The sequence below is a fragment of the Acinetobacter sp. YH12132 genome, from assembly GCF_013418645.1.
GTDB lineage: Bacteria > Pseudomonadota > Gammaproteobacteria > Pseudomonadales > Moraxellaceae > Acinetobacter > Acinetobacter indicus.
The window spans coordinates 57,672-104,939 of record NZ_VPBR01000007.1; the positions used below are offsets into that span (position 1 = coordinate 57,672).

General features: G+C 45.1%; 38 protein-coding genes, 1 rRNA gene and 2 pseudogenes (1 of these 41 cut by a window edge). 12 read left to right on the plus strand and 29 right to left on the minus strand.

The window, feature by feature from the left end:
* The 13 genes and pseudogenes from FTU67_RS09240 to FTU67_RS14255 all read right to left on the minus strand — a co-directional run.
* Positions 1-369, minus strand: the beginning of a protein-coding gene (locus FTU67_RS09240; RefSeq protein ID WP_180061660.1) for a nucleotide sugar dehydrogenase. The gene continues 888 nt to the left of window position 1, outside the view; only the first 369 of its 1,257 coding nucleotides appear in the window; its start codon is at positions 367-369; its stop codon lies off the left edge, out of view.
* Positions 370-387: 18 nt separating this feature from the next.
* Positions 388-1,263: a UTP--glucose-1-phosphate uridylyltransferase GalU gene (gene galU, locus FTU67_RS09245; RefSeq protein ID WP_180061661.1), complete on the minus strand. Its 876-nt coding sequence runs from the start codon at positions 1,261-1,263 to the stop codon at positions 388-390.
* 24 nt (positions 1,264-1,287) lie between these two features.
* Entirely contained in the window at positions 1,288-3,162 is a 1,875-nt protein-coding gene (locus FTU67_RS09250) for a nucleoside-diphosphate sugar epimerase/dehydratase (RefSeq protein ID WP_180061662.1), read from the minus strand.
* Positions 3,163-3,302: 140 nt separating this feature from the next.
* Positions 3,303-4,472 carry a DegT/DnrJ/EryC1/StrS aminotransferase family protein gene (locus FTU67_RS09255; RefSeq protein WP_180061663.1) on the minus strand — a complete coding sequence of 390 codons (1,170 nt, stop codon included), beginning with the start codon at positions 4,470-4,472 and terminating at the stop codon, positions 3,303-3,305.
* Positions 4,473-4,512: 40 nt separating this feature from the next.
* Positions 4,513-5,178: an acetyltransferase gene (locus tag FTU67_RS09260; protein ID WP_180061664.1), complete on the minus strand. Its 666-nt coding sequence runs from the start codon at positions 5,176-5,178 to the stop codon at positions 4,513-4,515.
* Positions 5,171-5,770, minus strand: a complete 600-nt coding sequence (locus FTU67_RS09265) for a sugar transferase (protein ID WP_180061665.1) — start codon at positions 5,768-5,770, stop codon at positions 5,171-5,173. Before FTU67_RS09265 ends, FTU67_RS09260 begins: the two co-directional genes overlap by 8 nt.
* Positions 5,771-6,898, minus strand: a complete 1,128-nt coding sequence (locus FTU67_RS09270; RefSeq protein WP_180061666.1) for a glycosyltransferase family 4 protein — start codon at positions 6,896-6,898, stop codon at positions 5,771-5,773.
* 2 nt (positions 6,899-6,900) lie between these two features.
* A complete protein-coding gene (locus FTU67_RS09275; protein ID WP_180061667.1) occupies positions 6,901-7,908 on the minus strand; it encodes an EpsG family protein in 1,008 nt (335 codons plus the stop codon).
* Positions 7,889-8,758 (minus strand): glycosyltransferase family 2 protein, encoded by an 870-nt coding sequence (locus tag FTU67_RS09280; RefSeq protein WP_180061668.1) that lies wholly within the window; start codon positions 8,756-8,758, stop codon positions 7,889-7,891. The genes FTU67_RS09275 and FTU67_RS09280 overlap by 20 nt, the downstream gene beginning before the upstream one ends.
* Position 8,759: 1 nt before the next feature.
* Entirely contained in the window at positions 8,760-9,836 is a 1,077-nt protein-coding gene (locus tag FTU67_RS09285; protein ID WP_180061669.1) for a polysaccharide pyruvyl transferase family protein, read from the minus strand.
* Complete coding sequence (locus FTU67_RS09290) at positions 9,837-11,168, minus strand: Coenzyme F420 hydrogenase/dehydrogenase, beta subunit C-terminal domain (RefSeq protein ID WP_180061670.1); 1,332 nt, start codon at positions 11,166-11,168, stop codon at positions 9,837-9,839.
* The gene (locus FTU67_RS09295; RefSeq protein WP_180061671.1) at positions 11,165-12,682 is read right to left on the minus strand and encodes a hypothetical protein; all 1,518 of its coding nucleotides are present in this window, start codon (positions 12,680-12,682) and stop codon (positions 11,165-11,167) included. The genes FTU67_RS09290 and FTU67_RS09295 overlap by 4 nt, the downstream gene beginning before the upstream one ends.
* 140 nt (positions 12,683-12,822) lie before the next feature.
* Positions 12,823-13,000: pseudogene (locus tag FTU67_RS14255) on the minus strand (Vi polysaccharide biosynthesis UDP-N-acetylglucosamine C-6 dehydrogenase TviB); the annotation flags it as partial.
* A 317-nt stretch (positions 13,001-13,317) separates the two neighbouring features.
* Here FTU67_RS14255 and FTU67_RS09300 point away from each other — a divergent pair.
* The 4 genes from FTU67_RS09300 to FTU67_RS09315 all read left to right on the plus strand — a co-directional run bounded on the left by FTU67_RS09300 (position 13,318) and on the right by FTU67_RS09315 (position 18,653).
* Positions 13,318-14,421 carry a polysaccharide biosynthesis/export family protein gene (locus FTU67_RS09300; RefSeq protein WP_180061672.1) on the plus strand — a complete coding sequence of 368 codons (1,104 nt, stop codon included), beginning with the start codon at positions 13,318-13,320 and terminating at the stop codon, positions 14,419-14,421.
* On the plus strand, positions 14,421-14,849 hold the full coding sequence (locus tag FTU67_RS09305) for a low molecular weight protein-tyrosine-phosphatase (RefSeq protein WP_004814137.1): 429 nt from the start codon (positions 14,421-14,423) through the stop codon (positions 14,847-14,849). The genes FTU67_RS09300 and FTU67_RS09305 overlap by 1 nt, the downstream gene beginning before the upstream one ends.
* Before the next feature lie 17 nt (positions 14,850-14,866).
* Positions 14,867-17,053, plus strand: coding sequence for a polysaccharide biosynthesis tyrosine autokinase (locus tag FTU67_RS09310; RefSeq protein ID WP_180061673.1), 2,187 nt, complete (start codon positions 14,867-14,869; stop codon positions 17,051-17,053).
* A gap of 145 nt (positions 17,054-17,198) precedes the next feature.
* The gene (locus tag FTU67_RS09315; protein ID WP_180061674.1) at positions 17,199-18,653 is read left to right on the plus strand and encodes a capsule assembly Wzi family protein; all 1,455 of its coding nucleotides are present in this window, start codon (positions 17,199-17,201) and stop codon (positions 18,651-18,653) included.
* 98 nt (positions 18,654-18,751) lie between these two features.
* Here the strand turns inward: FTU67_RS09315 and FTU67_RS09320 are convergent, their stop codons facing one another.
* Both FTU67_RS09320 and dapB read right to left on the minus strand, forming a co-directional pair.
* Positions 18,752-19,396 carry an START domain-containing protein gene (locus tag FTU67_RS09320; protein WP_016658891.1) on the minus strand — a complete coding sequence of 215 codons (645 nt, stop codon included), beginning with the start codon at positions 19,394-19,396 and terminating at the stop codon, positions 18,752-18,754.
* 56 nt (positions 19,397-19,452) lie between these two features.
* Positions 19,453-20,274, minus strand: coding sequence for a 4-hydroxy-tetrahydrodipicolinate reductase (dapB, locus tag FTU67_RS09325; protein WP_075167666.1), 822 nt, complete (start codon positions 20,272-20,274; stop codon positions 19,453-19,455).
* Between the two features lie 253 nt (positions 20,275-20,527).
* On the opposite strand from dapB, the gene FTU67_RS09330 reads away from it, so the two are divergent.
* Positions 20,528-20,800, plus strand: a complete 273-nt coding sequence (locus tag FTU67_RS09330; RefSeq protein WP_180061675.1) for a hypothetical protein — start codon at positions 20,528-20,530, stop codon at positions 20,798-20,800.
* A 72-nt stretch (positions 20,801-20,872) separates the two neighbouring features.
* Here the strand turns inward: FTU67_RS09330 and dnaJ are convergent, their stop codons facing one another.
* The 4 genes from dnaJ to FTU67_RS09350 all read right to left on the minus strand — a co-directional run bounded on the left by dnaJ (position 20,873) and on the right by FTU67_RS09350 (position 26,847).
* Positions 20,873-21,982 carry a molecular chaperone DnaJ gene (gene dnaJ, locus FTU67_RS09335; protein ID WP_005181205.1) on the minus strand — a complete coding sequence of 370 codons (1,110 nt, stop codon included), beginning with the start codon at positions 21,980-21,982 and terminating at the stop codon, positions 20,873-20,875.
* A gap of 106 nt (positions 21,983-22,088) precedes the next feature.
* A complete protein-coding gene (locus FTU67_RS09340; RefSeq protein WP_005181203.1) occupies positions 22,089-22,466 on the minus strand; it encodes a hypothetical protein in 378 nt (125 codons plus the stop codon).
* Positions 22,467-22,597: 131 nt separating this feature from the next.
* Positions 22,598-25,744, minus strand: a complete 3,147-nt coding sequence (locus FTU67_RS09345; RefSeq protein ID WP_180061676.1) for an efflux RND transporter permease subunit — start codon at positions 25,742-25,744, stop codon at positions 22,598-22,600.
* Between the two features lie 2 nt (positions 25,745-25,746).
* Entirely contained in the window at positions 25,747-26,847 is a 1,101-nt protein-coding gene (locus tag FTU67_RS09350; RefSeq protein WP_075167670.1) for an efflux RND transporter periplasmic adaptor subunit, read from the minus strand.
* A 153-nt stretch (positions 26,848-27,000) separates the two neighbouring features.
* On the opposite strand from FTU67_RS09350, the gene FTU67_RS09355 reads away from it, so the two are divergent.
* From FTU67_RS09355 to FTU67_RS09365, 3 genes are all read left to right on the plus strand, one after another.
* Positions 27,001-27,612, plus strand: coding sequence for a TetR/AcrR family transcriptional regulator (locus FTU67_RS09355; protein WP_160232189.1), 612 nt, complete (start codon positions 27,001-27,003; stop codon positions 27,610-27,612).
* 139 nt (positions 27,613-27,751) lie between these two features.
* Positions 27,752-30,436 (plus strand): phosphoenolpyruvate carboxylase, encoded by a 2,685-nt coding sequence (gene ppc, locus FTU67_RS09360; RefSeq protein WP_104472326.1) that lies wholly within the window; start codon positions 27,752-27,754, stop codon positions 30,434-30,436.
* 299 nt (positions 30,437-30,735) lie between these two features.
* A complete protein-coding gene (locus FTU67_RS09365; RefSeq protein ID WP_005181189.1) occupies positions 30,736-32,046 on the plus strand; it encodes a solute carrier family 23 protein in 1,311 nt (436 codons plus the stop codon).
* 243 nt (positions 32,047-32,289) lie between these two features.
* Here FTU67_RS09365 and FTU67_RS09370 read toward each other — a convergent pair whose 3' ends face one another.
* From FTU67_RS09370 to ilvD (FTU67_RS09390), 5 genes are all read right to left on the minus strand, one after another.
* Entirely contained in the window at positions 32,290-32,466 is a 177-nt protein-coding gene (locus FTU67_RS09370; protein ID WP_005181183.1) for a hypothetical protein, read from the minus strand.
* A 406-nt stretch (positions 32,467-32,872) separates the two neighbouring features.
* Positions 32,873-33,160, minus strand: a complete 288-nt coding sequence (locus tag FTU67_RS09375) for a chorismate mutase (protein ID WP_075174684.1) — start codon at positions 33,158-33,160, stop codon at positions 32,873-32,875.
* Entirely contained in the window at positions 33,141-34,463 is a 1,323-nt protein-coding gene (locus FTU67_RS09380) for a hypothetical protein (RefSeq protein ID WP_180061677.1), read from the minus strand. Before FTU67_RS09380 ends, FTU67_RS09375 begins: the two co-directional genes overlap by 20 nt.
* A gap of 79 nt (positions 34,464-34,542) precedes the next feature.
* Positions 34,543-36,228, minus strand: coding sequence for a dihydroxy-acid dehydratase (ilvD, locus tag FTU67_RS09385; protein WP_180061678.1), 1,686 nt, complete (start codon positions 36,226-36,228; stop codon positions 34,543-34,545).
* 415 nt (positions 36,229-36,643) lie between these two features.
* Positions 36,644-38,473: a dihydroxy-acid dehydratase gene (ilvD, locus tag FTU67_RS09390; protein WP_075174681.1), complete on the minus strand. Its 1,830-nt coding sequence runs from the start codon at positions 38,471-38,473 to the stop codon at positions 36,644-36,646.
* A gap of 423 nt (positions 38,474-38,896) precedes the next feature.
* Between ilvD (FTU67_RS09390) and fmt the strand changes: the two genes are divergently transcribed.
* Both fmt and rsmB read left to right on the plus strand, forming a co-directional pair.
* Positions 38,897-39,859 carry a methionyl-tRNA formyltransferase gene (gene fmt, locus FTU67_RS09395; RefSeq protein WP_180061679.1) on the plus strand — a complete coding sequence of 321 codons (963 nt, stop codon included), beginning with the start codon at positions 38,897-38,899 and terminating at the stop codon, positions 39,857-39,859.
* Complete coding sequence (gene rsmB, locus FTU67_RS09400) at positions 39,856-41,160, plus strand: 16S rRNA (cytosine(967)-C(5))-methyltransferase RsmB (RefSeq protein WP_180061680.1); 1,305 nt, start codon at positions 39,856-39,858, stop codon at positions 41,158-41,160. The genes fmt and rsmB overlap by 4 nt, the downstream gene beginning before the upstream one ends.
* Positions 41,161-41,238: 78 nt before the next feature.
* On the opposite strand, the gene FTU67_RS09405 is transcribed toward rsmB, so the two are convergent.
* From FTU67_RS09405 to FTU67_RS09415, 3 genes are all read right to left on the minus strand, one after another.
* Positions 41,239-41,349 (minus strand): methionine/alanine import family NSS transporter small subunit, encoded by a 111-nt coding sequence (locus FTU67_RS09405; protein WP_005181164.1) that lies wholly within the window; start codon positions 41,347-41,349, stop codon positions 41,239-41,241.
* Between the two features lies 1 nt (position 41,350).
* Complete coding sequence (locus FTU67_RS09410; protein ID WP_016658905.1) at positions 41,351-42,838, minus strand: sodium-dependent transporter; 1,488 nt, start codon at positions 42,836-42,838, stop codon at positions 41,351-41,353.
* 521 nt (positions 42,839-43,359) lie between these two features.
* Complete coding sequence (locus tag FTU67_RS09415; protein WP_005181161.1) at positions 43,360-44,811, minus strand: aldehyde dehydrogenase family protein; 1,452 nt, start codon at positions 44,809-44,811, stop codon at positions 43,360-43,362.
* A gap of 137 nt (positions 44,812-44,948) precedes the next feature.
* Between FTU67_RS09415 and FTU67_RS14210 the strand changes: the two genes are divergently transcribed.
* Together FTU67_RS14210 and FTU67_RS14215 are read left to right on the plus strand one after the other, a co-directional pair.
* Positions 44,949-45,137 (plus strand): hypothetical protein, encoded by a 189-nt coding sequence (locus FTU67_RS14210; protein ID WP_227554598.1) that lies wholly within the window; start codon positions 44,949-44,951, stop codon positions 45,135-45,137.
* Positions 45,127-45,276: pseudogene (locus FTU67_RS14215) on the plus strand (hypothetical protein); the annotation flags it as partial. The gene FTU67_RS14210 and the pseudogene FTU67_RS14215, both read left to right, overlap by 11 nt.
* Before the next feature lie 78 nt (positions 45,277-45,354).
* On the opposite strand, the gene FTU67_RS09425 reads toward FTU67_RS14215, so the two are convergent.
* Entirely contained in the window at positions 45,355-46,716 is a 1,362-nt protein-coding gene (locus tag FTU67_RS09425; RefSeq protein WP_005181158.1) for an aromatic acid/H+ symport family MFS transporter, read from the minus strand.
* Positions 46,717-47,160: 444 nt separating this feature from the next.
* A 5S ribosomal RNA gene (gene rrf / locus FTU67_RS09430) occupies positions 47,161-47,268 on the minus strand; the annotation flags it as partial.

Sequence of the window (47,268 nt, forward strand, 5' to 3'; positions counted from 1 at the left end):
TAGTAGCTGTTTCAGATGTGTCGTCCCCTGCAGACCGAGGGTCGAGGCATTGATCATCAGTTTCGGATGAATGATCGGACGCTGCTGGAGCTGCTGCAACAATTCAATCAGCAGCGGCTCTTCTGCCGGATTCAGGCTAAACAGATAAACATCCATCTCCAGACTCAGCTCTTTCAGGCTACAGTAATGCAGGAAGCCTTGGGCATGTTGCTGCTGCAGCAGGCGATTAACTGCCTCATCCTGAAAATCAGGCGCTTCCGGACTATCTTGCCCGAAAATGTCACACCAGTAGACCTTGTGTCCACATTCTGCCAATAGCGCCGCCATCACTCCGGCATAAAGCGTTCGACCAAAAACTGCAACTTTCATGCTGACCTCTGCCCCGTATTAGTCTTTAAGCTCTTGAATCAACTGTTTAAATGCTGTACCTAAACTTGGATGGTCCACCCCGTAATGCAAGACCGCCTTTAAGTAACCCAGTTTGCTGCCACAATCAAAGGTCTGGCCTTTCATCCGGTAGGCTTCGACGGTTTCCAGCTGCTGTAATGCGGCAATGGCATCGGTCAGCTGGATTTCATTCCCGGCCCCTTTTGGTGTGGTGACCAATAGCTGCATAATTTTGGCCGGCAATACATAACGCCCGATCACGGAAAGATTAGAAGGTGCGCTACCGACCGCCGGTTTCTCGACAATCCCCTGCATGGCCGCACTCTGACCTTCTGCAGGTGCAGCGGCAACATCCACAATGCCATACTGATCGACCAGATGCTCCGGCACGGCCTCGACCATAATCTGCGCCGCCTGTGTGGCATTAAAACGTTCAATCATCAAAGCCAGATCATTTTTTTCTGCCTGATCTTTGACCAGTACATCTGGCAGTAACACGGCAAAAGCCTCATCACCGACAATATCTTTGGCACACAGCACCGCATGACCCAGGCCCAGCGGCTGTGGCTGACGCACACTAACCACGCTGACCTGCGGCGGTAAAATGTCGGTAATTTCTTTTAGCAGATCCCACTTTTGCTTCTGCTCTAATGTGGTTTCCAGCTCAAAGTTACGGTCAAAGTAGTTTTCAATTGACGCTTTGGAAGAATGCGTGACCAGAATAATCTGTTCAATACCGGCAGCAACCGCTTCACGCACCACATATTCAATCGCTGGACGATCGACCACCGTCACCATTTCTTTGGGAATAGATTTACTGGCTGGTAAAAAACGGGTACCCAAACCTGCAACGGGTAAAATCGCCTTCTTAATCATATGCTTTGACCTAATCTCGATATTTTAATTCACTTTAACTTCTTTACCACGTTGATAGCCATCAACATAGTGCTCCAGCTGGCTTAATGCCCAATCAATATCCGATTGCACCGCGGTTAACTCATTGAAGCGCTCAAACACCTGTAATAGCTCATCCAGAGGATACATTTTTTCATAAGAACGCAAAATCCGGCTGTGTTGCGTCATTTCGGTATTATCGGCATCAATCAGTAATTCTTCGTAAAGTTTTTCACCAGGACGTAAACCGGAGTACCGGATTTCAATATCGCCGTCCTGACTGTCAGTTTCACGGACTTTCAGACCGCTGAGGGCAATCATCTGACGGGCCAAATCCTGAATTCGTACCGGCTCACCCATATCCAGCAGGAACACATCGCCACCATGACCCAAGGCACCGGCTTGAATCACCAGCTGTGAAGCTTCGGGAATAGTCATAAAGAAACGGGTCACATCCGGATGGGTCACAGTAATCGGGCCGCCCTTGGCAATCTGCTGTTTAAATAATGGCACCACAGACCCCGATGAACCAAGCACGTTCCCAAAACGCACAATACTGATTTGGGTCTGGTCCTGCGCTTCCGCCATGGCCTGACAGTACAACTCGGCCATACGTTTTGATGCACCCATGACATTGGTCGGACGCACCGCTTTGTCGGTTGAAATCAGCACAAAAGTTTCGACGCCATTTTTCACCGCAGCATTCAGGCTAAAAGCGGTACCAATTGCATTATTTTTCAGACCAGCAATCGGGTTACATTCTACCAGCGGTACATGCTTATAGGCCGCCGCATGATAGACCGTCTGCACCGCATATTGTTCAATAATCCGTTCCAGTTTGGCCTGATCCAGAACCGTACCCAGAACTGGGATAATTTCAACAGTGGATGCCAATCGCAGTTCTTTATCAATGCTATACAAAGCAAATTCAGTCAGCTCATAAATCACCAGTTTCTGCGGCTGGTTTTTAATAATCTGGCGGCATAATTCGGAACCAATTGAACCACCAGCACCTGTAACCATCACCACTTTATCTTTAATATTTTTTTCCAGCAGCTCTGCCACCGGCGGCACCGGATCACGACCCAGCAAGTCAATAATATCAACTTCCTGAATATCGGAGACGCGGATTTCACCATCCACCAGTTTGGTCAGCCCCGGAATTTCAGTAATTTTTAAATGGGCAGGTTCCAGAAATTTGACAATTTCACTTTTACGGCTACGCCCCACAGAGGGTAGGGCAATTAAAATTTCATCAATCCGCAATTTGGCAAAACATTTAAGTGCTGTTTCCGGCAAATAGACATCAATCCCGCCAATATTCTGTCCGCTTAAAGATGGATTATCATCAATAAAGAAAATGGGTAAATGTTCATTAGAGCGGTTTAAGGTCGCAGCCACCTGCTGACCAGCATTGCCTGCACCATAAATCGCGATGCGTTTTTTTGGGATACCCGCCTGCACATAAGAACGGACAATAAAACGGATGATCCCACGGCTAAACCACACCCAGGCGAACATCATAAAGCCGAACATCAGTGGAATAGAAGTTGGAATAAAAGCATCTGTTAAATAGGCCAAGGCATAGAGTCCCGCCACCGCCAGGAAAGTCGCCAGGCCCAGTTTGACCATAAATACTTCATTGTAGGTACGTACAATAAAGCGATACACCCCGAACACAAACAGCAGGATAACCGCAATTGCACTGACCCACAGTGAACCAAACGGAATATTCGGCACCACCTCTGCACCAAGGTCAAACTGACGAATGGCATAACACAGCCAGATTAGGACTGGGAATACACAGAAATCCAAAATGACCAGAAAAGCCAGTTTGGCAGCACGAGGGGATTCGACGAGAGGTAGGATGACGGATTTCACTTGATGTGTCTTCTCAATAGGAATAGTACAGCTCAGTTCAATTGTTAATATTGGAATGATTAAACTGCAAATTAAACTTAGTTTGTAAAATGCATCAGTTGATGCATTTTTTATATAACATTATTGTAGCGTATCTTGAATTAGATACGCTGAATCACCTGGGCAATTGCCTGTTCGGTTGTGCGAATATTATCTTCCGATAAGGTTGGATGCACCAAGAACATCAGGCTGCTTTCACCCAGCTGCTGGGCATTGGCTAGACGCTGTGCAGGTCGCCATGGTGTACCATCAAATGCATGTTCTAAATACACTTCTGAACAGGAACCACTAAAGCAAGGCACGCCCAGTGCATTGATTTCGGCCATAATCCGGTCACGTGACCAACCTTCTGGCAACTGCGCTGTGTTGACCTGTACATAGCACTTATAGTTGGCGTGGACATAATCACTGTCTGGATAATGCACACTAAAATAAGGACTGTCCTGAAATACCTTCAAAATACGTTGGGCATATTCAGTGCGTTTTTGCGTCCATTCTGGCATGCGCTGCAACTGCAGTCGACCAATCACGGCTTGCATTTCCATCATGCGCCAGTTGGTGCCAAAAGAGTCGTGTAACCAGCGAAACCCTGGTGGATGCTGTTTGTTATAAATGCTGTCGTAATTTTTACCATGGTCTTTATACGACCACATTTTTTTCCAGAGCTGTTCATCATTGGTGGTGACCATGCCACCTTCGCCACCGGTGGTCATAATTTTGTCCTGACAGAATGACCAAGCACCAATATGACCAATTGAACCGGCAGGCTTGCCTTTGTACATGGCGCCATGTGCCTGTGCACAATCTTCAATGACATACAGGCCTTTGTCCTGCGCCAGTTGCATAATCGGGTCCATATCACACATCCAGCCCGCCAAATGCACGCAAATAATCGCTTTGGTGTTTGGGGTCAGTACTGCTTCTATGGTACGGGCAGAAATATTTTGTGAGTCGAGTTCTACATCGGCAAACACCGGATTGGCCCCGGCCGTCACAATCGAGCTGGCAGATGCCAAAAAGGTCCGTGAGGTGACAATGACATCATCACCTGCACCAATATTCAGGGCTTTTAAGGCCACATCCAGTGCAACTGTACCATTGGCCAGTGCCACTGCATATTGAGTTCCTGCAAAGCGGGCAAACTCTTTTTCAAATTCGCGACACTCCTGCCCGGTCCAGTAATTCACTTTGTTCGAGAGCAATACTTGAGATACGGCATCTGCTTCCTGTTGAGTAAAGCTTGGCCATGGTTCAAAGGCAGTATTTAGCATGGTTTATCCTGGAATAATCTGATTCTTTAAATATTAAAAACTACTTCTTTTCAAGTATACGCGCTGGGTTGCCAATAACAGTTACACCGGGTGGTACGCTTTTTGTGACAACAGCTCCCATACCCACCACAGCTCCTTTACCAATAACTAGCGGTTGTTCTGGGGTACCCTGCTTAATGACTGCACCTGTACCAATATAGGCATGGTCTTCAATATGAATATTGCCGTTACATTTTACCCCCGGGGCAAATGTGACATAGTCACCAATTACACAGTCATGCGCGACATAACTAAAATAATTGGCATGAAAATACTTACCAATTTGAATATTTGAGGTAAAGTGAACGTGGTTGCATAAAACAGCCCCTTCACCGATATTTACCTCATCCATCATAATCATTGTATCTGCATAAACAGACCAAGCTTTAATGCCTACTAAATCGAGCTTTAAGACAAGTTTTTCTCGGATTTTACTATTGGCTATTGCAATAGCAACATATTTTTCCTGAGCAGGTAAATTTGTAAATTCCTCAAAGTTATATACTTTATGACCATTGATAAAGGCTCTGTTTTCGCCATCATCAATAAATACAAGTTCATAATCTTGTGCAGCTAGATGACTCAATTGTTTTCTAGCTAAAGGCATAACACCACGGCCAAAGCCACTGGCCCCATAAATAGCATACAATATTTTATTACTATTCATCTTTGTTTCCAGTAAAACGAGTCATGGTCACTTCCTCAGATTGATTAATACCTTCTTTAACCAAAACTTTTTTTACTGTTTGAAACATAATTTTAAAATCAAGCCAGATTGACTGATTTTCGACATACCATGTATCCAGTTTAAATTTTTCTTCCCAGCTAATTGAATTTCGCCCATTCACCTGGGCATATCCTGTCATGCCTGGTCGTACATTATGACGCTTGGCTTGTTCTTTATTGTATAAAGGCAAGTAATCCATAAGGAGTGGACGTGGACCGACAATACTCATATCACCTTTGATCACATTCCACAGCTCAGGCATTTCGTCCAAGCTAGTCGCACGTAACATCTTTCCAAATTTTGGTAGTCGCTGTTCATTTGGTAACAAATTACCCTCTGCATCACGCTCATCAGTCATGGTACGAAACTTAATCATTTCAAAAGGTTTACCATGCAAACCTGGACGTACTTGCCGAAATAGTACAGGTGAACCTAAATTCTTGCGTACTCTATAAGCCACATAGAAATATAAAGGAGAAAGTAAAACCAAAGCTACAGAAGCAATAACGATATCAAGTACACGTTTTAACATTTAAATACCTAAAATTTTCATTAATCTTTGATTAACTTTCTCTGCATCGAACTTTTCAACTGCTATTTTATGGCTTTCTGCACCCATAGTACTAATTTCTTCAGGATGCTCAATAAAGTAAATCATCTTTTCTGCCAACGCGTTAGGATTCCATTTAGGAACTAAAAAGCCATTAACGCCATCAACTACAGTTTCTCTACAACCTGGCACATCTGTTGTAATAACAGGTCGCCCCATAGCCATTGCTTCTTGAGTACTTCGTGGTACGCCTTCACGGTAATATGAGGGTAATACAAATACACTCGCTTGCTCTATCCAATCAGCAACATTATTAACATATCCGGGATATTCAATAATATTAGTTTGTATTAAGTCTTGTAACTCTTCCTCTTTAAGACTGCCTAAAGCTGATTTATCAATTGCCCCTAATACAGTAAATTTAATATTAGGATATTTGGATTTTACAATTTTAGCGGCTTTAATATAATCATGAATTCCTTTTTCAGCCAATAATCTTGCAACAAAAATAAAGGATATATCAGAATTAAAATTTTTAGAATATTTGTAATTTTCTAAATTTAAACCTATTCCACCCAAAACTTCTACCTTCTTTACTTTAATTCCATATTTTTGTAATAAGTCTTTTGGATCGTCAGGATTCAAAAAGATAAGCTGATTAAGTTGTGGTAAAGCTATTTTATACAAAAAAACCTGTATCTTTTTTATGAGCTGAGTTTTTTTACTTAAGCCTTCTGGCTGCTCTGTAAATGTATAGCCTAAACCTTCGAGCATACCAACAACACGCGGAGCTTTAGCTAATTTGGCTGCTAAAGTACCAAAAATGACAGGTTTTGAAAAATAAGAAAATACTAAATCCGGATTAATTGCTTTAATTTTTTTTGAGAGTTGATATGTTGCAATCATATCTGCGAATGGATTAAATCCCCCCCTATTTAAAGAATAGGTAACAGGTATGACTCCAAGTTTTTCTATTTTCTTCAGCTCACTAGCAGAATATTCTGAAGTGAAAGCAAAAACTTTATATCCTTTATCTAATAATTTTTTAATTAGATCTAATCTGAAACCTAAAAAACTACTAGCTACTGTACCAATAAGAACAACTTTCATATTTAAAAATATCTATAATAAAAAAAAAGTAGGGCAAGAAAAAAGGTTGAAACTAAACCTAGTTTAAAAAACTCCTTTCCTCCTCTCTTGAATAAAAAGTATACAATTAAGCAATTAATAAATATACCGAAAAACCATGCTATCAAGCCATATCTATTTGAAAAAGCAGCAAAACCGAAAAAGAAATAAGGCAAGGTACATATATAATATATTTTTACTATTTTTTCAAAAAGAAAATTATCTTTAAAAACCTTCTTACTTATAAAAAAATATAAATAAATAAAGCCCAAAGTATAAATAAAAAGATCCCCCTGGAATCCATAACGATAGGAATAATTTCCATCCTCTGCATAATATTTTATAGAGTCATACAAAGGAGAACCTAAAGTAACCGATAGACTTTTAACCAATACCTCATTTACACCCAAGAAATAAAATAATCCAAACAAATTAACAATAAAGAATAAGTAATTTAATTTAATTTTTAGAAATATTAAAAAAGGAATTAATAAGAAATTTGAATAGTGAAAAAAGCAAGACATAATAAAAAAGATAAATGATTTTAATTTATTTTCATGAAAAACATAATAAAATAAAGAATAATAAGCTAAGGCTAGGGCTAATCCCTGCCTTACCCCATTAGAGGATGCAACATAATACCAAGATGAAAGTATAAAAACACAAAAAGAAAATATTAAAAAATAAACCCTATTAAAATCGAATGATTTAGAAATTAAGTTTAAACTTTTAAATATAAAAAAATTAAGAATGAAATTAAGAATGAAAAAATAAATAAGATAATTATCAGTAAAGAGTCTTACTAAAAAAGTTAAAATATCGAATAAATATTCATATCTAAAATCCAAGCTATCCTTATAGAAAAAATTATTAGCATAATTCAGTGAGTCTGCAACAATACTTAAATCTCTATTCGCAACCACTAGTGCAATAATAAAAGAAATAATAATAAAAGATAGATAGGAATAAAGCTTATTTATATTTAAAAACATTCTTAATACCAAAAAATATTATACTAAAAAACAGCATACAGCTAACAAATGGAAAAATTTTGAATCCAATAGCCCAACGTCTTTTCCAGCTTTCTAAGTCTCCAACTTTAACACTCTGATATAAATGTGCTACATAGATATATTTCAAAAAACCTTTAATATATTTTGTAGAAGCCTTTGATTCAGCATAATATTCTAATACATAAGGAACTTTTAACCCTCTGTTAGCTCTAGAATCATCTTCTTCATAGTAAATATTAGAGACAATTTTTGGTGTATAAACTACTTTATAGTTACCAATTATTTTAGACCAAAGCATTAAATCCTCACTAATTGAAACACCTTCAGGAAACAAACCTGCTTCAAATAGTACATCTTTTTTTACAGCTATACTTGGTGTAACAAGTGCACGAGTATTTAAAAGACTATTACCAAACTTTTCAAAAACTTTGGTCTGCTTACTTAAACTTACTATCTTATTACCTAATGCGCTAACTTTCTGGAATCCCATAAGAAAAAATTTCTCATTAGGGTAAGTATCTATAAGGTTATGTAAAGTAGAAAAATAATCCGCCTCCCACCAGTCATCAGCATCAAGAAAACATATAAACTCATATTTACTATTTTTAATACCAATATTTCTCGCTATAGAAACACCTGCATTTTCTTGATGAATAATTGTAATATGCTCATTAATAAATTTCTCAGCTATCTGCTCAGAACCGTCAGTAGAGCCATCATTTACAATTATTACTTCATAAACAAAGTCACCGCTCTGATCTATTACAGATTTTATAGCCCGTTCTATGCCATAAGCTTTGTTATAAAGTGGAATAACAACAGAAAACATTCTATTCCCCTAAAGCATCTAATAAGTATTTTTTTGAACTTTTCCTCAGACTTTCTAATTTTTTATTAACGTCTGAATAATCAATAGCTTTAAGGTCAAAAGTTAACCCTAATGTTGGATCATATAACCTATCCTGCAATCCTAAAAGATGGCAAAGTGAGAAAAACCTATCAGACCCTCTATCTTTATTTATCAAAACAACAAACTGTTTATTAAAAATAATAGAAAAAACCATTCCATGAAATGAGTCTGTTATAATAAAGTCTGATGATTTAAAAGATGCAACCCAATCTTGTACAGAAAGCTTAGAGTTTTTAGTCAATAAATTAAATACACTTTTATGTTGACACTCAACGTTAATTTTTTTAACTAACTCTTTTTTTTCAGAATTTTCATCAAGTATATATGTAATACAATCATAATTTTCAGGTGACTTGTTCTTAATCATATCTAAATAAAAAGACTGGTCTATAAGCAATGTTGGATCTAAAACCAATTCAGCATCCTGTCTATCAAAATCTTTTTTACAAATTTCCTGCCCACTACTTTCTCGTACCGATACAGCATTAAAGTTTGATAAATATTTTTTTATATTAAGACTTTCGCTAGGAGCTTCCCAAGTATCTATTCCAAAAGAAGCTGCATAAGAAATTTTTTTTATTTCTCGATTTAATTTAAAATTTAAAAAATAAGTGTCATATTCAGTATCATTGATATAAGTATAACGCCAAACCTGATCACTCCCAACAACAATCGCATCTATTTCATGTTTATTTAGAAAGTCTTCTATTTGAGACTTATAAATCATGATTTTTGTTTGGTTAGGCATATACTCATCAAAAAATTGTATATTATTAATATATTTAATATAAGAGTTTCTAAACCCCTTTAGGTTCTGAAAAGGCAATATCTCTAGAGCTTTAATAATAATAGCTTTCCAACCTTTCTGAATCTGGTACTTTCTTAACAAAACTGGGTTGTAACCCTCTCTTTCTAAAAAATTATATAGTGCGGCAGCCTGTAGAATTCCGCCATAATTATGTCTGAGGCCTAAAGTTAATATTGCAACATTTTTCATTTATTTTTTAACCCCCTTTTTTGTAGAATATTTAGCTAAATACCTATTAATAAAGGTATAAATTTTTAATTTAACTAGGCTACTTTTCATCTGCTTATTAAACAAACTAACATTTTGTGTAGCTTTCCAAAAAGATAAACTATTACTTCTAGTTTTAGCTCTTAAAACCTGAATTTGATTGAGTAGAAAACCTTGATCAATTAAAAATTTATTTCGTTTTTTAGGAAATAACTTTTCATTACTACTAGCTAATTCCACTCTAACTTTTAGACCATTATGTCTATGATTAAAACTACCCTGTTGCGACTGTAACACCTTACTCTCTAGTAGTTCATCTAATACTAAATCACACTCAACTAGACCAGATTTAATAATTTTATCTGCAAGTAAACTTCTAGTTATAACAATACTATCTCCCAAGCCACTTTTATAATAAGGATCTATCCATGCATCCCCTAATGATATATCTGCTAATTCTGTTACAACATCATCACAAAAATCACAAGCATTTGATTTAAACAGTCCTGTACCCCACATATCACCCAATGTTTTCATTTCTACCATATGTATTTTATTAGTATTTTTCTCTACACAAGAAAACTTATAATCTAAAGCAAAACTTTCTTTATTTTTTACTCGGTATTCTGCATTTTGATAATCTGAAAAACAACCTGCCGATTGTGCTAAAAAATCTGTATAATATTTACTCTTTAGTCCTCCACAAATTATTCCTACAACGAATGGTATTTTCTCTTTTAATTCAGGATAATAATATTGCTTTAAACGAATTGCCTTCACAAAGCAAGCTACCCCCGATACAGCAACTTTTCCATCTGTAGTAGAAATTTTCTCAAATAATTCTACCATTGTTACTGGCACATAACGGGTTTTTGAAATTTTTGTAATATCTTGAAAGTTCGAAAAAAATTGATAAGAATATTCACCATTTTTTTCTTTAACGATAAATAAGTGATCTACAATTTTTTCTTCTAATAATCTTTTAAACACATATGTTGCTATACCACCAGAAGAAGAGGTTTCTCTAAACTGCTTAGCATATCCTGCATACAAATTAGTGTAATAACCAAGTTTACTATTATAGTTTTTAGTACGATCTTTTAAAAATAATTCCCCTAGTTCATCTTCATTTTTTTGCTCTGGAGCAAATGGACAAACTGATATCATTTTTTCTTGAGTAGAATTAACCCCTAACTTTGGAACCAAAAAACCATTTTCATCCCAAATCATTTTGGCCTGCTTATACTCATCTTCAGAAATACAAGCACCACAACCAGTACATAAATTATTTTTAACTATAGATTCTATATTCATTTTACATAACCACTAATTTTAGAAAAAACAAACAATCTTTCTGAAGACCCTAAACCAAATACAATAATACTAAAAAGAACACTTATAACTACGAGAAATGATACTAATATGAATGATAAAAAAGAATCACTTAACCCCAACCCACCCAACAAAAAGTATATTAATGAAGTTGAACTAATCACCACCAAGAAAGACCTTAAAATAACTGATTTTAAATATAAAGAAACACTAAATTCAGTCAAACTACTAATAAAATATAACCTCAACCCTAAACTTAAAAAAGCCATTACTAAAGCAACCCAATAAATAACAACAGGTTCATATCCAAATTGTAATAACACATAACTAAGAGGTAAATTTAAAAATACAGCTATACTCACCACAACTTGATAAGCTCTAACTTTTCCTGTTGCTTGTATCCCCGTCATTAATGAACCAGAAAGACAATCTACCAATAAAACAATAAGAGCCAACTGAACAAAATCTACTAAAAATATTGGCAATTGATTTAACCAAAGCTCTAACAAGTATTTAGTATTAAATAAAATAGGTAACACAACCATAAACGCTAAAAAAAAGCTAAATTTAGAGGCAGAGTTTATTAGCATTATATTACGCTCATAATCTTCTTGTGCGTAACTTTTATAAATTTGTGGGTTTATTGCTGTCACAACAGAGTTAATTAAACTACTTACAGCCGAGCTCAAATTAGCAGTAATAGCATAGGCAGAATTAGCAACAACACCTACAAAAATATTTAACAAAACATTGACACCCTGCGTTTTTGCCATAAAAGCAAAATTCCCAAATATATTCCAAGATGAATAAATAGCTATTTCCTTTAACAGCTTTAAATCTACTTTTTGTAAACTCAACCCTTTATTGAATTTTTTAGAACAATAAACATAATAAATCAAAAACAAGGCTATAACTGAAACCAAATACATTAAAGAATATTTTTCTAAAATAGAATCTTCAAGTAAGTATAATAGATATATTATAACCAGCTTAGTTACAGCATCTAACAAAGAAAAAAATGCAAAAAAAGACATTTTTTCTTGAGCAAGAATTAATGAATTAAATGGTGCTTGTATAATTGATATAAAGACCACAAAAATAGAACAGTAGTAAATAAAGTAAGCTGATTTCAAATATTTTAAGTCTACAACCAAAAAACCCTCAATTACTTTATTTTTCAACAAAAAAAGAGAAATCGCTATTAGTACTGCAATGCTTAAATGCAAAATAAGGCTATTTTCCCAAACAGTATTTAGCATCCGCTCATCTTTCTTTCCAATATAATATGCTAAATACCGTTGTGTAGATGAAACCATTGCTCCATTAATAAATGAAAAAAGTATAGCGACTCCAAATACGAGATTGAACAGCCCATACTCTTCAACACCTAATATAGATAAAAGCTCCCGTATCGAGTACAAACTAACAGCTGTTATCACAATAGTGCGTATTGCTAAAAAAATTGAATTTTTGACAATTAAGCTATTGTTTTTCACTGATATTTCTCTATTTACACAATTACATTATAATCTAGTAGTTATACTGCTAATGAAGCTTTTAGACTGATGAAGCTCAAAATTTAAATCCAATATAACATGCTTAATTTTCCCAAAGTTTAGATGTCTCCCACTGTCATCTGCTTAATCTGATCATCTGCAACTGCGAAAACATTCGCACCATATTGTAACTCTGGTATACGTTTTGCTGAATATCAAAACCCACAACAGGCAACTGCTTCCAAACTCAACTGCTAGGGGTAAACCGACATAACCCAAACCAGTGACAACAATTTTCAGGTCAGAGAGCTTTAGCATTTTAACGCCTTATTTATCTACGTATACTTATGAAGAGTAAATCTTTCGGCGGGAATGTTAGCAGAAAATTATGAATGTTCTGTTATGATTTTTAGCCAAAAAATCCAAAATGCTTCCTTTTGTGTCTGTTTTTTGCAAATGAGCTTTCTATAATTTTGCGGTATCTCACAATTTAGATACTTTTTGCCTCATTTTTCTGGCTATGCTTGCGTATACTTTCGCAATCTACTTACAATTTGTTATATACCCTTAAAATAACTTCGGTAAACTATTTTTTATTTTTTATGATTTTAGAAAAATCGAGAACGGGAATACGTGTGAGACAATTTAAATCTATAATTCTACTGTCTTTTTTGGTGACAGCAAGCGGGTGTGCGGTCACCTCCGGCTTACAGACCTACGACTTACCGGCAGAAGGGGTCTATCAAACAGACTTGGGGACTTCGGTGAATGTGGTCCGACTCACTCAAGATACTGTACTCGGTTTGCAACCGGCCGTACAAAATATTCAGCAAGATTATGCTCACCTGTTTACCCAGTCACATCGCAACTATAACCTTAGTCCAGGTGACATTCTGTCGATCTATTTATGGGCCTACCCAGAAATTACCCCACCTACCAATACGATTAGCAATGAACAGGCTATACAGGCCAATGGTTATCAGATTGACCAAAGTGGCTATATTCAATTCCCGATTATTGGTCGCTATAAAGCTGCCGGTAAATCTTTAAGTCAGGTAAACCGTGAGCTGCGCAGTCAGTTATCGCGTTATTTAAAAACGCCTGATGTAGTAGCGCGGGTTCTGTCTTATCAGGGCCAGCGTTACTCGGTACAAGGTAATGTAATGAAAGGTGGGCAGTTCTATTTAAGTGACCAGCCAACCAGTGTCTATACCGCTTTAGGTCTGGCCGGTGGTGTCAATGCCCAGCAAGGCAATAATGCTTCTATTACCTTGGTGCGTCAGGGGCAGACCTATCATTTAAACAGTATTGAACTGGAACAAGCCGGTTTCTCTTTACATAATCTGCTGATTCAACCGAATGACACGCTGTATGTGAACAGCCGCGAAAACCAGAAAATCTATGTCATGGGGGAATCGGGTAAAAACCAGTCCTTGCCTATGCGTGATCAGGGCATGAGCCTGAGTGATGTACTCGGTGAAAGTCTGGGCTTAAATCCATTGTCGGCCAGCCGTAGTAAAATTTATGTGTTACGCAGTCAGCCAAGTGGTGCACAAACCGAAGTCTATCATCTGGACTTAAGCAGTATTGCCGACTTTGGTCTGGCTAATCAGTTTAAAATGCGCAGTAATGATATTGTCTATGTCGATGCATCGGGCCTTGCGCGCTGGCAACGTGTGGTTAACCAGATTATTCCATTCTCAAATGCTTTATATAATTTAGACCGTTTGGGGAACTAATGAAAATTAACAATATTCTGGTGGTCTGTATTGGTAATATTTGCCGTAGCCCGATGGCGGAATACTTTTTAAAACAGGAATTTCCGCATTTACAGATTGAGTCTGCCGGTATTTCCGGGCTGGTCGGTCATGCAGCCGATGACAAAGCCAGTCTGTGCATGCAGCGCTTAGGGATTGATATGAGCCCGCATGTAGCCCGCAAGCTGAATGCCGAGCTGGTCAAGAAAGCCGACCTGATTTTAGTGATGAGTCAGAACCAGCAAAAACATGTGGAACAGACCTGGCCCTTTGCCAAAGGTAAAACCTTTAGGCTCGGCCACTGGCAAAGTAAAAATGTGGCCGATCCTTACCAGCATGATCAGGCAGTATTTGATGAAACCTGCCAGCTGATTCAGGCCTGCATTGCAGACTGGAAAAAATATATTTAACTTTCGAACAAAAGACTATGAGCCAAAATACCAATACAGAAGATACCATTGACCTGAAGGAATTGTTTTTCTCCTTAATTGCCCAGTGGAAACTGATTGCTCTCTGTGTCATTTTAAGTTTGGTCTGTGCCTTACTTTATTTAAGAACCACACCAGACACCTATCAGGTTGATGCGCTGGTTCAGGTCGAAGAAAATAAAGGAGCATCTGCCGCCTTATTGGGCGATTTGTCCAATATGATTGAGCAGAAATCACCGGCTCAGGCCGAAATTGAGATTCTGAAATCGCGTCTGGTACTTGGTACCGTCATTGATCGCCTGAATTTAAATATTCGCATTCATGGTACAGAAGACAGTTTCTGGAGCCGCTTACTGAATAAGCATGAATATGACAGTGAATATTCGGGCAAATCCGTGCTGTTTAAAGACAACCAGAAAAGCTTTGATGTACGCAGCTTTGAGATTCCAGATTACTACCGCGATAAAAATCTGCTGCTTAGTTTTGCCGAAGGTCAATACCGTTTAACGGATTCAGCCACAGAACAGGTGGTCTTTTCCGCACCACTGAACCAGACCAGCCAGTTACAGTCTGAGTATGGCCTATGGAAAGTCGGTATTTATAGTCAGGACAGCTTTGATAGTACTTACCTGATCCAGAAGCAAAGCCTGCCTGCAGCCGTTCGTAGCTTGCTCGCTGATTATTCGGTGGCCGAAAAAGGCAAACTGACTGGTGTGCTGGGCCTCAACTACCAGGGTACCGACAAGCAGCATATTACCCAGGTGCTCAATGCCATTTTAGCGGCCTATAGTCAACAGAATATTGAACGTCGCTCGGCTGAAACCGCACAAACCTTAAAATTCCTGGAAGATCAGCTACCGGAACTGAAACAACAACTCGATGTCGCTGAACGTGAATTTAACCGTTTCCGCCAGCAGTACAATACGGTCGATGTCACCAAGGAGTCAGAGCTGTATCTGACCCAAAGCGTGACCCTGGAAACTCAAAAAGCCGAGCTGGAACAAAAAGTGGCTGAAGCCTCAGCTAAATATACGGCTGAACACCCAATTATGCAGCAAATGAATGCCCAATTATCGGCCATTAATAAAAAGATTAATGAGCTAGATGGAACATTAAGACGCTTACCAGAATTGCAACGTCAGTACCTGCAACTGTTCCGCGAAGTGGAAGTGAAACAGCAGCTGTATACCGGCCTGCTTAATTCTTATCAGCAGTTACGTATTGCCAAAGCCGGTGAAATTGGCAATGTGCGTATTGTCGATACCGCGGTAGAACCGATTGAACCGATTAAGCCAAAGAAATTACAGATTCTCATTTTATCAGTTTTCCTGGGTGGTTTCCTCGGAACACTGCTGGCCTTATTACGTAATATGCTGCGTAGTGGTGTTAAGGATTCTACCCAAATTGAAAATGAACTGGACTTACCGGTGTATGCCACTGTGCCGCGTTCGCCTGTACAGGAAAGCCGGATTAAACTGCTGAAGAAGAAAAAGAATATTCCTATTCTTGCGGTTAAAAATAGTGATGATATTGCCATTGAAAGCCTACGCAGTATGCGTACTGCCATTCATTTTGCCTTAAGCAGCGCCAAGAACAATATTATTATGATTTCTGGTCCAGCACCGGAAGTCGGCAAGTCCTTTATTTCAACCAACCTGGCCACCATTCTGGCGCAAAGCCAGAAACGGGTACTGATTATTGATGCGGACTTGCGCCGCGGTTATTTGCATAAGTACTTTAATCATGCAAACCAACCGGGTCTGGCAGACTACTTAAATGGTCAGACCGAGTTAAGCCAGGTCATTAAAGCTACGGAAGTATCTGGTCTAGATGTGATTGCCCGTGGTAAGAGTCCAGCCAACCCATCTGAACTGCTCAGTACCACACAATTTAGTGCCATGCTGAATCAGCTATCAGAACAGTATGATCATATCTTGATTGATACCCCACCTATTCTGGCCGTCACAGACGGGATTATTATTTCCCAGCATGCCGGGGTAAATCTGGTGATTGCACGCTATGCCAAGACACAAATGAAAGAGCTTGAATTGACCATCAACCGTTTTGAACAGGCAGGCGTGAAAGTCAATGGTATTATCCTGAATGATATTCAGCGCTCCAGCGCAGGCTATGGTTATGGCTATAACTATTCCTATGCCTATAAAGCCAATAAGGATAATGACTAATTTTGCAGTGACCGATTGCTTTAAAAATCTCGCTACGGCGGGATTTTTAATCTTTCCAGATTACAACTCTACTCAACAGTTTGCATTGAAAAAATAAACTCGTCCGCCTATGGTGTGGAGAGCAAAAAACTCCTGAGAATCAAAAATGCGTCTATCAAAAATATTGCTTGCGACCCTTGCCCTCAGCTCATCCCTGACCTTTGCCCAAGGGATTGTGCTGAATGACCAGAACCTGCGTACCGACCTGAATTGGCTGAATCAGCAAGGGGTGATTCAGATCAGTACTTCCACCTGGCCCATGAGTGGCGATGAAATTCAGCGTGCCCTGTCTCAGGCAAAAATCAGCACCCCTGTCCAGCAAAAAGTAGTGGATGCAGTCCTCACTCATTTAAATGCCGATAATCAACTTCTGAAAGCTGCGCTGTTTGCAGAAACTGATCATAAGTATCTGCCTCAAGCCTTTGCTGATCAGGAAAAATCACAATATCAGGCTGGTCTGGAACTGAATGCTGGCGGTAGCCAATGGGATGCCCGATTACGGGTCAATGCTGAAAAAGACCCACAGATTGATCATGATCAGGATGTGAATGTTGAAGGCTCTTATATTGCCGGGAAACTCTGGAATCAGTGGCTGATTGCCGGTCAGATTCCAACGTATTGGGGACCCGGTCATGAGGGGAGTCTGATTCGTGGCGATGCCAGCCGCCCAGTCTATGGCATTACGGCGCAGCGGGCAGAACAGACTGCTTTTAGCAGCAAATGGCTGTCCTGGATTGGGCCGTGGCAGTACCAGGCCTTTGCCGGTCAGCTGGACAATTATGATGCGGTCCCAGATACCAAACTGATTGGGCTGCGTGTTACTGCTCAACCGCTTCCCTATCTGGAACTGGGGGCTTCACGCGCCATTCAGTGGGGTGGTGAAGGACGTCCGGAGAACTTTGATTCTTTATGGGATGCAATCATTGGTAAAGATAATGTCTATGGGGATACAGTCAACCCATCCAACCAGATTGCCGGTTTTGATGCGCGTTTAAACCTGCAACCTTTAGTGCAAATGCCGCTAGGGGTCTATGCCCAGTATGTCGGTGAAGATGAAGCCGGTGGCCTGCCCGCGAAAAAAATGTATCTGGCTGGGGTAGACTATTCATCAAGCTATCAGAATATGCCCTACCAGCTATATACCGAATGGGCTGACACGCGTACCAATGGCAAGGCACAAGGGATTTCCTATAATCATAGTGTTTATACCGATGGCTTCTATCAGCATGGTTACCCATTAGCACATGCAATGGGTGGTGATGGCCAGATGATTGCTGTGGGCGGTGATATCCGTTTTGATCCTTTAAACCGTCTGCATGGCCGGGTGCTGTTTGCTAAATTTGATCAAGCAGCCAATCGACCAGGTAGCCGTCAAACAAACTATGCTTTTCCTGAGCAAGATGAGCTAACAGCTTTAGATATCACCTGGACACATTATCTACGTCCGGATATTCCACTTAAACTGAATGGCTGGCTGGGAGATTCAGACCTGCATGGTCAAGATGGCGGTGCCTCAATCGGCATTGAATTCCCGCTGGAAAAAGGACTGTTTAGCTACTAAGGCCGTTAAATCTCGTTTTAAAGACTCAGATCAGCACTATTTCAATACGCTTTCTGAGTCTGCTGATACCTGACCCGTCTAGCACCAGACGGGTTTGTTTATCTTAAAATCGCCGGTAAGGGTCGCTCACGGCCCGGCAAACTCAGCTCAAGTTTCATTTTTTGCAGCATCTGATAAGGCTGCTGCTGCACAAACATATTCACAAAACTGGTTGGAATCGAACCGGCTGGATCGGCATAGCCATAGGTAGAGACCTTGACCCGGTTGGCGCCCAGTTTTTGAAAGGTCCAGTCGCCTTCATAATGGGTTAAACGCACATAGCTCGGGTTTAAGGGATAACCCTGACTGACGGCTTTGTTCTGAATATGAATCACGCCTTGGGCATCTTTAAACATTCTGCCTTTGACCACCAGATCGCGGTCTTTTAACGGAAAAGGAAAGTCCAGCACCATATACAGCAGGAACTCGCCTTTCTGGTCATCACGCGACAGTACCTTTACGCTGCCCATATACGGCACCCAGCTAATGGCATGCTCCACATCCAGAATCAGGCCAGCGGCCTTTTCAATCGAGACCGGAAAAGTGGTTTCTGCCTTGTACAGGAACACCGGGTTTTGCGGATGCTGATAGGTCCAGACCTTAATATTATTTTTATGAATATTGAGTTTGGCATTCTGCAAATTCTGGGCGGGTACACTCGCCGCCATGGCGAGCGCACCGGCCAATACAATCCATTTTTTCATTCCATTGTTCATCTTATTTTAGTTTTAGTGTTGTTATAACGGATTTTACAGCGGTTTTAAACTTGAATATCGTTAAAACCCAAGACATCTTTCATGTCATATTTACGCGCATCACGACCGACCACCCAGGCAGCAGCACGCACGGCGCCAGCAGCAAAGTTCATCCGGTTGGTGGCTTTGTGGGTAATTTCTACGCGCTCGCCTTCACCAATAAACATGGCGGTGTGTTCACCGACAATATCGCCGCCACGAATGGTCTGGAAACCAATGCTTTGACGCTCACGCGGACCGGTATGTCCTTCACGATGATAGACTGCATCTTTTTTCAGGTCACGGCCCAGGGTTTCTGCAATCGCTTCACCCATCATTAAAGCAGTACCAGATGGCGCATCGACTTTATGACGATGGTGCGCTTCAATCACTTCAATATCTACCGTATCGCCAAATACTTTAGAAGCAAGTTCTAAAAGCTTAATTGAAACATTGACGCCGACAGAATAATTCGCCGCATACACCACCGGAGTTTGCGTTGCCGATTCATCCAGATAGGCTTTTTGTTCATCATTCATGCCGGTAGTGCCAATCACAATTGCCACGCCTGCTTCACGACAGATTTTCAGATGGTTTACAGTAGCTGCCGGTGCAGTAAAGTCGATGACAACGTCACACTGCTTTACCACCTCTTCCAGACTGCCGACCACGTTCACACCCAGACTGCCAATGCCCGCAAGCTCGCCTGCATCTGCACCGATTAAGCTACTTTCCGGACGTTCCACCGCAGCTGCAAGTTGATAACCGGCCTGCTCAACGGCTTGAATAAGGATGCGTCCCATACGGCCACCGGCACCTAATACACCAATGCGTGGAGTTGCTGACATAACATATTCCTGATGTTGATTCGAAATTGTCCTTACTATATCAAAACTCCCTGCCCAGACTAAGCCGGCAGTCTAAAAAAGCCGAAAAAAACTAAGATGGCTCAACCGTAACCCGCGCACCCGGTAATTTAAAAATAGAAATTGAAAAGAAAGTTCTGATTTCTCGCGTTTTTTCACAAAAGTGCAAAATTGCTACAGCAGACTAGCCGTCACGAATGAATAGAATAGAATAGAGATTATAAGGAGATCAAGCATGCATTCGAAACAATTGGGGATGGCAGTGTGTATGGGGCCACTGATGAGCTCGGCTTGGGCAGAACCGCCATTACAACCGGGTGATACCTTGGAAAGCCTGTCTCAGGTCCGCATTACCACCACTTTACAGCCAGCAGTATCGGCAGAAGAAGCAGCACAAGTGGCGTTAATTGATGCAATTGAAGAAGAACAAAGCGAACAGAGCACCGAGATGGCTGTATCTCAGGACGATGCGCTGGTGGCAGAAATTGACCCTGTGGAAGGGGTTTAATTTTTTACTCGCCATAAAAAAGGGAGATGATGTTCATCTCCCTTTGTGTTTGAGCGCGCTGTTTAAACTGGCTTAGTCAAACAGACGGTCAAAGAATGATTTTTTCTTTGGTGACGAATTGTTGTTATCGCCATCCAGCGTCGCTTGCAGTTCTTTCAGTAATTCACGCTGACGCGAAGTCAGGTTCACCGGGGTTTCTACCACAATACGGCACAGCAGATCGCCGACCATGCTGGTACGTACCGGTTTCACGCCTTTACCGCGCAGACGGAACAGTTTACCGGTTTGGGTACCTTCCGGAATTTTCAGGCTCACCCGGCCATCCAGCGTCGGAATTTCAATTTCTTTACCCAGTGCGGCATCGGCAATTGAAACCGGCACATCCATATACAGATCGGCACCATCACGCTGGAAGATTTCATGCTCGCGCACCACCACTTCTACGTATAGGTCACCGGCCTGACCATCACGGATCGCTTCACCTTTACCGGTTAAACGTACGCGGTCGCCATTGTCGACACCGGCTGGAATGGTAACTTCCAAAGTCTGCTGACGGTCAGATACCCCTGAACCATGACATTTGTTACATGGGTTCTTGATGATTTTACCCTGGCCACGACAAGTGCTACAGGTCTGCTGCACCGAGAAGAAACCTTGCTGCATACGTACCTGACCGGCACCATGACAGGTTTTACAGGTTTCAACATCATTCGGATTTTGCGAGCCTTTACCATCACAGGCATCACACGGTGCAGGTGCGGTAAAGCTGATGGTTTTTTTCACCCCTTTAACCGCTTCTTCCAGGGTCAGTTCCATCACATAGCGCAGGTCCGAACCACGGCGCGCACGTTGCTGACGGCCACCGCCTCCAAAGGCCCCCCCAAAAATATCGCCGAACTGGCTAAAGATATCTTCGGCACTAAAGCCACCGCCGAAGCCGCCACCGCCCATGCCGCCTTCAAAAGCCTGATGGCCCATACGGTCGTACATGCTGCGTTTTTCGCTGTCCGACAGCACCTCATAGGCTTCTGAAGCTTCTTTAAATTTTTCTTCAGCTTCCAGGTTATCTGGGTTACGGTCCGGATGATATTTCATCGCCAACTTACGGTAGGCTTTTTTAATTTCATCATCACTAGCGGTTTTAGCAACACCCAAAACCTCATAATAATCACGTTTAGCCATGTCTGGCGATGCTCCTCACGGAATTTTATTTAAGACTCAACTGAGGTCTGAAATTGGGGTTTATCCCAGATTTACAAGGGCAGGCAGCGAAAAAAATTTAGGCTGCTTAAAACACCGCCTTGTTTTTCATGAATTTACTTAAGCCTTTGATCCAGGCATTAAGTAAATATAAGAAGGCAATGGCGCTGAACACCACACCGGCAATGGTGGTCGCAGTGACCCAGGTGGCATCATTCCAGGCATAAAAAAATAGCGGAATAAACCACAGGGCAGCAAATACCGCCAAAATGGAGTAGATCATGACATTGCGCATGACCCAGAGTGCCTGGGCCTGTAACCAGACTTCAGTCTGATCGACCATCACCACTTTACGGGCCAGCCAGTAGGCAAAAATGGCGCTAATTAAGGTAAACAGGGCGAAAAACATGAAGACGTAAGAAAGAGCAATCGAACGACGTAACTTGGCTAAGCTATCTTGCTGCATGTGTGCTTTAACCCCATTTACTGCATGTTTGGTTTTATAATATGCAGTAAATTTACCTATTGAAAATTGTAAAAATGAAGGTGCTACTATATTGAAATTTTCAAGCTTTCGCACCTTATATTGACACAAAATCAGGCCATATTCTGATTTTTTTTCACTTTAAACCACTGCGCATACAGGGCCGGCAAAAAGAATAAAGTGAGCAGGGTCGCAATAATCAATCCGCCCATAATGGCCACCGCCATCGGACCAAAGAAAATACTGCGCGACAGTGGAATCATGGCCAGCACGGCGGCCAGTGCCGTCAGCACAATTGGACGGCAGCGGCGCACCGTGGCATTGATAATCGCATCCCACGGCGCTTCACCGGCCTGAATATCCTGCTCGATCTGGTCAATCAGAATCAGCGAGTTACGCATGATCATCCCCGACAGCGCAATGGTGCCGAGCATGGCCACAAAGCCAAAAGGTTTATTGAACAGTAGCAGGAACAGCACCACCCCAATAATGCCAAGCGGCGCGGTTAAAAACACGATACAGGCCCGTGACATGCTTTTAAGCTGCAGCATCAACAGGGTAAACACCACCGCCAAAAACAGCGGCATACCGGCATTGACTGAACTTTGCCCACGCGCCGATTCTTCCACCGTCCCGCCGACTTCTAGCAGGTAGCCGTTTGGCAACTGGCTGCGAATCTGCTGTAAGGGTTCGCTCAGCTCCCCCACCACTGTGGCTGGCTGTAAACCGCTGCTGATGTCAGCCCGTACGGTAATGGTCGGTAAACGGTTACGGTGCCAGATCAGGCCTTCTTCAAAACGGTATTCAATCTGGGCAATCTGGGCCAGCGGTACACTATTGCCCTGTGCGGTTGGCACTGCCAGGCTGCTGAGCGAACCAACATCGACCCGCTCGGCTGCATCACCGCGCAGGCGGATTTCAATCAGTTCACGTTTTTCCCGGTACTGGTCAATTGCGCTGCCCAGAATGGAACTGTTGAGGAAATTAGCTAGATCAACACTGCTGACGCCCATTTGCCGTGCCCGGTCCTGATCAATCTGCAAATGAATGACCTTGCTTGGCTCACCCCAGTCCAGATGCACATTGGTGGTGTTTGGATTGTCATCGACCTGAGCTGCGACCTGCTGCGCCCATTGCCGTACCTGAGCCAGATCTTCACCGGAGACCCTGAACTGGAGTGGATAGCCAACCGGCGGACCATTTTCCAGCAGCGACACCCGGGTACGCGCTTCCGGCAATAATTTACGAATCTGCTCATCCAGCGAACGGCGAATTTCATCCCGGTCTTCTAGCGATGAGGCCAGCACCACAAACTGGGCAAAACTGGTTTGCGGCAACTGCTGATCCAGCGGTAAATAAAAACGCGGCGAGCCAGTGCCGACATAGGCCACATAGTTATCAATCCCCTCCTGCTTGGCCAGGAACTGCTCGACCTTTTGTACTGCGGCTTCGGTGGCTGTTAACGAAGCGCCTTCTTCAAGTTTCAGATCGACCAGAATTTCGGCCCGGTTTGAGGGTGGGAAAAACTGCTGCGGTACCAGCTTGAACATCAAAATCGACAGCACAAAAATGCCTACCGTAGCGGCAATCACGGTTTTGCGGTAGGTCACACAGGTATCGACCCAGCGGCGAAAGCCCTGATAAAAACGGGTCTGATACGGATCATGCTGCTCTCCAGCATGATATACCACAGGTGCTGGAGCGGGCTGCTTGCGCAGACGTGCCCAAAGGCGCTGATACCAGCTGGCCTGTTGTGGCTGCTGATTGAAATCGGGCAGCAGTTTATCACCCAGATACGGCACAAACAGCACCGCGGCAAACCAGGACACCACCAAGGCAATGGTCACCACCTGGAAGATGGAGCGGGTATATTCACCGGTACTAGACGCGGCCGTGGCAATCGGTAAAAAGCCGGCCGCGGTAATCAGGGTACCGGTCAGCATTGGAAAAGCGGTGGTTTTCCAGGTAAAACCAGCCGCCTGAAGCCGGCTATAACCCTGCTCCATTTTAATGGCCATCATCTCTACCGCAATAATGGCATCATCCACCAGCAGACCCAGCGCCAGAATCAGGGCACCGAGGGAAATCTTGTGCAAGCCGACATCAAACAGATTCATGCCGGCAAAGGTCATTGCCAGCACCAGCGGAATCGAAAAAGCCACCACCAGACCGGTACGAAAACCGAGCGAGAAAAAGCTGACCAGCAGCACGATAATCACCGCCTCGGCCAGTACCTTCATAAATTCATTAACACTGTGCTTGACCGCCACCGGCTGATCCGAGACTTTTTGCAGCTGCATGCCCAGTGGCAAGGTCTGTTGTAGCCGCTGGAATTCGCTGGCCAGATTTTCCCCCAGCGCCAGAATATCGCCGCCTTTACGCATGGACACGGCAATGCCAATCCCGTTTTCGCCCATAAAACGCATCCGCGGCTGGGCCGGATCGCTAAAACCGCGGTAAATCTCAGCAACATCACCCAGCTGAATGGTGGTGCCATTGACCAGTAGCGGCATCTGCTGCAAGGCTTCAACACTGTTTAGCTGGCCACTGACCCGGACCTGAATCCGGTCGGTTTCGGTTTCAAAAAAGCCGGCACTGGCCATGCTGTTCTGCTGCTGCAATGCCTGCTGAATGGCGGTAACCGGAATACCGAGCTGGGCCGCTTTAGTATTAGACAGTTCAATCCAGATTTTCTGGTCTTGCAGGCCAATCAGTTCGACCTTGCTGACATCCTTGACCCGCTGCAATTGTAGCTGCAGGCGGTCGGCATATTCTTTTAAGGTGGCATAGTCAAAATCTTCACCGGTCAGCACATAAATATTGCCGAAGGTATCGCCAAATTCATCGTTAAAAAACGGTCCCTGCACGCCTTGGGGCAGTTCATGCCGGATATCATTGATTTTCTTGCGTACCGTATACCAGATATCCGGAATTTGCCCGGAACGCAGCGAATCTTTGGCAATAAAGGTCACCATTGATTCTCCCGGACGTGAATAGGCCAGAATCCGCTCGTACTGCCCGGTGGTCATCAGCTCTTTTTCAATCCGGTCAGTGACCTGCAAGGAGACTTCTTTGGCGGTTGCGCCCGGCCAGTAGGTCTGCACCACCATCACCTTAAAGGTAAACGGCGGATCTTCACTCTGCGACAGCTTGGAATAGGAATACATGCCAATAATGCCGAGCAGCAGCATGAAATACAGAATCAGGCCCTTGTTTTTTAAGGCCCATTCCGACAGGTTAAAGTTTAGCGGTGCGCTCATGCTTAACCCCCTGCCTGAAGCTTGACGGCACGGTTTTCCCGGTCAATCGGATGAATTTTTTGCTGGTCGCGCAGCAGATGTACCCCACCCACCACCACATAGTCCGTTGGCTTCAGCCCGCTAAGTACCGGTACGCTGTCACGGCCATAAGCGCCCAGCTGCACATCTACTTTACGTAGTTGATGATTGGCACCCACCACCAGGACATAGGCCTGCTGGCCATTGGCCGAGACGCTGGACAGCGGTACGGTCAGCTGCTGCTGTGCATTGCCATTTAAAAACACCCGCGCACTTTGTCCCAGCTGGATGGCCGGATTGGCAGCACGCAGCGCCACCTTGACACTAAAAGTACGTGACTGGTCAGCTGCCGGTGAAATCTCCCGCACATAGGCTTCAAAGCGCTGATCCGGCTGTGACCATAAGGTGACCGTAGCCGGCTGACCGACTTTAATCTGGCTCATGGCCTGCTCCGGCACGCCAATCACCACTTCACGTTCACCGGAAATTGCCAGCTGATAGGCTGCCTGACCGGCTGCCACCACCTGCCCCACTTCAATATTGCGTGCGGTAATCACCCCGTTTTTATTGGCCACCAGCCGGTTATATACGGTCTGGTTCTGCGCCACCGCATAATTGGACTGCGCCTGTTTCAGCGCTGCCACAGCAGATTTGTACTGATTGTCGATGGCATCGTATTGCGAGCGGCTAACCGCATTCATTGGCAACAGCTGCTGAAAACGTTGCAATTCATCTTGGGCAATTTTGGCAGCCGACTGGGCACTGTCGAGCTGGGCGCGCGCTGCATTCAGCTGTAACTGGGCATCTTTAACATCTAAACGTGCCAGCACCTGCCCGACCTTGACCTGATCGCCAACATCGACATAGCGTTCCACCACCTGACCGCCCACCCGAAAGGCCAACGCGGTCTGCTGACGCGCCTGCACCTCACCAGCATAGCTTTTTTGTGCCTGATGACTGGAGGTGGGCTGGGCCACCATCACATAGGGAATATTCTGTTCAGTGCTGGCGCTGTCCTTGCTGCAACCGACCAGGGTGCTACACACCAGGATCAGGCTGAGAACTACCGTGTTAATCGTGCTCATGCGGTTGACTCTTATTTGTCAGATGTTTTTCAGGCAAAATAGCAATATATTAAAAATGATCAATTTTTAATTAATATACCGATGAGTACATTAATTGCAAGAAACAGCAAAACACAATGACTGTTTTTATTTTATTTAGGATATTTTCAGCAAATGAACGTCGGACGTCCCAAAGATCTCGAAAAACGCCAGCGCATTCTGGAATCGGCTAAATCCTTGTTTTTAAAGCAGGGCTATCATGGTTCGAGCATGAATGAAATTGCCCGCGATGCCGGCGTGACCAAACTGACGGTCTATAACCATTTTCAGGACAAGGCCACCTTGTTTACCTGTGCCATTGAAGATACCTGTGAAGCCCTGATCATGGCGCGTCCGCCGCAGCTCAGTGCCGACAGCAATTTCCAGCAGGCGCTGGCGCAGCTGTGTGCGCTGTCCCTGGAAATTGTCTATTTACCCGAAGCCATCAAGCTGGAATATCTGCTGCTCGATTTGGCCTCACAGCAAAGTCCGCTGTTACAGCAGTTTTATCAGGCCTCGCATCAAAAGCTGAACCAAGTCTGGCAGCACTTTTTCCAGCAGGCCATTGATTTAGGTTTTATCCAGCAGATGCCGCTAGAACAGTTAATCCAGTTGATGTTGTCGTTGTTACTCGGTCAGCGCCATCATGAAATTTTGCTCGGCATCCGTCCGATTCCGGCCGCCGATGAACAGCAGCAGCTGATCCAGTCCAGTATCCAGCTGTTCCTGCAAGCCATCTCCAAGTGACTGGCTGCCTAAGCCTTGAACAAAACCGGCTTTCTTGCAGCGCTTCCGGATAAAAATTATCCGACTTTCGCCTTATCTTGGCTTGGATTGTCACGAATTCCGGGTATAGTCAAAACAGGAACTCTGGAGAGGGAAAAAAATGATTCAACAAATTGCTGCTCCATTACGCGAAGATGTGCGTCTGCTGGGAAATTTACTGGGCGATACCCTGAAACAGCACGCCGGACAAGATTTGTTTAATCAGGTCGAACAGATTCGTGCGCTGGCCAAAGGCGCCCGTGATGGCCAGATTGAAGCAGAAAAACAACTCGAACAACTGCTGTCCAGTCTGGAAGATGAAGAAATTCTGCCGCTGACCCGTGCCTTTACCCACTTTTTAAATTTTGCCAATATTGCCGAGCAGTATCATGTGGTGCGTAGCCGCCGCCAGAGCGAATTTGATGATAGCGCGCCCTCCCCGAATCCACTCGATCATCTGTTTCAGAAATTCCAGCAGCACGATATTTCTGCCGAGACCTTGTTCCAGCAGATCTGCGAGCTGAATATTGAACTGGTCTTAACCGCGCATCCGACCGAAGTCAGCCGCCGCACCCTCATTCAGAAATATGATGGCATCAATGCCTGCCTGTCGGCTTTTGACCAGCAGAAACTGACGCCGCGTGAGCGTCAGGCGGTACTGGAAGAGCTGAAACAGCTGATCAGCTCGGCCTGGCAGACCGATGAAATTCGTCAGCATCGTCCAACCCCGATTGATGAAGCCAAATGGGGCTTTACCACCATTGAACAGACGCTGTGGAATGCTGTGCCTAAATTTATCCGGGAACTGGACAGTATGGTGCAGGCCCAGTGTGGCCAGCAGCTGCCGCTGGAAATTGCACCGCTGCGCTTTGCCTCCTGGATGGGCGGTGACCGCGATGGCAACCCGAATGTGACCCATCAGGTGACCCAGGAAGTGCTGTGGCTCTCGCGCTGGAAAGCCGCCGATTTGTACCTGCGCGATATTGAAGATTTGCGCTGGGAACTGTCAATCCAGCAATGCAGTCCGGAGCTGCTGGCTGCCATTGGTACGCCGCATCCTGAACCGTATCGTGAATATTTACGTGAGACGCGCCAGCGTTTGACCGCCACCCGTGACTGGCTGGCGCAAAAGCTGCAAGGCCTGGATGCTGATGACAGCCAGGTGATTAAAAGCAAACAGGAACTGCTGACCCCGTTATTGTTATGTCACCGCTCGTTAATGGCCTGCAACATGCCAGAAATTGCCAATGGCAAGCTGCTGGATTTCATTCGCCGGGTCAACTGTTTCGGAATTGAACTGCTCAAACTGGATATCCGTCAGGAATCTGGTCGCCATCGTCAGGCCATTTCGGCAATTACCGAGTATCTTGGGCTGGGCAATTTTGAAACCTGGACCGAACAGGCGCGGCAGAATTTCCTGCTACAGGAACTGCAAAGCAAACGTCCGCTGTTGCCTAAATACCTGCAGGAACCGAAACAGAGCCTGATTGAACATCCGGATGTGCAGGAAGTGTTTGCCACCATGCGGACTCTGGCCGAACAGCCATCGGAATCGCTAGGTGCCTATATTATTTCCATGGCCGAATATCCAAGTGATGTGCTGGCGGTGTTATTGCTGCAAAAAGAAGCCGGTATTCAAACGCCGCTACGCGTGGTGCCGCTGTTTGAAACCCTGAAAGATCTGGACGGCGCAGCCAATACCATGCACACCCTGTTTGGCATGCACTGGTACAAACAGCATATTCAGGGCAAACATGAAGTGATGATTGGCTACTCCGACTCGGCCAAAGATGCCGGCTTTATGTCGGCCAACTGGGCCCAGTATCGTGCCCAGGAAGAACTGACCGCTGTGGCGCAGCAGCATGGGGTTCAGCTGACCCTGTTCCATGGTCGTGGTGGTTCTATCAGCCGTGGCGGGGCACCGACCCAGCAGGCCCTGTTCTCACAACCACCGGGTTCTATTTCCGGGGCGATTCGCGTCACCGAACAGGGCGAAATGATCCGCTTCAAGTTTGGTCTGGAAGAAATTGCCTTACAGAATCTGGAAATCTATACCGCTGCAACACTGGAGGCGACCTTGCTGCCACCGCCGGTTCCTAAACAGGAATGGCGCCAGTTAATGCACAGCATGACTGACCTGTCGGTGCAGGTCTATCGCCAGACCGTGCGGGAAAATCCGCATTTTGTGAAATACCTGCGTACCGTGACCCCGGAACTGGAGCTGCAAATGCTGCCGCTTGGTTCACGTCCGGCCAAGCGTAAAGTCAGCGGCGGCATTGAATCGCTACGTGCCATTCCCTGGGTGTTTGCCTGGACCCAGATTCGTCTGATGCTACCAGCCTGGCTGGGCACCGGTGCGGCTATTAACCAGGTGATTGCCCAAGACCAGCAGGCGCTGCTGGAAGAAATGCTGCGCGAATGGCCGTATTTTCAGACCTTGGTGGATATGCTGGAGATGGTTCTGTCCAAGGCCGATGGGCATATTGCGCTCTACTATGAGGCGCATCTGACTGAAGATGAAGAACTGAAAGCGCTGGGTGCCGAGCTGCGTCAACGCCTGAAAGATGCAGTCCAGACCTTGCTGGCGCTGAAAGGTGAGTCACAGCTACTCAGCAGTAATGATGTACTGGATCAGTCGATGAAAGTGCGTAAACCATATTTGCTGCCGCTACATCTGCTGCAGGCCGAACTGATGAAACGCCGCCGCCAGTATCTCAACAGCCAGCAGGCCGAACATAGTCCGGTAGATCATGCCTTAATGGTCACCATTGCCGGTATTGCCGCCGGATTACGCAACACCGGCTAAGTCAAATTGGCAAAAACATACAGCACATGTTCTGCATGTGCTGTATTTTTAAGCAGTCATAAAGCTGTCATTTCTTTTTTTATGAATAAAATAATTATTATTTATACATTCCCTCCAGCCAAAGTCGATGAATTAATCTACTGATTTCATACTGTTTTTATATTGAAAAATTTTTACCCTGCGGTAAAAAATAAAGCAAAGTCATAGAATTAATTTGAACAAAAATTTTGTATCTCCGATTAAATCTTTTAAAAAACAGGAGTATGATTGGCACAATTTGTCTTTAGAGTGCTCAAAATATGTCCAATTGGTTTCCCAAATGGCGCCCGTATCAAGGCAGTATCGATGCACGTCCTGTAGGTACCAATGAGTATCTTCCACCTGCGCAAACTGTGGTCCTGGGGGTTCAGCACGCGTTTGCCATGTTTGGTGCGACGGTACTTGCGCCTTTCCTGATGGGCTTTGACCCGAACCTGGCCATTCTGATGTCCGGGATCTGTACCATCCTGTTCTTTATTATGACCGGTGGTCGTGTTCCAAGTTATTTAGGTTCCAGCTTTGCCTTTATTGGGGTGGTAATTGCTGCGACCGGTTATGCAGCATCCGGCACGGGCGGACCCAACCCAAATATTGCGGTGGCAGCCGGCGGGATTATTGCCTGCGGTATTTTATATGCCCTGCTCGGCTTTCTGGTCATGGCCACCGGTACTCGCTGGATTGAAAAATTAATGCCACCTGTGGTCACTGGTGCAGTGGTGATGATCATTGGTCTGAACCTGGCACCGGTCACCGTCAAAGGCGTGGCCGGTAATCCATTTAATATGTGGATGGCGCTGGTTACAGTGCTGTGTATGGGTTCAATTGCGGTATTTACCAAAGGACTGTTACAGCGCCTGTTGCTCCTGGTGGGTCTGCTGCTGGCCTATCTGGTTTACTTTATTGTCAGTAATGTCATGGGTTATGGCACCCCGATTAACTTTGCCCCAATCCAGCAGGCGGCATGGTTTGGCCTGCCAACCTTCCATGGTCCGGAATTTGAAGTCAATGCCATGCTGATCATTGCCCCGGTAGCGCTGATTCTGGTGGCAGAAAACCTGGGCCATATTAAAGCGGTGAGTGCCATGACCGGTGAAAACCTGGACCCGCATATTGGTAAAGCCTTTGTTGCCGATGGTGTAGCCACGACTTTAGCCGGTGGTGTCGGTGCGCCAGGCATGACCACCTATGGTGAAAATATCGGCGTGATGGCGGTAACGCGTGTCTACTCGACCATTATTTTTGCAGTTGCCGGTGTGTTTGCCATTTTCCTGGGTTTATCGCCTAAGTTTGGTGCCATTATTCATACCATTCCAAGCGCGATTTTAACCGGTGCCTCAATTGTGGTGTTTGGTCTGATTACCATTGCTGGAGCCAAAATCTGGATTGAAAACAAAGTCGACTTCTCGAAAAACAAAAACCTGATGGTGGCGGCAGTGACCATTATTTTAGGTACCGGTGACTTTGCCCTGCAATTCGGCAGCTTTAACCTGGGGGGTATTGGGACGGCGACCTTTGCCGCACTGTTACTGAACCTGTTCTTTAGCCTGGGCGAAAAATCAGAAAAAGTATAACTGCCCTGACTAATATACAAAAAAACCGAAGCCGGTATGATCAGTACCGGCTTCGGTTTTTTTATCTGAAACCTAAACGCTAGCAGTCAGGTTTCAAGGCAAAATTAAATTATTTTTGCTTTTTCAGGGCTTTTTGCAGCTGTTTCAATTTGCCCTGATGTTTTGAAATCTTTTTCAAACGTGCTTTGATTTTTTGCTTTAACGATTTAACTTGCTTCGCCATGGTATTACTCCCTAGTAAGGCTATTCGCGCTTGTGCTGTTTCACAAAGCTACGAATAAATTTTCTTAATTCACGAGCAGCACTAGTATCCAGTTCTTCACACAAATGAATAAATTCATCGCGTTCAGCACTATTAATACGAATTAAAAGTTGTCCATCTTTTTTGCCTGTCTTTATTTTTTTGATTTGCTCGCTCATTGCTTCACTCCAAAATAAAGACGCTTTAACAAAAAGATGTATATACAATATATATACATTTTCAATTAAGTCAAATCTATCGTGTTAAAATATGTAATAAAATCAATAGATTTAGTTTACCAAAAAACTATAGACGCGCGCAAAGCCTGCCGGGCTCTAGCTTTGCGCAAAATACCGCCATCGGTTTATTTTTAAATTAAAGTTAGATGATTCGCTTGTTTTTCAACCAACCTTGATCTTGAAGCGAAATAACCTCCCAGATTCATCTTACCTGCCGAGTGCGGATTTTTATGGTTCTGGCTGACGATTAAAGACAAGTAAATAAAGCGCTGGCCACACCAGGAAGATCATTCCAGCCTACTGTGATAAAAACAGAGTGCCAGCGCGTTTTTAATTGTTATCGGTTTTAAGGTCTAAACTGTTTCAGTTCACGCTGAATAAAGTGCTGGAACATGGTCTGGTACAGCTGTTCAATCAGCTGAGCATCAAGTCCTAAACTGGTGGCCTGGCTACGCAAACGCTCCAGAATCTGGGTCTGGCGTTCCGGGGTCTGCATATCGGTTTCTGATTTTTTAAAACGGGTGGTCTGATCGACATAATATTGACGCGCTGCAATCAGCTCCACCAAAGCACTATCAATCACATCAATCTGTGCGCGAGCCTGTTCCAGCGACTCAACTTTCTCTTTTTTCATGTTGTAAGATGTCATTTTCAGCTTCGTTTTCACTTTTGTACTTTTCTTCTAACACATTACTGAAAATACTTTCAATCATCCAGACGCGATAAAGGCTATTAAACACATAACTTTGCCCGTCAATTCGCAGCTCCAGCACCGGTAAGTTCGGTTGAGACTTCATTTCACAGAGCATGTCATTGTCTTTCAGATACTGTTCAATATCGGCACTGCTCAGTTCAACAATGTTCAGCTCACGGCGTAACTGCTCGAAATGGGCTTTAAAAGACAGGTCTTTGCCCTGGGTCCACACCGCCTGCAAAATTCGGTGAATGGCCTGCATACGCTGCTCTTCCGGCACGCTATAAAACAGTCGCGCCATCTGATAGGTGGCATCTTGGGTCGGCCGGCAAAACGGGGTAAAGGCGACTTCGGTGCGTTTGGATAAACGGGTCGCCAGACTCCAGTCAAACAGGTCACGGCCCTGATAACTGAGCGGATAGACATTCAAATGAATATTATAATAATTGGCCAGCTCTTCCTGAATATAGGCCAGCAGCAGCCAGGAAATCGGATCTTCCAGCGCAATATATAAATCCAGCTCCGGGTCCATACGCTGAATTTCATTTAAGGCTTCGGCATCATTAATTAAATGCTCACGCCATTCAATATGATTAATCAGGAAAATCGGATTGCCGGTCAGCAGCTTCTGCTGTTTTAGGCGTCGGGTCAGGCGTAACAAATCATCCACCGCATGATACTGACGGCCACCAAATTCGAAATAGCTGGCAAGAATGGCATCCTGATTAAAAATCCGTTCCGAAAAATGCTGTTCCTGATGATGGCGGCTGGCCATGGCATACAGGGTGCGCAATTTGCCATACTGCTTTTGCCAGAGCATATGGAATACATCTTCCAGCAAATACAGAAAATCCTGACCGCGTAAAGGCGTATGCCGCAAGATGGTTTCGGCCTGTGCCAAGGCTTCCGGGGTCGGCTGTTCCGGGGTGTCATGAAAACTGAAACGATGCTGCTTGGACAGGATCTGTGCATCATTCAGGCAATAGTTCTGCCATTCCAGCGCCGACATCTGGTTCGGCGGCTCTGCACTGCCACTGGAAATAATTACCTTTAACGGCTTTAAGGCATCGGAGAGAATTTCTTCAAGCTGTGGCAGTTCCTGCACTGCCAGATAGCTATACACATCATCTAAACGCAGATGAATACTGAGGCCCTGCTCAATCGGTAACACCGCTTGACGAGACGGTTTTTGATAAAACCAACTCGATCGGATTGGATCAAACCAACGGCGTAACAGTGACATGAGCTGAGCCTCTAAAGGATTAAACGGTGCAATAAAAGATACTACACCGGTTTATAACAATTTGATCTTAAATGATCAATTACACATCCAAATTTAAATCGGTCACGGCGCCAGTCTCTGCCCCTGAGGTCAGTCGGGCAAATTTGGCCAGTGCACCATGCGTATAATTTGGTTTTGGCTTGACCCAGGCCGCCTGACGCGCGGCAATTTCCTGTTCAGACACATGCCAGGTCATTTCACGGGTTTCGGCATTGATGGAGATTTTATCGCCATTTTTCACCAAACCAATTGGCCCACCTTCATAGGCTTCCGGGGTCACATGGCCAATCACAAAGCCATGACTGCCGCCAGAGAAACGGCCATCGGTAATCAGGGCCACAGCATCGCCCAGGCCTTTACCAATAATCGCTGAGGTCGGTTTTAGCATTTCAGGCATGCCCGGTCCGCCTTTTGGACCAACACCGCGAATTACCACCACTTCGCCCGGCTGCACCTGACCGTCAAGAATACCGCGCATGGCACCAATTTCACCTTCAAACACCCGTGCCGGGCCTTCAAAATACAGCCCTTCTTTACCGGTAATTTTTGCCACCGCACCGGTTGGTGACAGGTTGCCTTTTAAAATCACCAGATGCGAATCTTTTTTCACCGGTGCATCAAATGGCAGGATAATCTGCTGGCCTTCCGGATAGTCTTCAACATCCGCCAGATTTTCGGCCAGTGTTTTACCGGTCACGGTCAGACAGGAACCATCGAGCATGCCGGCATCCAGCATCCGTTTCATCAGCGGCTGAATCCCGCCAATCGCAATCAGTTCAGACATCAGGTATTGACCCGATGGACGTACATCGGCCACCACCGGAATATCCTGACCAATGCGGACAAAATCATCCAGGCTCAGCTCAACCCCGGCCGTATGTGCCATCGCCAGTAAATGCAGCACGCCATTGGTGGAACCACCCAGGGCAATCAGCACTTTAATGGCATTTTCAAACGCGGCTTTGGTCATAATGTCGCGCGGTTTAATGTCCAGACGCAGCAGGTTCATTACCGCTTCACCGGCACGCTGACAGTCAATTTTTTTGTCTTCAGACACCGCTTCCTGCGCCGATGAACCCGGTAAACTCATGCCCAAGGCTTCAATCGCCGAGGCCATCGAGTTGGCGGTGTACATGCCGCCGCACGATCCCGGTCCCGGCAAGGCCACTTCTTCAATCTGTTTGACCTGAATTTCATTAATTTCGCCTTTGGCATGCTGCCCCACGGCCTCAAATACCGAAATCATGTCGGTATGGCCTGCGCCCGGCTTGATGGTGCCACCATAGACAAACAACCCCGGACGGTTGAGACGCGCCAGCCCCATAATACAGCCTGGCATATTTTTATCGCAGCCGCCAATGGCAATCACCCCATCATAGGCCTGACAGCCGACCACGGCTTCAATCGAATCGGCAATAATTTCGCGGGTCAGCAGCGAATATTTCATGCCCTCGGTGCCGTTTGAAATCCCGTCAGAAATGGTGATGGTGTTAAAGATAATCCCCTTACCGCCAGCGGAATTGACCCCGGCTTCGGCTTCACGCGCCAGCCCATCAATATGCATATTACACGGCGTGACATTGGCCCAGGTTGAGGCAATCCCGATAAAAGGACGCGTAAAATCCTCATCCTGAAAGCCGGTGGCGCGCATCATGGAACGTGCCGGTGCATTTTCAATGCCCTCATAGACCGGGGCGGAATGTTCGCGGATATTATCTTTACTCATTGGTTTCTTCCTTGGCGATCACTGGATTGAAGCCACAGTGTTTGGCAATTTATTCTACGATTATTGTATAGAATTAAATCCGTACAATATAGCTTTCAGCGGTTTCTCGAACATTTGATCTATACCCAAGTCATCTGCAACGGTCCGAGGCAGAACTACAATTCATATTAAATGGTTTTGCGATATCAGTGAAACCTGCGGGTACTGAACGAGTTTTGCAGATGAAAATGGTTTTGCCTCCTTTTGCCCAATGAGCAATGTATTTCACAAAATAGGTCGAACCGAAGGTGATTAACCGTCATCAAATCCTTCTTTTTAAGACGGTGTCGTGCTGAAGCGATCCCTTTCAAACTTAGCTTCTCACATAAAAAAGCACCCCATCAGGAGTGCTTTTGTAGCTCTAAAAACTTAGCGCTTAGATTTCACGTACCGCACCTTTGGCCGCACTGGTGGTATGCATGGCATAGGCTTTCAGCGCTTTAGAAATCTTGCGTGGACGTTCCTCAGCCGGCTGCCAGCCTTTGGCTTCCTGTGCTTCACGGCGCGCTGCCATGGTTGCATCATCAACCGCCAGGTGAATGCTACGGTTTGGAATATCAATTTCAATGCGGTCGCCATCTTCGACCAGACCAATCGCGCCACCTTCTGCCGCTTCCGGAGAGACGTGACCAATCGACAGGCCAGATGAACCGCCCGAGAAACGGCCATCGGTCAGCAAGGCACAGTCTTTGCCCAGACCTTTAGATTTCAGGTAGCTGGTTGGGTACAGCATTTCCTGCATCCCCGGACCACCACGTGGACCTTCGTAACGAATCACCACCACATCACCGGCGCTGATTTTACCGCCCAGAATCGCCTCCACCGCGGCATCCTGGCTTTCAAATACGCGAGCTGTACCATTAAATTTCAGGATGGATTCATCTACACCCGCAGTTTTTACGATACAGCCATCCAGCGCGATGTTGCCGTACAGCACGGCCAGACCACCATCTTTAGAGAAGGCATGTTCAGCATTACGGATCACACCATTTTCACGGTCGCCATCAAGGCGTGAATAATAACGGTCTTGTGAGAATGCAGTCTGGGTCGGAACGCCACCTGGCGCCGATTTGAAGAAAGTGTACACCTCTTCGTTTTCAGTACGGATGATGTCCCATTTATCTAAGGCATCTTTTAAAGTTGCTTCATGTACAGTCGGTACAGAAGTATCCAGCAAACCGGCACGATCCAGCTCGCCTAGAATACCCATGATCCCGCCGGCACGGTGGACATCTTCCATATGTACATCATTTTTTGCCGGAGCCACTTTACACAAGACCGGCACTTTACGCGATAAACGGTCGATGTCATCCATGGTGAAATCAACACCGGCTTCATTGGCCGCAGCCAACAGGTGCAATACAGTATTAGTTGAACCGCCCATGGCAATGTCCAGCGTCATGGCATTTTCATACGAGGCTTTGGTGGCAATTGAACGTGGCAGAACGCTGTAATCATCCTGTTCATAGTGACGTTTGGCCAGTTCCACAATTAAAGAACCAGCACGTTCGAACAGTTTTTTACGGTTAGCATGCGTGGCCAGTGTAGAACCGTTACCTGGAAGAGATAAACCGAGCGCTTCGGTCAAGCAGTTCATTGAGTTGGCAGTGAACATGCCTGAACATGAACCACAGGTTGGACAGGCTGAACGTTCGTATTCTGCCACTTCTTCATCGGTAAAGTTGTCATCTGCAGCGACAATCATGGCATCAATCAGGTCGATGGCTTTTTCATTGCCACGGATTTTGACTTTACCCGCTTCCATTGGACCGCCGGACACGAACACCACCGGAATATTCAGACGCATGGCGGCCATTAACATGCCCGGGGTGATTTTGTCACAGTTTGAAATACAGACCATGGCATCGGCACAGTGCGCGCTGACCATATATTCAACCGAGTCGGCAATCAGGTCACGTGACGGCAAGGAATACAGCATACCGTCATGCCCCATAGCGATGCCGTCATCGACCGCAATGGTATTGAATTCTTTGGCTACACCACCTGACGCTTCAATTTGACGTGCCACCAGCTGACCCAGGTCTTTTAGATGCACGTGACCCGGTACAAACTGGGTAAAAGAGTTGACCACCGCAATAATCGGCTTGCCAAAATCTTCATCTTTCATCCCGGTCGCACGCCATAAGCCACGTGCGCCCGCCATATTTCTTCCGTGTGTCGATGTTTTTGAACGATAGTCAGGCATGTGTATTTCCAACGAGTTGTGCTTGAGAGGGTGAATCCCCATCTCTGGCTAAAATGTACTGATCTTCAGGTTATCAGTTGAAATTTCGTCACATCATACTACAGCTCAATCTGTCAGCGTGCTGGGTGATCGGGTCTTTTGAACCTTTTATTCTGCGATCTTTCAACTGATGAAAACTGGGGAGACTCGCCTACGGAGCCGATATGATTTGATCATAAAGCATTAGCTCCGGCATTTTCATGAATAATTTTTACCTTTTATATAAACAAAATTTATTGATATTAATTTTTTAAATAAAATTTTGTTTGCAAAGAACAGCACCTAGCCAAACTCATGAAGATGCAATCTCTATTTACATGACAATTTAGGCTTAAAAAGGCTTTTCGCATATAATGTGGGGCAAGTCTATATGGAATCTCATGTGTGAAAATTATCTTTGCGGGAACACCAGAATTTGCAGCTGTAGCGCTCGATGCCTTATTAAAAACCGAGCATGAAATTGTGGCGGTCTATACTCAACCTGACCGCAAAGCAGGCCGCGGACAAAAACTCACGGCCTCTGCCGTGAAACAACTGGCGCTGGCGCATGATCTTCCGGTGTATCAACCACTACATTTTAAATCGTCCACGGAAGAAGGTCTGGCTGCGCAGGCAGAACTAAAAGCCCTGAATGCCGATGTAATGGTGGTGGCGGCCTATGGCCTGATTTTGCCACAAGTGGTGCTGGATACACCCAAATATGGCTGCCTGAATATTCATGGTTCGCTGCTGCCACGCTGGCGAGGAGCGGCGCCCATTCAACGCGCCATTGCCGCCGGTGATGCTGAAACCGGCGTGACCATTATGAAGATGGCGGCCGGGCTGGATACCGGCGATATGATGTATAAAACCCTGTGCCCGATTACAGCTGAAGATACCTCTGCCAGCCTGCATGACAAACTGGCCATTCAGGGTGCGGAGGCGATTGTGGCGGTACTGGCTTCGGAGCAGACTTTACAACAGTATCTGGAACAGCGCGAAGTACAGGATGAAGCTTTAACGGTATATGCCCACAAGCTGTCTAAAGCCGAAGCGAAAATTGACTGGTCTCAGGATGCTGTGACAATTGACCGCAATATTCGCGCCTTTAACCCGTGGCCGGTGGCGTTTATTCCGCTGGATGAGCAAAGTAATTTACGGGTCTGGGGATCTGTGCTGTCAAATGAAGCGGTCAATGGCCAGTCGGCGGGGACCATTCTGACGCTGGATAAACAGGGCGTGCATGTGGCCTGTGGCGATGGCAAAGCCATCTGCCTGACCAGCCTGCAATGGCCGGGCGGTAAAGCGCTGAATCCGGTACAGATTTCACAAACCCAGAAATTAAACGTTGGGCAGGTGCTGGCATGAATCAACATCTATCGGGTCAGTCACATCTGAACTTACGCGCCCAAGTGATTCGTACTTTATTGGCCGTCCAGCAGGGCCAATCTCTGGCCAGTATTTTACCGCTGCATCTGACCAAGGTCGCCGAGCGTGACCGGGCGCTGTATCACGAACTGGTCTTGGGCACCTTACGTCAATGGTATGGCCTGAAAAGCATTACCCTGCCTTTGCTGGTCAAACCGCTGAACAATGAAACCGTCGAAACCTGTCTCTATGTCGGGCTGTATCAGATTTTATGTACCCGTATTGCCGACCATGCAGCCATTTCAGAAACCGTGACTGCCACCAAGCAGCTGGGCTTTCAGGCACTCAGTGGTGTGGTCAATGCCATCCTGCGACGTGTTTCACGTGAAACATCGGTCTTTGAGCAGGCCCTGCAAGCGGCGCATGGTTTACCCAGCTGGCTGTTTAAACGTCTGAAAAAAGACTGGCCGGAACAGCTGGAGCAGCTGACCCAGGACCTGAAACAGACAGCGCCACTGACCTTAAGGGTCAATCAGCGCAAGATCAGCCGTGAAGCCTATCTGAATAAACTGTTGGGTGCCGGTATTCAGGCTCGTCCAGGTGAACGTTCCGATGTGGCAATTATTCTGGAGCAGGCGGTGCAGATTCCGGAGCTGCCGGGCTTTGATGCCGGCTGGTTCTCGGTACAGGATGAACATGCCCAGCTTTGTGCGCAGTTACTGCCAGATTTAAATGGCAAAGTGGTGATTGATGCCTGTGCAGCCCCGGGCGGAAAAACCGCACATATTCTGGAAAAATTTAGTCCGGCCACTTTGGTGGCACTGGATCAGGACCCGAAACGCCTGCTACGGGTCACGGAAAATCTGGAGCGCCTGCAACTGACCGATACACAGCAGGTCGAAATTCTGGCGGCAGATGCTACGCGCTGGACTGCAACCAAACCAGTCAATTGTATTGTGCTGGATGCGCCCTGCTCTGCCATTGGGGTGATGCGTCGTCATCCGGATATTCGCCTGTTACGTCAATCCGCTGACATTCAGCAAACCGTCGAGCTGCAGCAGCAGATTCTGGAACAGATGTGGTCCCAGTTAAAAGTCGGCGGCACTTTGCTGTATATCACCTGTTCCATTTTAAAAGCAGAAAATGAGCAGCAGATGCAGCAGTTCTTTGCCCAGCATGCCGATGCCAAAGAAATTAAAATTGCCACAGACTATGGCGTCGAACAGCAGTATGGTCGCCAGCTGTTACCGGAAGCCGGACGCGGCGATGGCTTCTATTATTGCCGGATCGAAAAAATCTAGACGATAAAAAAAGGAACCCTCAGGTGGTTCCTTTTTTATTCTACAGCGGCTTAGTCTGCACATGCATGTATCACAGACTTAATCCTCTGGTTCATCTGGATGTTTGCTCAGATGAATCATGGCCAGGATTAAACCGCCCCAGAGCAGGACAGTCGAGATGATCATCATGATAATTGCTTCAGTATTCATCTTAGTTCTCCTCTTCCGGGACTTTGTCTTTCAGACAGCTCAGTACAATGGCACCCACAATAAACAGGGCCAGCGTACCGCCACCCACCAACCATAAGATTTCAGCCGGATAACCGCCATAACCTTCTGCAACAATCGACTTGATGGTTAGGCCTAAAGCCACCAGTAATGATAATGGAGTAATCACGGTTAACAGGAAGTTCCAGCCGGCACCCAGTTTAATACTAGAGTACTGGTTGATATGCGCCTGTAACTGCGACAATAACGGACGACGGAACCACGACACCAGAATAATCGACAGTAAACCACCGCCAACAATACCAATATTATTGGCAAAGTAGTCAATGATGTCGACAAAGGTAATCGCACTATGGGTCGAGAAAATCAGGGTCGAAACAATGGCAGAACCACCGGCAATAATGCTGACCGATTTTTTACGTGACCAGCCTAACTTGTCCTGGAAAGCTGAAATCGGCACTTCCAGAATACTGACCATGGAAGTAATCCCGGCAACGGTCAACGAGGCAAAGAACAGGAAGCCAAATAAGTCGCCGCCTGCGCCCATGCTGGAAATAATTTTCGGGAAGGCAATAAAAGCCAGACCAATACCGCCAGATACCACTTCTTCCACGGTTGAGCCTGAGCTGAAGGCCATAAAGCCCAAAGCCGCAAATACCCCGATACCAGCCAGAATTTCAAAAGACGAGTTGGCCAGCGCAACCACCGCACCGGAACCGGTCATATTGGTTTTACGCTTTAAATATGAAGCATAGGTCAGCATGATCCCGAAGCCCACAGACAGCGAGAAGAAGATATGACCAAATGCGGCCAGCCAGACTTTATAGTTGCCCATCGCTTCCCAGTTCGGGGTAAAGAAGGCATTTAAACCTGCGGTTGCGCCCGGTAAACGGATCGCCTGAATCACCAGAATTGTGAACAGTACCACCAGTAACGGCATAAAGATTTTATTGGCCAGTTCCACACCACGACGTACGCCACCGTAAAGAATGAACATCACCACTGCCCAGACAATCACCAGACCAAAGAATAAGGTCGGTACAAAGCCCAAGGCCAGCCCTTCGCCATTTTGCAAATAGGAATTAAAGAAGAAAGCCTGGGTATCTGCCCCCCATTTCTGGCCAATTGCGTAGTACATATAACTACCGGCCCAGGACAGAACGCTGGCATAGTAAATCCCGATGACCAGGGTCACCATCACCTGCCACCAGCCTAAGGACTCGCTGTTCATGAGCTTTTTATACGCCAGTGGCGGCGCTTTACGGAACTTATGTCCAACCGCGTAATCTAAATATAATAACGGCAAACCGGCAGCAAAAATTGCCACCAGATACGGCACCAGGAAGGCACCACCACCATTTTCGTAAGCCACATAGGGAAAACGCCAAATATTCCCCAAGCCTACAGCTGAACCAATCGCTGCAATAATAAAGCCTGATCGCGCGGACCAGTTTTCACGATTTCCTGACATAAAACACCTAAACCTAGATGCTTTTTTCACTGCTTTTTATGTGGTTTTCTCGCAAGCAAAAAAGCACCATGCAATATTAATCTTGAGTGTTTGATTTAGCCTTGACCTTTTGGGTACTGGTTTCTAAATGACAAACAGGGAGTGGATGACGAAAACTTGCTTAAAGTGCATCGTGAAGACTCCCTTTTATATGGTTCAACAATACTCACTTTTAAAAAATTATTCTGTAATTTCTGCTCCAAATCTTGGGTTTTTATAATCTATCCTGATTCAACCGCTCAATTAATCAGCTTATTTATTGTACAATTTTGGTTATGAATTACCAAACTTTTTGGAATAAATTATGAAGTAAAACTGAAAACTCAATTGCTATCCTTTAAACGGTCATTTATACCCGATGATATAAAATGCCTATCGCCGCCCCTCAATGCTTTCTTCAGATGCTGTATTTAAATAGATTGCCGTGATCTATAGATGAGAATGCATCAAGTTCAAGCTTACCCTTGATGCACCCCAAGCCGTCAACCCGGTTGATGGATCACCAGCAAACGTTCTTCCTGCATATCACGAATTGCCGATTGAATTCCCTCACGGCCCAGCCCCGAATCCTTGACCCCGCCATACGGCATGTTATCGACCCGGAACGATGGAATATCGTTAATAATCACCCCGCCAACATGCAGCTGGTCCCAAGCATACAGCATCTGCTGCAGATTCTGGGTATAGACCCCGGCCTGCAAACCAAAGCGGCTCTGGTTAATCCGTTCAATACCCTGCTCAAACTGTTCATACGGCTCCAGAATAGCCACCGGACCAAAAGCTTCATTCTGGTAAATTTCTGACTGAGGCGAAACCTGCTCCAGCAATGTCGGCTCGAACATCACTCCCTGCTGTTCACCGCCCACCAGTATCGTCGCGCCTTCTGCTACGGCCTGATCTAGCCATTTTTTCAGGCGCACGGCTTCGTTCTCTTTAATCATCGGCCCAACCAAAGCGCTGTCCAGACGCGGATCAGCCGCCCGTAATGACTGCAAACGGCTGACCAGTTTATCTTTAAGCTGTGTGTAAATCGCGCGATGTACCAGAATACGCTGCACACTAATACACACCTGCCCGGCATGGTTATAGGCACCTCCAATTAACCGGTCAACCAGCGCATCATTGACTTCGGTATCGGCCTCAATCATCACGGCAGCATTGCCGCCCAGCTCCAGCGTGACCTTTTTACGTCCGGCACGCGCTTTCATGTCCCAGCCCACCACATCGGAACCGGTAAAGCTCAGCAGTTTAAAGCGGTCATCGGTGACCAGCACATCGGCCTGCTCACGCGGACAGGGCAATACCGAAAAGGCCCCAGCCGGCAAATCGGTTTCCGCCAGAATCTCGGCAATTTTTAAGGCAGAAATTGGGGTTAGACTGGCAGGTTTTAAAACAAAGGGACAGCCGGCAGCAATCGCGGGTGCAATTTTATGGGCAGTTAAATTCAGAGGAAAATTAAATGGACTGATCAGCGATACCGCGCCAATCGGTACCTGTTTACTGATGCCCTGATAACTGCAAGCCGCGGCAGTTACTGCCAATGGCATCATCCGGCCCTGATCCATCTGGGTGACTGCATCCGCAGCCAGTTGAAAGGTATTGATTAACCGCTCCACTTCAGCAGCGGCAGCCCTTTTCGGTTTGCCGCCTTCAATAATCAGCAGTTCGGTGAGCTCGGCCCGGCATTCCTGAAAACGCTGCACACAATGCAGCAGGATTTTCTGTTTCTGAAACGGTTTTAACGCCGCCATCGCCGCTTCCGCCTGGACTGCGGCCTGAATCGCCTGCTCTAGCGTCTCTGCATCGGCCAGCGCCACACGTGCATAACAGCGCTGCAGATACTTATCTTCGACCTCTAGCCACTGGCCGGTCACATGCGGCTGTCCAGCCAGATATAAAGGATAATCGTGCGGATGATCAGTGTGCGTAGCCATGTGCAGGTCCTCTATTTTTTGCATGATGCGTCAATGCAATTTATACCAATTCCCGATATGATGCGCCGAGATGTTTCCCGGTTCCATCCTCCACAATAAATTTATTCTGAGAATATACAAGCTCTACAGGGATTTTTATGCGTACACGTCCAGCATTGTGTTTCATCCTCGGTCTTGGCTGTTTTAGCGCCGCACAGGCCGATATTATTGGTGTTAAAGGTAGCGTCGATTACTGGCATTATAACAGTGACTTATCGAGTGCCTTGGGCCAACCCGAGATGAAAGATGACTCCAGTTTGTCTTTTGCCTTGGCGGTTGAAATATAATTTTATTGATAATTTACTGGTCGATGTCGGCCTGAAAGCCGGTTACCGCATTCTAGATGTGGAGCTAAACGAAGGTGATGAACGTAATCTCCAGCTGGATTTCAAAGGTCCTTATCTCGGGCTGGAAGCACATTTCTAAAACAACAAAACATCTTTTTCCCTTTAAACAAAAAGCCTCTACTGAGGCTTTTTGTTGGTTTAGATGAATTACATCAGTTTAGCTATAAGAGCGACTGGCCTTAGACACCACCGGTGGTGTTTCAGTAACCGGCTCTGAGGCTTTCTGGATGCGAATCAGGGCAACTGCAATTGCACCAATCACCGCTGGAATCGCCACCGCCAAGAAATTCAGTTTATGCGGTAATTCCATACCCAATAGCACCCCGATAATAATCGGGCCGACAATTGCACCTACACGGCCGACCGCAGAGGCACAACCAATCCCGGTTGAGCGCACCGCTAGTGGATAATACTGCGCCACAAAGCTGTATAGCAGAATACTACTGCCAATTGCGGAAGCCCCAGCCAGCGCCACCAGTAGGTAAATCACCGGTTGTGGCGAGTTAAAGCCTAATCCAACCAGCGCCACAGCCCCCATCAGGAACATGCCAATAATCACCGGTTTTAAATGGAAACGGTCTGCCAGAATCCCGCCGCCAATGGTACCAATTACTGCGCCAATATTCATCGACATCAGGAACATCAGGCTGCTACCCAGCGAGTAACCAGCGGCCATCATTAGTTTTGGTAACCAGCTGCCCAGTGCATAGACCATCAATAAACACATAAAGAAGCAGCACCAGAACAATAAGGTACTCATGCCACGGTTTTGCTTAAATAAGGCGGCAATAGAGGCATCCGGCACCTGTACTTCATTTAAGACCAGTTGAGTCTGCGCACTGACTTTTTCTTCTGGTGTGATTTTCTGGATAATCTGGCGCGCTTTTTCATCCTGCTGTTTTTTCACTAAAAAGGTCAATGATTCAGGTAAAAACTTCCACAAGATCGGTAACAGTAACAGTGGAATACCCGCGATATAAAACATCACTTCCCAGCCAAAACTTGGAGTTAACCAGGCACCCAGTAATGCAGCCATAATACCGCCGACCGCATAACCACTAAACATGGTCGTCACCAAGGTACTGCGCAGTTTTTGTGGTGCATATTCAGAGGTTAAGGCCACTAGATTCGGTAATACTCCGCCAATTCCTAAACCTGCAATAAAGCGCAAAATTCCGAATTCAGTCGGGTTAGATGCGAAACCGCCCCAGAAGGTAAAACCGCTAAATAAGGTCACACAAATTAAAATGACATTTTTACGGCCAATCTTATCGGCCAGCATGCCAAAAAACATGGCACCGAACATCATTCCGGCCAGGGCAGTACTGGCCAACATGCCTGCTTGCACAGCAGTCATATTCCATTCTTGCATCAGTAGTGGTAGGGCTACGCCATTAATCGCCAGGTCATAACCGTCAAAGATGACTACAAATAAACACCAGAGTACGACGTTTAAATGAAAAGGTTTGAACTTCGCCTTGTCCACTACAGCATTCACATTCATTGTTGTTGCTGTCATTAATCCTCACCTCCAATTGTGAGATTTTATTCTTAATATGAAAAAATGAACAATCATTCACTTTTGTCTATAAAATGAATGATTATTCATTTTTTGTCTATGGATAAAAAGTCTAAATGATAAATTTTTCTTAAAAATCAGATTTGATTTAGCAATAAAGCTCAATTTCAGAGCAGAAAATTTAGTTATAAATCTTACAATTAGTGGAAACTTATTCTATTTTTTAAAATTTTTATATTACAAAACAGTGAAATAAAAGCTTCATCATTGCAATTTTTAAGACAGGCTTAAATGACAACTTCTACCACACAAATTTGCAAATAAATGTAAAAATTGTGTCATAAAACCTAAAAAGCACTATCTAAGTCGTAGATGTAGAAACTAGAAATTACACCCATAAAAAAATCCCCCTGCTGTTTAAGCTAGGGGGATTTTGAATTAATGAGCTGGCGATGACTTACTCTCACATGGGTAACCCCACACTACCATCAGCGCTAAGAGGTTTCACTTCTGAGTTCGGGAAGGGATCAGGTGGTTCACTCTTGCTATTGT

Bases quoted from the DNA above. Each gene is read 5' to 3' on its own strand.
- galU (WP_180061661.1), bottom strand. From the start codon at position 1,263: ATGATTAAGAAGGCGATTTTACCCGTTGCAGGTTTGGGTACCCGTTTT.
- FTU67_RS09255 (WP_180061663.1), bottom strand. From the start codon at position 4,472: ATGCTAAATACTGCCTTTGAACCATGGCCAAGCTTTACTCAACAGGAA.
- FTU67_RS09260 (WP_180061664.1), bottom strand. From the start codon at position 5,178: ATGAATAGTAATAAAATATTGTATGCTATTTATGGGGCCAGTGGCTTT.
- FTU67_RS09265 (WP_180061665.1), bottom strand. From the start codon at position 5,770: ATGTTAAAACGTGTACTTGATATCGTTATTGCTTCTGTAGCTTTGGTT.
- FTU67_RS09270 (WP_180061666.1), bottom strand. From the start codon at position 6,898: ATGAAAGTTGTTCTTATTGGTACAGTAGCTAGTAGTTTTTTAGGTTTC.
- FTU67_RS09275 (WP_180061667.1), bottom strand. From the start codon at position 7,908: ATGTTTTTAAATATAAATAAGCTTTATTCCTATCTATCTTTTATTATT.
- FTU67_RS09280 (WP_180061668.1), bottom strand. From the start codon at position 8,758: ATGTTTTCTGTTGTTATTCCACTTTATAACAAAGCTTATGGCATAGAA.
- FTU67_RS09285 (WP_180061669.1), bottom strand. From the start codon at position 9,836: ATGAAAAATGTTGCAATATTAACTTTAGGCCTCAGACATAATTATGGC.
- FTU67_RS09290 (WP_180061670.1), bottom strand. From the start codon at position 11,168: ATGAATATAGAATCTATAGTTAAAAATAATTTATGTACTGGTTGTGGT.
- FTU67_RS09305 (WP_004814137.1), top strand. From the start codon at position 14,421: ATGAAAATTAACAATATTCTGGTGGTCTGTATTGGTAATATTTGCCGT.
- FTU67_RS09310 (WP_180061673.1), top strand. From the start codon at position 14,867: ATGAGCCAAAATACCAATACAGAAGATACCATTGACCTGAAGGAATTG.
- FTU67_RS09315 (WP_180061674.1), top strand. From the start codon at position 17,199: ATGCGTCTATCAAAAATATTGCTTGCGACCCTTGCCCTCAGCTCATCC.
- FTU67_RS09320 (WP_016658891.1), bottom strand. From the start codon at position 19,396: ATGAAAAAATGGATTGTATTGGCCGGTGCGCTCGCCATGGCGGCGAGT.
- dapB (WP_075167666.1), bottom strand. From the start codon at position 20,274: ATGTCAGCAACTCCACGCATTGGTGTATTAGGTGCCGGTGGCCGTATG.
- FTU67_RS09330 (WP_180061675.1), top strand. From the start codon at position 20,528: ATGCATTCGAAACAATTGGGGATGGCAGTGTGTATGGGGCCACTGATG.
- dnaJ (WP_005181205.1), bottom strand. From the start codon at position 21,982: ATGGCTAAACGTGATTATTATGAGGTTTTGGGTGTTGCTAAAACCGCT.
- FTU67_RS09340 (WP_005181203.1), bottom strand. From the start codon at position 22,466: ATGCAGCAAGATAGCTTAGCCAAGTTACGTCGTTCGATTGCTCTTTCT.
- FTU67_RS09345 (WP_180061676.1), bottom strand. From the start codon at position 25,744: ATGAGCGCACCGCTAAACTTTAACCTGTCGGAATGGGCCTTAAAAAAC.
- FTU67_RS09350 (WP_075167670.1), bottom strand. From the start codon at position 26,847: ATGAGCACGATTAACACGGTAGTTCTCAGCCTGATCCTGGTGTGTAGC.
- FTU67_RS09355 (WP_160232189.1), top strand. From the start codon at position 27,001: ATGAACGTCGGACGTCCCAAAGATCTCGAAAAACGCCAGCGCATTCTG.
- ppc (WP_104472326.1), top strand. From the start codon at position 27,752: ATGATTCAACAAATTGCTGCTCCATTACGCGAAGATGTGCGTCTGCTG.
- FTU67_RS09365 (WP_005181189.1), top strand. From the start codon at position 30,736: ATGTCCAATTGGTTTCCCAAATGGCGCCCGTATCAAGGCAGTATCGAT.
- FTU67_RS09370 (WP_005181183.1), bottom strand. From the start codon at position 32,466: ATGAGCGAGCAAATCAAAAAAATAAAGACAGGCAAAAAAGATGGACAA.
- FTU67_RS09375 (WP_075174684.1), bottom strand. From the start codon at position 33,160: ATGAAAAAAGAGAAAGTTGAGTCGCTGGAACAGGCTCGCGCACAGATT.
- FTU67_RS09380 (WP_180061677.1), bottom strand. From the start codon at position 34,463: ATGTCACTGTTACGCCGTTGGTTTGATCCAATCCGATCGAGTTGGTTT.
- ilvD (WP_180061678.1), bottom strand. From the start codon at position 36,228: ATGAGTAAAGATAATATCCGCGAACATTCCGCCCCGGTCTATGAGGGC.
- ilvD (WP_075174681.1), bottom strand. From the start codon at position 38,473: ATGCCTGACTATCGTTCAAAAACATCGACACACGGAAGAAATATGGCG.
- rsmB (WP_180061680.1), top strand. From the start codon at position 39,856: ATGAATCAACATCTATCGGGTCAGTCACATCTGAACTTACGCGCCCAA.
- FTU67_RS09405 (WP_005181164.1), bottom strand. From the start codon at position 41,349: ATGAATACTGAAGCAATTATCATGATGATCATCTCGACTGTCCTGCTC.
- FTU67_RS09410 (WP_016658905.1), bottom strand. From the start codon at position 42,838: ATGTCAGGAAATCGTGAAAACTGGTCCGCGCGATCAGGCTTTATTATT.
- FTU67_RS09415 (WP_005181161.1), bottom strand. From the start codon at position 44,811: ATGGCTACGCACACTGATCATCCGCACGATTATCCTTTATATCTGGCT.
- FTU67_RS14210 (WP_227554598.1), top strand. From the start codon at position 44,949: ATGCGTACACGTCCAGCATTGTGTTTCATCCTCGGTCTTGGCTGTTTT.
- FTU67_RS09425 (WP_005181158.1), bottom strand. From the start codon at position 46,716: ATGACAGCAACAACAATGAATGTGAATGCTGTAGTGGACAAGGCGAAG.